We start from the raw sequence: 57,671 nt of genomic DNA, 5'->3' as shown, positions 1-57,671 counted from the left end.
AGTCTGATTCTTAGTTTTACAGATTATAATGTCATCGGTGATTTCAAATTTACCGGCATCGATAACTACCGTACGATTTTTATGGATGATCTTTTTTTCAAAAAATCGGTGGTTGTGACATTCACCTTTGCTTTTGGCAGTACGCTAAGTAGTTTGATCGCTGCACTAGTGATCGCATTGTTGATGAATGTCAAAGTTCGAGGGCAGGCATTTTTTCGAACATTGTTCTACTTGCCGGTGGTAGTTCCAGCGGTGGCTTCAAACATTTTATGGATGTGGTTATTCAACCCGGATTTTGGCTTGCTGAATTCTGTTTTGCAATTTTTCCATTTGCCGCCGTCTAACTGGATTTTTGATGAACAAACAGCGATCCCATCTTTGATTTTAATGGCCGTATGGGGATGTGGTGGTACCGCTCTGGTTTTCTTAGCTGGGCTGCAGGATGTTCCCCAAGACCTAATGGAGGCTGTGGAAGTAGATGGCGGCAATTGGCGCCATAAATTTTTGTATGTGACATTGCCAGCCATCTCGCCCATCATTTTCTTTAACTTGGTGATGGGGTTGATTGGGTCTTTCCAGACATTCTCGCAAGCATACATTATGACTGGAGGCGGCCCCAATAATGCGACCTTGTTTTACGCATTGTTGATCTACCGGAAAGCATTCCAAGAAAATCAGTTTGGTTATGCATCCGCATTAGCATGGATCCTATTTGTGATTATTGGTTTGTTTACGATGCTGGTTTTTGGTACGGCAAAAAATTGGGTGTATTATGGAGGGCAAGAAAAATGACCATGAGAAAAGCAAAATACATGATGTATGTTCCATTAGTGGTGATTGGACTGATCTCATTGGTTCCATTTTTATGGCTAGTACGCAGCTCGTTTATGGATTCCTATGAAATTTTTGAGTTCCCCCCTAAGTGGCTGCCTGATCAATTATTATTTTCTAACTACGCAGATGTCTTTCAAGTTTTGGATCTAAAGACCTATCTCGTTAACACGTTTTTGATTATTATTCCCTGCATTATCGGGAATGTCTTTACTTCTTGCTTATGCGGTTACGCATTTGGCCGCTTGAACTTTAAATACAAGAATATGTGGTTTGCGATGGTCATTGCGACAATGATGCTTCCAGGTGCAGTGACGTTGATTCCGACATTTATGATGTGGAATAAATTAGGATTTGTAAATTCCTTTGTACCTTTGATCGCCCCAGCCTTTTTTGGCGGTGGTGGGTTCAATGTCTTTTTGATGCGACAATTTTTTGCTGGTATCCCAAAAGAATTAGATGAAGCGGCGATCCTGGATGGTGCAACCCACTGGCAGATTTTTTATAAGATCATGCTTCCGTTAGTTAAACCTGCCATGATGGTTGTAGGATTTTTTACGTTTATGAATACTTGGAATGATTTTTTTGGCCCCTTGATTTACTTGAATGATCCTAGCAAACAAACATTAGCTCTCGGATTATTGCAACTAAAAGGGCAATTTTCTTCTCAATGGAATATCATGATGGCGGCTTCTACATTAATGACGATTCCTGCGTTAGTCTTGTTTTTCTTCGGTCAAAAGTATTTCATTCAAGGAATCAGTCTTACTTCTGGAAGCAAAGGCTAGTTTGCCTCGTAATAAAAAAATTTGAAAAGGAAAGGACGACTATGAACAGACCAGAATATCCGCGCCCACAATTTGAACGAAGGAAATGGCTGAATTTAAACGGTAAGTGGCAATTTGATTTTACCGACAACTTAGAGGAACAACAGCCACAAGCATTGACACAGATGATCGAAGTTCCTTATGTCTTTCAGTCCAAGCAAAGTGGAATTGAAATCAAAAGCTTTCATGACGGTGTTTGGTATCAGCGAGAGCTGATGGTGCCAGATACTTGGCAAGACAAACGTTTATTGTTACATTTCGGCGCTGTCGATTACCATTGCTGGGTCTACATCAACCATCAGTTAGTAGGGGAACACATTGGCGGACACACCTCATTTTCTTTTGATGTGACTCACTATTTGACCTTTGACAAAGATCTGCTCACACTAAAGGTCTTTGATCCATCAACAGATGAAGAAATACCAAGAGGCAAGCAATATTGGCAGGAACATTCTGCTGCTATCTGGTATACCCGAACAACGGGTATCTGGCAGACGGTGTGGTTGGAGGCAGTTGACAAAAACGGCTATTTAGAAAAGGTCTTTTATACCAGTGAGTTTGATCGGGGATCCGTAGAGATCGCCTATCATTATGCTGGTGATTTGACGGATAAAGAATTGTGTACCAGAATTTATTACGGCGAAGAGCTGATCGTTTCTGATCGCCAGCAGTTGACCGAGCACCAGTTCACACGCTCTTACAGTCTATTCAATCAAAAGATCGACCGCAGTGACTTTCACGGTCGCGGATGGACTTGGACTCCAGAGACCCCGAATCTCTTTGATGTCGTCTTTGATGTTTGGTCACAAGGAAAGTGTATCGATACCGTTAAAAGCTATTTTGGCATGCGAAAAATTCATATTCAAGATGGCATGGTCCACTTAAATAACCGCCCGTATTATCAGAAACTAGTGTTGGATCAGGGCTACTGGCCCACAAGTCTCATGACAGCTCCTACAGATGAAGATTACAAGAAAGATATCGAATTAGCCAAAGCAATGGGCTTCAACGGCTGTCGCAAACATCAAAAAGTAGAGGACCCCCGTTTTTTGTTTTGGGCAGATCAGTTAGGATTCATTGTTTGGGGAGAATGTGCCTCACCGAGTGTTTATACACGAACTAGCGGGGGGAAAGTGATGGCTGAATGGCAAGAGATCATCGACCGTGACTACAATCATCCTTGTATCACAACTTGGGTACCGATCAATGAAAGCTGGGGGGTACCGAACATTAGTGTCGATCGTCAGCAACAGCATTTTTCGCAGGCGATTTATCACTTGATCCATTCTTTAGATCCTACTCGATTGGTTATCTCAAATGATGGCTGGGAGATGACAGAAAGTGATATTTGTGGGATTCACAGCTATGTTCATGGAACGAAAGAAGAACTGGAGAAATACGACCATTTTGCGGCGAGTTTGCGAACAAAAGATACGATTTTAACTTCTGAACCCAATCGCAGAAAAATTTATTGTCCAGGATTTCAACATCAAGATGTTCCTATCTTGTTAACAGAATTTGGCGGGATCGGCTATGATACAGGGGCTCAAGGCTGGGGATATACCAATGCAGCTAATGAAGCAGAGTTTATTCAGGACTATCAGCGGGTGATTGATGCTGTCTATCAGTCAGAAATTCTTCACGGCTTTTGTTATACGCAGTTGACGGATGTGGAACAGGAAAAAAACGGTTTGTTAACAGCTGATCGACAACCAAAGTGTCCGCTTGATACAATCAAACAAATCAATGTTCGTTGGCATCCGACGATTATTAATAAAATACAATTATCTGATTAAAAGAGCAAATTTTTGCTCTTTTTTTGTTATTAAATTTACTGCTCAAAGGAGATAAGTTGGTAGAGTTATGCATAATCTGTATAAAAATAAAATTCAGAAAATTCAGAAAAAGTGTTGAAAAGAAAAAAACGGAATGATATAGTCAGTTTTAAGTTAGAGGGGGGAATGAAGATGAAAATTGAACGTGTGGAAATTGCTGCAAATAAAATGATGCTGCGCAAGCCATTTAAAATTGCATTAGGCGTTATTACTGAGGTCAGCAATTTGACCATTAAAGTGATCACTGACACAGGGGACTTTGGGATCGGTGAGGCAACACCTGAACCCTTAGTGACAGGGGAGACACTTGAAGGCTGTGAAGCTGCTCTAAAGTTATTGGCTGATGCATTAACTGGAGAAGATCCACGGCAATTAAGCCGGATCCATAGCATCATGAACCAGTGCATGAAAGGCAATGGGTCTGCCAAAGCAGCTCTCGATATGGCTTGCTATGATCTATTGGGAAAAAGTACAGGACTTCCTTTGTATCAGCTTTTAGGCGGTCAGGATAACCAAGTAGAGACAGATATGACGATTTCCATCGATACTCCAGAAGTGATGGCAGAGAATGCTCAATTGTTTGTGGAACAAGGATTTACTGCACTGAAGATCAAAGTCGGATTGGATGAGAAAGACGATATTGAACGAGTAAAACAAATTCGGGCAGCTGTCGGTCCAGCCATCGAATTGAGAATTGATGCCAACCAAGGTTGGCGGGCAAAGCAGGCAATAAAAATGATTGAACAGTTGCAGAAATATGATATCGCTTTTTTTGAGCAACCAACACCTGCTAGTGACATTGATGGATTAGCCTTTATCAGAACTCAAGTCAACCAACAGATCATGGCAGATGAAGCGGCATTTGTACCTCAAGATGCGTTATCATTGATCAAAAAAGATGCAGTAGATGCTGTCAATATCAAATTGATGAAATGTGGCGGCATCTATCCAGCGTTACAGATCAATAGTATTTGCGAAGCTGCGAATATCCCTTGTATGGTAGGTTGTATGGCAGGGGAGACCAATATTAGTATCGCAGCGGCAGCTCACTTTGTTGCTGCACAAAAAAATGTTCGTTTCGCTGACCTCGACGCGACGTTTGATTTAGCAGTTCTTGCGTATGAAGGGGTTGTTGGTACAGAAAAAACACCGGTGATTCAACTTAATGAAGCGGCTGGATTAGGCGTTAAACAAAAAGAGGAGGTGGCGCAGTGAGTATGGATCCTAATGATCTATCCAATCTAGTGGTTCCTTTGCCAGAAGACATTCAACGAGCCAAAGATTTTGGTGATTTTTCTTTAACACGTAGACTCATTCATCAGAAGTTGAACAATGCCCGTATCAGTGAAGTCTTAAAAGATCGTTTGCACACGGAATTAAAGGTTTTGACTGTTTTTGAAGCAAAGCAATATCCCTATGAAGAAACCAAAGCTCTGGAGATGATGCAACAGTCCTTTGTCGATTTTCAGCGAGAAGAACTGGATCGCTTAGTGGAAGCAGGAGAGGTTGAATGGATCTACTTGAACGGCAAAAAAGTTTTCCATGAACGCTTTATTGCTAATCTCGTTAAGACGCGCTCAGACTATTATACGCGCTATTTATTTGAGGAAGAAAACGGAATTGACAGTGCCCGACAAGTAGAACTGGATGAGAATGTAGAAAAAATGAAACAACTCGGACAAAGGACTGCTCGAATCGTTTTGAAACAATCACTTAGACCACTAACAACGCTTAATAAAGAAGACGGTCCTTTCTTGACGCACATTCCTTTGCCTCGAGACACTGGAAAGGTAGCAAATGCCAAGATTCTTCAGACAAAAGGAGAGGTCAAGCAGATTGATCCCTTCGCTGCACCACAGCGAACGATCGCATTTGAAACCAACGACCCTTCCTCAATTGAAGCGACTGTGGAACACAGCTATGAATTGACGGCTGTTTATACGGATTTATTCCAGTTGTTGGATGAGCAAACCATGATTCGTGAGTTGACTGAGTCGGAAAAAACCGCATTTGCATCAGCGCTCAATGAATTCGCTCCCCATATTCAATTTACGCCTTTTCTACAGCAATTATTGCAGGAAATTTTGCCGGAAGCAAAAAATCCCTTGGAACGTGCGTATGCGATTTATCATTTTGTGACCACCAAAGTAACCTATTCGTTTATGCGAGAATATTATGCGATTCCGAATATCAGTGAGTACTGTGCAGTCAATCAGAAAGGAGACTGCGGGGTTCAAGCACTTTTATTTATCACTTTGTGTCGTATGGCGAATATCCCAGCTGAATGGGAGTCGGGTTTATATGTTTCAGAATTTTTTGTGGGCCCTCATGACTGGGCGCGCTTCTATCTACCAGAGTATGGTTGGCTTTATGTAGATGTTTCGTTTGGGGGCAGCGCATTTCGAGGCGGAAATGAAGAGCGCTGGCGTTATTATTTTGGAAACCTAGATATTTTTCGCTTACCTGCTAATAACTGTATTCAAGGGGGATTTACCGTAGCGAAGCAATTCTTACGAGCAGACCCCATCGACAATCAGCGGGGAGAATTTGAGTCTGCCAAGAAAGGCTACCGATATGATGAGCTGGATTGGCAAGCTGAATTGATTGAGATGACGATTTTAGAAAAAGCGCTTCGATGAGCGGTTGGGACGCATGTAAAAGGAGGACGTAAATGAGGAATAAAGGAAAAAAAAGAATGATGTTTTTGTTGGTTGTTGCTAGCGTCATCGGTTTTTCAGGTTGTAGTTATCAGAAAGAATCTAAAGCGACTGCCCAAGCGAGCAGTGTGGTCAATTTGATGGAACAAAGCGAAATCGGATCGATGGATACACTCTCTACACAAGATACGGCAAGTATCAATGCTCAAGTCAATGTCTTTGATGGATTGTATCAAATCGATGACACCAATAAGGTCGCACCGGCTATCGCCAAAGATTTCCCCAACATATCCGACGATGGTCTGACTTACACGATCACGTTGAGAGAAGATGCTACTTGGAGTAATGGGGAGCCAGTGACGGCTAAAGATTTTATTTATGCTTGGCAACGGCTAGCCACGCCAGCCAATCAAGCAAACTACATGTTTTTATTGGACGGTACATTTAAAAATGGCACTGAAATCATCAATGGGGAAAAAGACCCTTCTGAACTAGGTGCGAAAGCTACGGACGAGTACACGATCGAGATCCAATTGGAACAGCCAGTTCCTTATTTGACTTCGATATTGGCCTTTACTCCATTTTTTCCACAAAATGAAGCTTTTGTCACCGAAAAAGGGGATGCTTATGGCACATCAAGTGAAAATATTTTAACTAATGGCCCCTTTTTGATGAAAAATTGGGATCAAGCTTCCTCTACATGGGATCTGGAAAAAAATGAAGACTACTACAATCGTGATGCCATCAAACTGGAGAATATCCATTATGAAGTGATCAAAGAAGCTGTTACAGGATATAATCTTTTCAATGAAGGACAGTTGGATATGGCGGATATTTATGGGGAATACGTGAAGCAAAATGACGCTAACGAAGAACTACAGACGGTGCTGACCTCTTATATCCACTATTTCAAGATGAATCAGAAAAGAGATGGTAAAGATACGATCTTTGCCAATGAAAATGTCCGAAAAGCCGTTTATTATGCGATTGATAAAGAAGCTTTAGTCAAAGATGTCTTATCGGATGGATCAGAAGCAATCAATGGGTTTATTCCGAATAACTTTGTCTTCAATCCGGAAACTGGCAAAGATTTTCGAGAAGATGCGCCTCTCGAAGGACCGGATAAAGCCACTGCACTCGCTTACTGGCAAAAAGCCACTGCTGATATTGGGGATAAGATCTCCATCGAGATGTTAACCAAAGACACTGATGCAGATAAAAAAGTGGCTGAATTCATCCAGGATCAGTTACAGACAGTCTTACCGGGCTTGACCGTTGAAATCAAGTCTGTCCCATTGAATAATTCGATTGAATTGACACGAAAAAGCGATTACGAGTTAGCTATCGGAACATGGGGACCAGATTATCAAGACCCGATGACGTACCTTTACAATCTCGTTTCACCGAATAACACGAATTATGAAAATAAAGACTATGACCAGTTGATTGCTGATAGCAATACGACCTATGCCAATGATTTAGCGACACGTTGGGATACGATGATCAAAGCAGAAAAACTATTAGTAGAAGAAACCGCCGGGATTGTCCCAATCTACCAAAGAGCTCGTAGTATTATGGTCAATCCTTCCCTGAAAGGTGTGTACTATCCAACTTTCGGACCGTCAACGATCATCAAGTATGCATATATGGAAGAATAAGCCGTTCAGAGCAATGAATGACTGGTTTTTAAACTTTAAAAGGCCTGGAAGCGATCCTTCCAGGTCTTTTTTAGGCAGCTGCCTCATGGGTCTCTTTGTACTTTTCAAAAAGAATCATAATTTGCGTGCGTTTTTTTATCTCAAGTTTGATAAAAATGTTATGAACATGGGTTTTGACCGTTCCCAATGAAAGAAAGAGCTGATCGGCGATTTCCTGATTGGTTTGATGGGACAACAGCAACGCAAAGATTTCCGTTTCTCGTTGGGTAAACTGATGAATACGGCAAAAGTTTTGAATCAAGAGAGAGGCGTCTTGCTCTTGCGGTTTTTCTTCCTGTGGTTGGCGTTCTTTGATAAAGAAGTGCAGTAATAATATACAAACAACAATCGAAAAGATATCCTCTGAAATACTGCGATTATAAATCTTTGTCGCTAACGAGCTGTACTGGTCGACATTGAAAATCACGAAGCTATCTTCAATTATGATCAAAATACTAAAGAAGAGATTGATGATCATCAACTGTTTTAAATAGTGTTTGTTCAGTAGAGGGAGCTTCTTTTTGGTCCCTTGCCAACAATAAATTCCTAGATAAAAAAGGAAGAGTTGATTACCAAGATAATAGAGCCAAACTTTAAATGCTGAGTTTTCCATCAGTGGGGTCGTAATCATCCAAATGGCCAAAACGATCAATAGCGTATAATGGAGGGGAGAGAGTTTTTCTTTGCGTAGTTCGGCAAGAATAGAAATGGAGAAAAAGGCATTTCCCATAAATATAATAGTTTTAACTGCTGGTGCACTCATAAATGCCTGATCATAACTTTGGGCAAAGGAATTGAGAAATTCCGTCATATAAATAATTATATTGTCAAAAATAAAGAATGCCAGATACAAACTAATCCAAAGAAATAATTTGTTTTTTTCTTTTAAGTAAGAATAAATAGCAAAAGTCATCGTGATTGAATATAGAATGATCAATAAAATATTGTATATAAAAATAGCTATCATATTGAATCCCCTTTCAATTTTTCTTACACCAATTTTCTTATCCTAATTATAACACCATTTGTTTTTTCTTTACTTTAATTCCGCTAAACTTTCCGCTAAACTTTTGTAAACCCTTGGAAAATAACTGGTTTATATCCAAAAATAAACTTGTCCTCAGCAAGTATAGAATAAGTGTGATAACGTTTACAACTAATAGCTTATCGTAAACTCCGCCTTTTTTACCTAAAGTGAAGATGCAAAAGCAAACAAATCACTTAGGAGGTTTCATTATGGAAAAAAGAGATTTTATTACAACGGAAAATTACACGAAGGAGGAGATCCAACAAATCGTTGACCTGTCATTGAAAATCAAAGCGGCCATCAAAAATGGTTATTACCCCCCTTTACTAAAGAACAAAGTATTAGGGATGATTTTCCAACAATCATCTACCAGAACGCGGGTTTCTTTTGAAACAGCAATGACACAATTAGGAGGACATGCAGAATATCTCGCACCAGGACAAATTCAATTGGGTGGTCATGAAACGATAGAAGACACAAGCCGTGTTCTTTCTCGTTTAGTTGACATTTTGATGGCTCGCGTGGAACGGCATCATAGTGTGTATGACTTAGCAACGAATGCCACGATCCCAGTTATTAATGGTATGTCTGACTTCAACCATCCAACGCAGGAACTTGGCGATCTTTGCACCATGATCGAACATCTTCCAGCAGGCAAAAAAATCGAAGACTGCAAGATTTCCTTTATTGGTGATGCCACACAAGTCTGTTTCTCTTTAGGATTGATCGCAACAAAAATGGGGATGGAATTCGTTCAATTTGGTCCAGAAGGGTTCCAGTTAAACGAAGACCATCGCGCACGATTAGACGCGATTTGTAAAGATTCTGGCGGTTCCTATACGATATCAGATCAAATCGATGTGATCGAAGGTTCGGATTTTGTTTATACAGATGTTTGGTATGGACTGTATGAAGCAGAATTATCAGAAGAGGAACGCATGCGTATTTTTTACCCTAAATACCAAGTGAACGCTGACTTGATGAAACGCGCTGGTGAACAAGCGAAATTTATGCACTGCTTACCTGCCACTCGTGGAGAAGAAGTCACGGATGAGGTCATGGATGGACCAAACTCGATCTGTTTTGATGAAGCAGAAAACCGGTTAACGTCGATTCGCGGTCTCTTAGTGTACTTGATGCGGGATTATGCGGATAAAAATCCAATCGACGAGACCAAAAAAGCAGCGGCTGAAAAAGACTTGGAAGTTTTGTTAGATGAAACTAGACGCAAGAGATGAGGAAAGGAAATAGTCTGCGTATCAAGGGGATGCGTGAAGACTGTTTTGGTTCTTGAGGAGGGGCCAACGAACTGCGAATCGATTCTTTTGAGCGGAAGCTCGTTCTAATAATGTCGCAGCTTATGTGCTGAACTGGGATTCACGAGAGAGAAATCCGCTAGTTGCAAGAATCCTTCAATCGTTGGTCAACCCTTATTCCCTTGTACCGGAAAGGAAGAAAACAATGGGAGAAAAGAAAAAATTTAGTTTGATGAGTGCCATCTTATCGGTTATTTGTGTTGTATTTGTGGCAGAAGCGGCTGCACCGGTAGCAGCAATCGGAAATTCACAGTTTTTTTGGTGGATCTTTCTATTGGTTGCGTTCCTTTTGCCCTATGGGTTAATCTCATCAGAATTAGGAACAACGTATATTGGTGATGGCGGTATTTATGATTGGGTGACACAAGCTTTCGGTCATCGCTGGGGTTCTCGGGTTTCTTGGTACTACTGGATCAATTATCCATTATGGTTAGCCTCTCTAGCCGTAGTCTGTCCTGACTTGTTGACGACTATCACAGGTCGTGAATTTTCCACGGTGGCTGCTATCGTGATCGAACTGATTTTTATATGGGTCATCGTTTGGATCAGTTTTTATCCGGTCAGTGACAGTGTATGGATTTTGAATGGGGCAGCAGTGATCAAGATGCTGTTAGCAATCTTGATTGGTGGCTTAGGTCTCTATACGGCCCTTACCAAAGGTGTTGCGAATGAGTTCACTCTTTCTTCGATGCTGCCAAGCTTCAATTTGAATAGTTTGTCTTTTATCTCGGTAATCATTTTTAACTTATTAGGATTCGAAGTGATTTGTACATTTGCAAGTGACATGGAAAACCCTAAGAAGCAAATTCCTCAATCGATCATTGCCGGTGGACTGGTGATTGCCGCCATTTACATTTTTTCTGCTTTCGGGATCGGTGTAGCGATTCCTACGGATCAAATCAGTACCGGCAGTGGATTGATGTATAGTTTTAAATTATTGACAGGATCAACAGGCGGCTGGTTCATTATTTCGATGGCCTTTTTGTTCTTGCTGACATTGTTTGGCAACATGATTTCTTGGTCGTTAGGGGTCAATAATACTGCTTGCTATGCGGCCGAAAATGGCGATATGCCGGAAGTATTTGCCAAACGCAGCAAAAAAAATGGCATGCCTACTGGTGCGGCAATTATGAATGGTATCGTTGCTTCTATCGTCGTCGTCATCGCCCCAATTTTACCAAATCAAGATTTATTCTGGGCATTTTTCTCACTGAACCTAGTAATGTTCCTACTATCGTATGTCCCTGTGTTTCCTGCGTTTTATAAATTACGTAAAATTGATCCAGACACACCTCGACCTTTCAAGGTGAGCGGCAGCGATTTGTTCTTGAAGGTATTAGTCGCACTACCAATGATCATGATCGTGATCTCATTGATTTTCACAGCGCTTCCTTTGCAATTTAACGCTGAATCACTGAGTCAGCAATTACCAATCACGATTGGAGCAATTGTATTTGCCCTCGTTGGTGAAGCCATTATCTGGATCAAAAAAATCAAAAAAGAAGGAGTGCTGTATCATGGCGAAACGAATCGAAAAGACCACACCGAAACAAGACGGGTTTAGAATGCCCGGAGAGTTTGAACCACAAGAGAAAGTATGGATGATTTGGCCAGAGCGCCCGGATAACTGGCGTGATGGGGGCAAACCAGCTCAAGAAGCATTTGCTGAAGTCGCAAAAGCGATCAGCAAATTCACGCCAATGAATGTGGTCGTGTCGCAACAACAATATCAAAATTGCCGTCGTCAATTGCCTGCAGACATCACTGTCTATGAAATGTCTAATAACGATGCATGGATTCGTGACTGTGGTCCTAGCTTTGTCATCAACGACAAAGGCGAATTACGAGGCAATGACTGGGGATTTAATGCTTGGGGCGGATTAGTCGATGGCTTGTATTTTCCTTGGGATCAAGATGATTTAGTTGCTCAAAAGATCTGTGAGATCGAGCATGTGGATTCTTATCGGACGGAAGGGTTTATTTTAGAAGGGGGATCCTTCCATGTCGATGGGGAAGGCACTGTGTTAACGACGGAGATGTGTTTGTTGAGTGATGGCCGGAACCCCCATATGACAAAAGCAGAAATCGAACAAAAATTATGCGACTACTTGAACTGTGAGAAGGTCCTTTGGTTAGCTGACGGGATCGATCCGGAAGAAACCAATGGACATGTGGATGACGTGGCATGTTTTGTACGTCCTGGAGAAGTGGCTTGTATCTATCCTGAAGATAAAAACAGCCCATTTTATGAAGCGGCTCAAGCTGCATACAAGCGTTTGAATGAAATGACCGATGCCAAAGGCCGCAAATTAAAAGTTCATAAGCTTTGCTGCCCAGTAGAAAATGTCACGATCAATGGGGATTTCAAGATTGATTACGTAGAAGGAACCATGCCGCGAGAAGATGGCGACATTTGTATTGCTTCTTATATGAACTTTCTAATTACAAACAACGGTGTGATCGTTCCTCAATACGGAGACGAAAATGATGCGCGGGCACTTGAAGAAATAGCAGAGATTTTCCCAGATAAAGAAGTTGTGGGCGTAAATACAGTTGAGATCGTATACGGTGGCGGGAATATTCACTGTATCACGCAACAACAACCGCAAAGATAGGAGGAGACGTATGTCAAAAATTGTCATCGCTTTAGGCGGAAATGCTTTAGGCGACTCTGCGCACGAACAATTGACCAAAGCCCAAGTGGCAGCAAAATCGATTGCTGATCTAATCAGTGACGGCCATCACGTGGTGATTGCTCACGGGAATGGTCCTCAAGTTGGCAAAATTCGCTTAGCATTTGAGGAAACCAGCAAAACGCAAGAAGACGTCATGCCATTTCCTGAATGCACAGCTATGAGTCAAGGGTACATCGGTTACCATTTGCAACAAGCGATTGATGAAGAGCTTGTTTCTCGCGGGTTGGAAAATATTCCGGTCGTTTCCATGTTGACGCAAGTGGTGGTCGATCCAGCTGATCCAGCTTTTACGAATCCAACGAAACCAATCGGTGGCTACTATAGTGAAGCTAAGGCTCAGCAATTAATGACTGAAAGCGGCGACACTTATATAGAAGATGCAGGCCGAGGTTGGCGTCGGGTCGTTCCTTCTCCTAAACCAGTGGACATTTATGAAAAAATCAGTCTAAAAACATTAGTAGATGCAGGTCAAGTGGTGATTGCATGTGGCGGAGGCGGCATACCAGTGGTTTATGAAGGCACTCGCTATAAAGGAGTTGACGCGGTGATTGACAAAGACTTTGCTGCAGCCAAGATGGCGGCACTGATCGATGCGGATATCTTCATTATCTTAACCGCTGTTGACCAAGTCTTTGTCAACTATGGTCAACCAGATCAACGAGGATTGACAACAGCCACTGTCGCTGAAATGCAAACGTACATTGACCAAAATCAATTTGCACCTGGTAGTATGTTGCCAAAAGTGGAAGCAGCGATCGCATTTGCTGCTTCCAAGGATGGGCGTCAAGCAGTGATCGCTTCATTGGAAAAAGCGGCGGAAACTTTAGCTGGCAATAGTGGTACGACAATTCAGCTTTAAGTGAAGGAAAGACATTTGGTGAACATACCAAATGTCTTTTTTTGCCTTAAAAACGAACATTAGATTCTTTTTGTCAGGATTAATGTACGGTTTTTATTGAAAAAAATCCGAATGAATGTAAAATAAAACCATTGATGCTTATTTTAATGAAAACTGCTAATGTCAAAGCAGCAGTCTGATGCAGTTTGTTAAAGGAGAAAACTTATGTCAATAACAAAATATTTTAAAGGTTCTGTATTTCATACACCCACAGATGGCGTGCTGGAATACTTAGAGGATGTCCTCATTTGCGTGGATGCTGAAGGGATGATCGAAAGGGTTGTCACAACAGAACAATCAGACTATCCAGAAATGCTGGCAGCTGCCAAACAAGGAATGCTAGTTGAATTGCAGAAGGGACAGTATTTTTTACCGGGATTCGTCGACTTGCACGTTCATGCACCCCAATGGCCGCAAGCAGGAGTTGCATTGGATGAGCCGTTGAATGTATGGCTAGATGAGTGTACCTTCCCGTTGGAAGCAAAATACGCGGACTCAAGTTTTGCTTCAGAAGTGTACCAAGATTTAGTTGCGCAACTACTGGCTCGAGGAACAACGACGGTTCTTTATTTTGCGACCGTTCATTTGGAAGCAAGTTTACAATTAGCCAAGATTTGTGCTGAGAAGGGTCAACGAGGGCTAGTGGGGAAAGTAGTCATGGATGATCCCGACGCGAACCCAGATTTTTATCGAGATGCCTCAACTGCTACGGCACTAGCAGAGACCGAAACCTTCATTAAAGAAGTCCAAAAGTTGGCAAAAACGACACGTCAAGGAGTCTATCCAGTAGTGACACCACGATTCGTCCCAAGCTGCACGGATGAAGGTCTGGCTGGGTTAGGACAACTCGCACAAAAATACGATGTCCATGTACAATCCCATTGCAGTGAAGGCCAATGGGAACACGATCACGTCTTGGAACGATTTGGTAAAACCGACACAGAAGTCTTGCGGGATTTTGGCTTACTGGGAGAAAAAGCTGTGATGGCTCATTGTAATTTTATCGATGAAAAAGATGGTGAGATCTTTGTGGAAACAGGGACTGCTGTTGCTCACTGCCCGATTTCCAATGCGTACTTTGCCAATGGTGTGATCCCTATCAATCGGCTTAAAGAACAAGGCGTAACGATTGGACTAGGCACAGATATCTCCGGCGGCTTTTCTCCAAGTTTGTATGACAATATCAAGCAAGCTGTTATGTCTTCCCGCATGTTAGAAGATGGTGTGGATGTTACATTGCCCCAAACGAATCGAGGTGTTGCGAATGCGCGTATCTCAGTCATCGACGCTTTTTCATTGGCGACAAAAGGAGGGGGCGAAGCGCTACGACTACCGATTGGTCTTATCAAGGAAGGCTACGCTTGCGACCTTCAAGTGATCGATACTTGTTATTCTGGTAATCCATTGCCAGCTTTTGGTGTACTGAACCAACCGAAAGAACAATTACAAAAGATTTTGTATCTAGCAACGGCTGAAAACATTCGTCAGGTCTGGGTGCAAGGAAAAAAAGTACATGAAAAATGAGGAGATTGATACTGTGGAAACCAGAAGTAATCGTTTAACGATCGGAATGAATGAAGATATACCTTTAGGACAAGCCATTGTTCTTGGCTTACAACACGTGTTGGCAATGGATGTGTATGTCCCACCCTTTATTATTGCAACTGCTGTTGCCATGAGCTCGTCGGATGCAGCCGGGCTGATCCAATCCACCTTTTTAGGTGCTGGGATTGCTTCGCTGATCCAAGTTCTCTTTTTCTTGAAATTGCCCGTCTGTCAAGGGCCGTCCTTTGTACCAGTAGGCGCAATCATTGGTATCTATTTTGGAGCGCAAGGTATGGATACTGTCTTAGGAGCTAGTATTGTCGGGGCATTGGCTGTTATTCTTTTAGGGATGACAGGGATCTATAAGTATATTGTCCGCAACTTTATTCCCACGATCGTCAGTGGCACGATTATCATGATCGTTGGACTGACATTGTTACCTACAGCTTTTACCAGCAACATTTATCCAGCTACTGAGACATTATCGGCTAATCAGAACATGTTTTTGGCTGCAGTGACAGCAGCAATTTTGATTTTATTCTCAATGTTAGGTGATTACTTCCCTCGTTTAGGTAAATATTTCCGGATTAGCTCGGTGATTATTGCCTTAATGATCGGGACGCTGATTGCTTGGTTCATGGGCGGCGTAGACTTCCAGTCTGTTGCGGATGCTTCATTTTTCAGTTTGCCAAAACTTATTTTCGTCAATTATGGTCTTCATTTTGATGTTTCAGCTATTTTGACGATGCTGGTGATTTATATGGTATTACTAGCAGAAACAACAGGAACTTGGTATGCCGTCAGCTCTGTCACTGAGGAAGCTGTGACAGATGAACAAATCAATAAAGGTGTCATTGGTGAAGGAATCGGTTGCCTGGTGGCTGCTTTAGTAGGAACGACACCAGTGACGGGGTATTCAACAAATGCCGGTATCATTTCCATTACTGGGGTTGCCAGTAAAAAAGTCTTTGTGATGGCTTCCTGCTGGTTCATCCTCTTGTCATTTGTCGGCAAGTTATCAGCATTGATCCATGCCGTACCTTCAGCGGTAATCGGTGGTGTCTTCGCAGTTGTCTGTGTGATCATTTTGCTTAGCGGCTTTCGAGTGATCAAGAATGAAGAGTTTTCTGAACGTGAACTCTATATTATTGGTGTTCCGCTAATCTTAGCGATCGGTCTTTTGTTCATGCCGGCTGAGATCAAACAAGAAACTCCGCAATTTCTACAATACTTATTGGATTCACCGATTGCGTTAAGTGCGATTGCTGCTATTGTGATGAATAAGTTGATTCCAGTGAAAAAAACGGTTAGATAAAGTGTCAGCGAAAGATGCTGCAGCAAGTGAACGCCTGCTTCCAGTCGATGCAACAAGCATTCATGGAAACGCGCTGTTCAGCTGCAGCTTTTTTGTTACGACTGTGTGTAAATTCATCCAATTTGTAACAATTCATAAATAAAAAAGAGGGGATTCACTTTTATTGAAATAAAATAACTAATTTATATTTTTATGTTGATAATCGTTGTTGATTCAAAAGGAATTACGCGACGCTTACGAAACGTAAGAAACTCGACGCATTCGTAATCATCTGTAACGAGATTTTCACCTATGAAATATTCTCTGGTGTTAGACTAGTCTATGCGTTGGAGATTTCTCCTGCGACAGACTATAAACGCTACAAGATGAGGAGAATTATTTTATGAAGTCATTGAAAACTGTTTTGCTTAGTACAGCTGTCCTTGCAGGTCTGGGTGTGTTTCTAGGTGGACAAGATGCGTTTGCTGATGAAGAATACACGGTGCAATCTGGGGATACACTATCTACGATTGCCTATAACTATTTTGGCACCTCAGAAGCCGTTGATAAAATTGTTGAAGCAAACGGCATTACGAACAAAAACTTGATCTATGTTGGTGAAACACTGGTCTTACCAACAGACGATGCCAGCTATACAAATGAACGTTCTTCAGCAGCTGCAGAATCATCAGTCACTTATGAAGAACCAGCTTCACAACCTGCCAGCAGCCAACAAACAAGCCCGAGCTCATCTGCATCAAGCAGTTCTGCAGCAACAGGCTCAGAAGCTTCAGCTAAAGAATGGATCGCGAACAAAGAATCTGGCGGTTCTTATACAGCAACAAATGGCCAATACTATGGACGTTATCAGTTGACTAACTCTTACTTGAATGGGGACTATTCAGCGGCCAATCAAGAAAAAGTAGCCGATAATTATGTTGCTTCACGTTATGGTTCATGGTCTGCAGCAAAAGCATTCTGGGAAGCTAACGGTTGGTATTAATCAAGCCAAACATTCATACGTATCACAGACTCGCTTAGCGGGTCTGTTTTTTTATCTAAATCAACAGTTTGCTGATGAAAGAAACCCTCTAAGATATGGTACACTAAAGAAAAAATCAGTTTCAAACCGGAGGGATGGCAATGAATAATCAGATCCAACAACGAATCGATCGCCTGAAAAGTTACGGTCAGTCATTGGCAGGTGCTAATGTGGCCTATCGTGAGGATTGGGGGACGATTTATTTTGGTCTAATCGGCAAACAGTTTGGTATGATGAGTCCTGAAGCGAACGATGATGCGATCATTACGTTGAAAAATAAACCGGAAGTCAATGAAGAATTACGTGAACAATACCCTAAGGCGATTATTCCCGGATACTATGCCAATAAAACCCACTGGAATTCTATTCGTCTAGCAGCGGATGAGGTAACAGACGAACAAATTGAACAGTTGATTTTGACCTCTTATGAACTGGTTTATCAGAAATTGACGAAAAAACAAAAAGAAGAACTAACAACGCTTTAAAAAACGCAACAAAAACACCAACGAGCCTCGTGCCTTGAAATCGGAAAGCGATTTAAGGAAACTTAGTGAGATTTGTTGGCGTTTTTTTATTTTAGAGAGATATTTCGCTTGTGTAAGCCAGCCAGATAAATCGCGATACTCTCCAGAAAAACTTGACGTTCGTCGATTTGTTTGCGTTGTTGGATGCCTTCTGCCATCCCTTTTAAATGATTCTCAACAACATAGCTGCGCATAGCAGAGACATGTGCCCGCAATTTTTCATCGCCAGTTACAATTTTTGCTCGTAATTGTTCTTCTTTTTGACGATCGAGTAAGTGTCCCAATAAGAGATGATGCAATGCCTGAACGGTTTGACGGCTTTGGGCAGGAGTGAAGCCGGCTTCGATCAATATAGTGATCATTTGCTCTAAATGCAGCAGTCGGCTAGGATAGGAAGGAATCGTATGAATCTCTAGTTCTGCACCACAGGGATATTGGAGATAGAGATCGTAGTAATTGGCCATAAAGGTTTGCAACTGTTCTTGCCAGCTACCCGCAGGGACATCCGGCAGATCATTTTCCATCGTTTCAGCCATCGCTTGCAACAGCTCTTGTTTATTCGTGAAATACCAATACAATGCCGGTGCTTGAACAGAAAGTACTTTTGCCAATTTGCGCATGGTTAACTGAGAAAGGTCAGATGTTTCCTTTAGGTAGGCAAAAGCCGCATGAATAATTGATTCTTTTGATAACTTTTGTTCCATAAAAAAATCATCCTTTGTTCGCTTGCAACATTTTTCTAAAAATGTTAAATTATTGTCCGGCTTTATTTTACAGTGTTAAATAATGCCTGTCAAACTGTAAAGGAGTGTGTTTTAAGATGGATCTTGTTTTACGCCATGTAAAGAAATACAAAGGCGCTGTCTTCATTGCGCTGGTTTCTGTAGCTGTCATGGTACTGGCTACGTTATGGCAGCCGAAGCTGCTGCAACAAGTATTGGAAGCAATCATTAAAGAAGACGATAATGAAATGAAATCGATTGGGGTCCAATTGATCGGTCTAGCCGTGTTTGGGCTGGTGGCTGGGGTCATCAATACTATTTTCTCTGCCAAAGTAGCGCAAGGAGTCAGTGCGGATATTCGTGAAGAAGCCTTTCGTAAAATCCAAACTTTCTCGTTTGGTAATATCGAGAAATTCTCAGCAGGAAATCTGGTGGTTCGACTGACCAATGACATCACCCAAATCCAAAATTTAGTGATGATCTCCTTGCAGTCGTTGTTTCGGATTCCTTTCTTATTTATTGGTGCCTTTATCTTAGCCATGACCACGATGCCTCAACTTTGGTGGGTAATCGTCGCATTGATCGTTGCAGTAGTGATCATTACTGGTCTTTCTTTTACACAGATGGGCAAACATTTCATGATCATTCAAAATTTGATCGACAAAATCAATAGTGCAGCAAAAGAAAATCTTTTAGGGATTCGTGTGGTGAAATCATTTGTTCAAGAAAAAAATCAATTGAACAGTTTCACGAAAGTCAGCGACGAACTAACAAAACACAACATCATCGTTGGTACGCTTTTCTCTGTGATGATTCCGTCCTTTATGCTGGCAGCCAACTTAGCAGTCGTAGGCGCGATCTTCTTTGTCAGCGACCTTGCAAAAGACGATCCGACATTGATCGGGGGAATCGCTTCTTTCATGAATTATTTGATGCAGATCATGATGGCGATCATTATCGGCGGTATGATGATGATGATGACTTCTCGGGCAGCGGTCTCTCTTAAACGATTGAAAGAAATTCTGGTTACCGAACCAGACTTGTCCTACAAAGATGTTCCACAGCAAGAATTAGCAGGCAGTGTGGCATTCGAGCACGTTTCTTTCCGTTATCCTGGGGATGAGAAAAATGCTTTGACAGACATCAGTTTTTCAATCGCTCCTGGAGAAATGATTGGGATCGTCGGGGCAACTGGTGCAGGGAAATCGACATTAGCTCAATTGATCCCGCGCTTGTTTGATCCAACGGAAGGAACCGTGCGAGTTGGAGGCGTCGATTTACGAGAAGTAAATGAGCAAAGCTTACGTCAAACCGTTTCCTTTGTTCTACAAAAAGCGATTCTTTTCTCCGGAACCATTGCCCAAAATCTGCGCCACGGCAAAAAGAACGCCACTGTCCCTGAAATGACCCATGCAACAGAAATCGCGCAGGCAAGTGAATTCATTCAAAAATTGACGAACCGTTTTGAAGCACCCGTAGCGGAACGAAGCAGTAATTTTTCTGGTGGTCAAAAGCAACGGCTGTCTATTTCACGAGGTGTCATCGGGGAACCAAAAATCTTGATTCTAGATGATAGTACGAGTGCATTGGATGCTCGTTCGGAAAAATTGGTTCGTGAAGCCTTTGAAAAAGAACTGCAAGCTACCACCACGATCATCATTGCACAGAAAATTGCTTCTGTTGTGAATGCGGATCGTATCCTGGTGTTGGATAAAGGTCGTCTGGTTGGAGTAGGTACCCATAAAGAGTTAGCTGCCAACAATCCAATTTATCAGGAAATTTTTGAGACTCAGAAAGGAGCTGAATAACTATGACGGATTTGATCAAAGCAAGCAAGTTTTTTTATCACTATTTAAAACGATACAAACTCTCTTTCTTTTTCATTTTCATTACCGTGATTGCAGCCACTTATCTGCAAGTCCAAGCGCCGGTCTATGTGGGGCAAGCCTTTCAGGAATTAGCGAATTATGTTGGTGGATTGATGCAAGGCGTAGATGACAAGTCAAAATTCGTATCTGTCATCTGGAAGTTACTGCTGTTTTACGTATTGGCAAGTGGAGCAAACTTTATTTATAGTATCTTGTTCACGCAAGTGGTGGGGAAATCCACCAATCGAATGCGAATCGGGTTATTCAATAAATTGGAAAAATTGACGATCAAATTTTTTGATTCCCATCAAGATGGTGAAATTTTGAGTCGTTTTACCAGCGATTTGGATAACATTCAAAACAGCTTGAATCAAGCATTGCTGCAAGTATTGACCAATGTGGTATTGATGATCGGGATTTTGATCATGATGTTCCGACAAAATGTCACATTAGCTTGGGCGACGATTGCGTCTACACCAATTGCCATCCTGATTGCAGTCATTGTGATCCAAAAAGCTCGCAAATATGTCGATCTGCAGCAAGATGAAGTAGGAAAACTAAACGGGTACATTGATGAAAAAATCAGCGGCCAACGGATCATCATCACCAACGGTCTTCAAGAAGAAACGATTGATGGATTTTTGCAGCACAACCAAAGTGTTCGGGAAGCCACTTACAAAGGACAAGTTTACTCAGGATTGCTTTTCCCAATGATGCAAGGAATGTCGCTGGTCAACACGGCGATCGTGATTTTCTTTGGCGGTTGGTTAGCATTGAATGGGGATTTGGAACGTTCAGTTGCTCTAGGCCTTGTGGTGACTTTCGTTCAATATTCTCAACAATACTATCAACCGTTGATGCAGATTTCTTCTGGTTACAGCATGATTCAATTGGCAATCACTGGCGCCCGTCGTTTGAATGAGATGTTTGATGAACCGGATGAAGAGAAACCGGCAAATGGTGAAAAAATCACTGGTATCAAGCAAGAAGTGGCATTGAATCATGTTGATTTCGGTTATGATAGTGATCGTTTAATCCTTAAAGATGTCACCATCCATGTCAAAAAGGGTGAAATGGTGGCATTGGTAGGACCAACTGGTTCTGGAAAGACAACCATCATGAATCTTTTGAATCGCTTCTATGATGTGACGAATGGCTCAGTAACATTTGATGGTCAGGACATTCGACAGTTAGATTTAGATGCATTGCGGGAGCATGTGGGGATCGTGTTGCAAGATTCGGTACTGTTTTCTGGGACGATTCGGGAAAATATTGCTTTTGGTAAGCCGGATGCCAGTGAGGAAGCGATTATTGCAGCAGCAAAACAGGCCAACATCCATGAATTTATCATGACGTTAGAACAAGGGTATGATACACCAATCACGGAAGAAAACAATCTATTCAGTACCGGGCAAAAGCAGTTGATGAGTATCGCTCGCACGATTTTGACCAATCCATCCTTATTGATTTTGGATGAAGCTACCAGTAATGTTGATACGGTGACGGAAGCGAAGATTCAGCAAGCAATGGATGAAGCCATCAAAGGGCGGACCAGTTTTGTCATCGCCCATCGTCTAAAGACGATTTTGAATGCCGATCGAATCGTTGTCTTGCGGGAGGGGCAAGTCATCGAAGAAGGTAGCCATCAAGAATTATTGGCAGAAAACGGGTTTTATGCCGAACTTTACCACAATCAATTTGTTTTTGAATAGTTAACTGACGAGTTTAAACCAAAACCCAATGACTGCTACTTGGATCAAAGTAGCGGTCATTGGGTTTTATTTGGTGTAACGTGTTTTAAACGAGTTCACCTGGCCAAGCAGAAGTGCCGCCTAATACATTGATCGCCTTGAACCCTTGCTGGTCCATATAGTGACAGGCTTGCTCTGACCGAGCACCTGAGTGACAAATCACGTAGTAGTCAAGGTCTTTCTCCAAATTGGCAGTAGTGAAGTGAGATAACGGATTATTTTGCGCATTTGGTACATGGCCGCTGATAAATTCATCGACTTCTCTGACATCAATCAGGTGGAACTTCTGTTGTTTGCTTGCTTGATAAAATTCAGGCATTGTGATCGAGTGATACATGAATGATTTCCTCCGGTCTGACGGTTTGATAAAGCGCAAAAGCCCCGTCTAAATTTTTTGCCTCGTAGCCAGATTGTTTGAGAATCCGTTCGGCTAAATAGCTTCGCAGTCCGCTATGACAGCTGACGATATAAGAAGCAGTCGAATCAAGTTCAGTCAGTCGGTCTCGTAATTCATTCAGCGGAATATGCAGGGCGTTTTTGAAACGGCCAGTCATTTCCGATGTATTGCGGACATCTAGTAATTGTTTGCCGGCAGCTAATTCTGCAGAAAGTTCATGCCACTGGATTGACTCACTGATCCCTTCGATTAGATTCAATGCCGCATAGCCGATCAGGTTCACTGGATCTTTGGCGGAACCAAAAGGCGGTGCATAACTCAGTTCCAGTTCTGTTAAATCTGCCACCGTCAATCCACTTTTGATGGCTGTGGCTAATACATCCATTCGTTTATCGACGCCACTCTGTCCAACGGCCTGAGCACCATAGAGAGTACCTGTCTCTTTATTAAAAATCAATTTCAATAGCAGATCTTTAGCACCAGGGTAATAGCCAGCATGATCTTTTCCGCTGACATGAATCACAGCTGGCTGCAAGCCCGCAGATACTGCTGCTTTCTCGCTTAATCCGGTCATGGCTGCTGTAAGCCCAAAGACTCGCAGGATAGCAGTTCCAATATTGCCACGGTTTTTCCTTGGCAGACCAGCGATCACGTCTGCGACTTGCCGGCCTTGACGGTTAGCTGGTGAGGCTAAAGAAATCAACGCATCTTCTCCAGTTAATTGTTGTTTCGTGACGATAGCATCTCCGACAGCGTAAATGTCTTTTTGCGACGTTTGGTAGTTTTCGTCTACAAGGATTCCTCCTCGAATACCAGTAGTGATCCCAGCTTCCGCTGCTAATCTTGATTCTGGTTGGACCCCGATAGACAATAATGTCAGGTCTGAGTCCAGTACAGTGTCATCTTCTAACCGAATTTTTTTCCCTTCTTCTTCAAAAGAAACTGCGGATTGGCCCGTAATGACCTTGATTCCCTTCGCTATCAATTCATTTTTGACATAGGCAGCCATTTCTTCATCCATCAAAGGTAAAACCTGCGATGCTTTCTCAACGACGGTGACCTCTAAGCCACGGTTTTTCAGACTTTCTGCCATTTCCAATCCAATAAAGCCGGCACCGACTACGACGGCTTGGCGGGTATGTTGATCGATTTTCTGCAAAATAGCATCCATATCCGGCACGTTTCGTAACTGACGGCAGTTTGTGGCACGGTCTAATCCTGGGATTTTTGGTATGATTGCTTTTGCTCCCGGAGCAAGAATCAACTTGTCATATGATTCTTCATAAGTCTCAGAATCTCGATGGATAGTCACAGTCTTTTGTTCTGGGTGAATAGCCAGTACTTCTTGATTTGGACGAACATCCAAACCAAAACGTGCCTTTAAGGACTCTGGTGTTTGCAGTAGTAATTGATCGCGAGTAGTAATTTCACCTGCGATAAAGTAAGGAAGGCCGCAGTTCGCAAAGGACACATAAGGACCTTTCTCTAGAACAATGATTTCAGCATCTTCCATTAAGCGACGTAATCGAGTTGCAGCAGACATGCCTCCGGCGACCCCACCGACAATCAGTACTTTCATTTTATTTTCCTCCTTGAATTGGTCCTTGCCATTGATTCATGCCACCGCGAATCGTTGTGGCATCATAGCCCATTTTAATCAATAATTTGGCAGCTTGTTTGCTGCGGACGCCTGATTGACAGATCACATATAACGGTTCTTTTTTTCCTGAATAGTGGGCGATTTTATTTAATGGGACATTGGCGGCATTTCGAATATGCCCACCCCGGTATTCAGAGGGCGTCCGGACATCAATAACTTTCGTTTTTGCAGTCAGTGCTGCGGGAAAATCACGAATAGAGATGGAAGGGACAGAACGAAACAATGAAAACATAGACATTCTCCTTTATATACGGTATGGGGTATATTAAACCCCGTTTTTCTATATTTGTCAATGATTTGATTTGATTAACATTGCGGATACGAAAAGAATGTTTGACCGTTATACCGTTGTAGGGTATATTCTAATGGGAAAGGAGTGAGACGATGGATAAGACAAGAAGTGAACAAAAAAATGTACTGAATCGTTTAAAACGTGCCGAAGGGCAGATTCGTGGGGTTCAAAAAATGATCGAAGAAGAGAAGGAATGTATCGATATCATCACTCAGTTAAGTGCGGTACGTTCAAGTATCGATCGTGTGATGGGCATGATTGTTGCAGAGAACTTGAAAGATTGTTTTGAGAATCCAGAAAAAGATCCTCAAGAACAAGCACAGAAGCTGGAACAAGCGATTCAGATGATCATTAAGAAATAGTAGCTCTATTCTTTAGGAAGAGACTGTTTTCATAGGGGACTGGCTGATGTAACCAGTAAGCTGAATCAGTAAATCTGGAACGCTATCATGACGATCAAAGAAATGATTTGATCTGTGAAGAGTAGTATTGAAAGGAAAATGCTGTTGTATGCAAGAATTACCCTCAAAAAATTAGGACATCAGCTGTAAGCAGTTCGATCTAAAGTCTCAGCTACGGTCGAAGAGTCGTAGCTAAGGTTAGTTGAATGCTTGGACTGATGTCCTAATCTATGAATTGCTTAGTAGTATTCGCCGTGGCGATAGTCCCAGGAATTGAAGTGATCGGACAAAAACAGTTGGATTTTATCTACAGCTAAACCCTTCCGAATCAATACAGGCGCCGGGGTGATCGATCGCTGAGAGCCTTGATGAGGAATCAATTTGCCAGCAGAATCTACGAAAGAAACCATGACTCCTTGTTCGTAGCGGGTCTCTATCGTTTTATCTGGTTGGATCGAAGCGACATAGTCATTGCTTTCAATGATGAGGTCTGCTTCGTTAGCGATTTGTTCACCAATTCCTTCCACCAGACCACGATTGCCTTTACCAGAAGGATTTGCTGAGCTGGCAAACAATAGCTGTTGCTTTTCCTCCCAAAGAGCTTTAGCGATTTGTTCTCCAGGAACGCCGAATTTGATGACGAAACAACTCGTTTCCCTGGTATCCATCATCAATTCTTGCGATCCGTCAGGAATATATGCTTTTCCAGACTCTTTCCATGGTAAGATCGCGCCAAAAAGAACATCGTTGTCCCAACATTTTTGGTAAACTGCCGCAATTTCATCGTTCCATTCCGCTAATTCTTGTAATTGTTCCAATGAGCTGCATAATACAACTCCTGGCTTATTACGTTTGCGATTTTTGGCAGAAAACTTGCGTTCTAGTCCTTTCTTGTCAGAGACGGCAATAATATAGCCTACTTTAGTGGGGCAAACGATGACTTTGCCTTCTTGCTGGAGCAGTTGGATTGCTGCTTCGTTGGGTTCGCCAGACCAAGTGGTTTGTTTGTTTGTCTTCAAATGGTTCATCCTTCCTCATTTTGTTTATTTCGCCTAAAAATTCAGAAAATTCTGATTTAAAATCGTTAACCTTGATAATAAGGGAATCTCTAAAGAGAGTCAAGGGCAAAAAGATGGAAATGCAGCAGCATTCTGGATGATCATTTTCAGAGAAGGCTGAAAAAAATGCTTCTCTTTTCCAACGATTCTGTGAGAAAATGAACGTCAGAACGCAAGTCAAAAGGTTCCTGAACAACCAAGTTTTGAGCAAATTTTTCTTACCTGTACTTGATCTTATAAGAAAAAAAGTTTCAGTCTTCTGAACAGAAATTTTGTCTCAACTCAGAGATGAGGGTATAGTAAAAGCACAAGTTCTCGGAAAAAATGACAGCTTCTATTCGGATGATCAAAGAAAAGAGGAAGACAATGAAGCAATTGATAACTTATAGTAAAATACTCTCTGCACTGGTGATTCTAGCGGTGAGCATCAACATGTTTTTAGGTCCTCATCATATTGCAGCTGGAGGGGTCAGTGGCATTGGAATCTTGATGGAATCTGCTTTGGGCTGGGACCGTGCGCTTGTGATCATGGTTCTGAACAGTGTGATGTTGGTTCTGGCCTATGTTTTTTTGGGGAAAGCGCCTTTCTTCAAGGTGCTGTTCGGCAGCATAGTTTTTCCGTTAGCAATTGCCGTAGTGCCTGAATATATGTTGGCCAGTGATCGTCTGCTGTCTGTTATTTTTGGGAGTGCGATTTTTGCTGCTGGGGTTGCTATTTTATATAAAAATAATTCTTCTAGTGGCGGAACTACGATTCCGCCGCTGATCTTCCAGAAATATTTCCATATCAATCCTTCCATCGGGCTTTTAGCCACAGATGCGGTTGTGGTAACAATGAGTTTACTGGTTTTTGGGTTTGAAGAATTTTTGTTTGCGATTCTTTCGATTGTGATTACTTCGATCGTGATGAATTATATCGAAACCGGGATGGACCGCAAGAAGTCTGTGATGATCATGAGTGAGGAATATCTTGACGAGATTCAAGCGGCCATTGCAACGGCAATTTCTAGAGGGGCAACCTTGTTAGAAGCACAAGGTGTTCATCGAAGAAGTGAGAAACAAGTTTTATTGATCGTTGTCAACGATCAAGAATTTGCTGATATCAAACAATTGATTGAAAGCATTGATCCGCAGGCATTTGTAATTGCCAGCAATGTAGCTGAAGTTTTAGGACGAGGGTTTAGTTACCACCCGATTGAATGAGGCCTGTCCGCATCCGTTTGAAGCGCTGCACGATGTTGTAGGCTGGTTCTACTCTTTCATTTTTAACTGGCTTTTTAGTTACAAAGGCGTTAAACTGCTAATGGATCATTTTATCAAGAGTTTTTTAAGAGACGCTGAAACGAAATCTGCTGTTAACTTGTTTTGTCACTGCTGATTAAAATCACGTTTTAGAAGCAGCTTTGGTAAAATGAACTGGAAATTGTGCCTGAGAGATTTTTCGACGGCTTAGTAAGGATAGAAATAATGAAAGAAAGATACCCTAAAAGAACCATTGGTATGTTTGTGAGTGCTGTGCTGTTATTCATTGTTAGTGCCAGCCTATCACATAACGTAGCCGCTGGTCAGACGAACCAGTCTACAGAACAGACCAAACAGACCATTCCTAAAAAAGCAACGATCCCTACGAAAAAAAATGCAATTACTAAAAAGGAGAGATCAGGAACGTCTAAATCCTCAGAGGATTCTTCTTCGACAGAAGTAGCCGTCGCAGATTGGCGTCATCCATCTGAGAAGAAAGCCTATCCTGTTTTACAAGAAGGTGATTGGGTCGATGTCTCATTGGCAAACCAGCGGGTGAAGATCATGCGGAAGAATCGAGTGCTTTATACGATGGTTTGCTCTACCGGATCAGGAGGAGACCGAAGAACGCCTACAGGAACTTATTCCATTCAAGCTGAAAGAGGAGAAACTTTTTTTAATGAATCTTCTGGTGAGGGAGCGAACTATTGGGTATCTTGGAAAGATCATGGTGTCTACTTGTTTCATTCGGTGCCGATTGACGCTTCGGGAGATTACATTGAAGAAGAAGCAGAAGAACTAGGACAAAAAGCCAATTCTCATGGGTGTATCCGTTTGACTGTTGCAGATGCAAAATGGTTTTATGAACATGCCCTTTATGGCATGCAAGTTATCGTGCATTGAGCGAACAAGCAAATTCGCTAACGATTGAAAGGAGCTGCTTGATAGGTATGAATCCATTTTATGAAGAGGTGTATCGTTTCGTAAAGAAGATTCCGTATGGCAAAGTGGCTTCTTACAGCCAAATAGCTTGGGCTTTAGGTCGCTTGAATGGTGCACGAGCTGTAGGACGCGCCATGAAATATTGCCCAGAGTCATTACCAGCCCATCGGGTAGTACGAGCAGACGGCGAGATCGTGGGCTTTACCGCCGTAGAACGAAAGCAGCGGCTGCTAGCAGAAGGGATCGTCTTTAAAACAAACGGAAAAATCGATATGAAACAATGCAGCTGGCATGGAGAAAAGGAGTCATCCTGAAAAATGCCGCTGCATTTTTTGTGAAAATAGCTTCAAATTGATTGTTTTGTATATCTGGATCGGCCCTTTATAATAAAGGAGCAATGACATGTCGCTCGGGTTTGTCAAAGGAGGAAACAGCATGGGAAAGATGGTTTTTATCAATTTGCCTGTTCAAGATATCAAGCGAGCTACTAGTTTTTATGAAGCGTTGGGCTTTAGCAAGAATGAAGAATTTTCGAATGAAACATCAAGTGGAATGATGTGGAATGAGACGATTTGGGTGATGCTGTCAGAATATGCGTTTTATGAACAGTTTTTAAATGGTAGAAAGATTGCGGATACGCAAAAGACGAATGCTGCCTTGATCGCATTTAGCTTTGATACACCTGAAGGAGCTCGAGACTTTGCTAAAGCGGCTGAAGCCAATGGGGGACAGTCGTTTCAAGTAGAGATGGGGATTCCAGAGGAAGAAATGCTTGGTTTTGAAGTGCTTGATCCGGACGGAAATCAATTAGAATCTGTCTGGATGAAAGGGTACTAAAAAGCAAGATTCGTGGGTGTTCAAAAAAATGGACTTGCCTGATAACTTTTGAAATTGTTGTTAGCGGTTTTCTTTTTAGGAAGTCGAATTAAAAGAATAGGATCACAAGGAAACTGGCGCAAGCTAGTTTCTTTTTCTTTCGAATCGATTCAACTAAAATGTAGGTATACTCGCTTAGACCTAGTCCTACAAGAGGACAAATATAGCTTTTATTGATTAAGTGTTTTTGTGACCGCTACCAGGGTTGATGCTTCTTTTTAGTAATAAGCGATGTATAGATGGAGAAGAGAGTTACAGCCAAAAGGAGGATGTGGGATGAAAAAAAGAATCACCAGAGAAGAAGTCAGTCAACAGCTGGTTTCAGATTTGTTTTTTGAAAAAGGACATTTAAAGTTAACGTTGTGGCAATCATTTTTGACACTGCTTGCGTGGATTGCTGTGATCGTACCATTCGTTTGGGTCGCTTTCCCGGTTTTCTTTCCGCAAACAGCCGCTCAAATACGATTTAGGACCTATGTGGAGGAAGCCACTATTTTTAGAGTGTTAGCATTGTTTTTAGGAATTTCCTTCGTTCTTTTAGTTATTCTTTTTGTTCTGTTGACCGTGAGGAATAATCGGCATTTTCGCCATACATTGCGGAAAGAAGTCTTGCATGATGAAAGAAAACTTGAACAGCGCAAAGAAGTGTTGGAAGAATTTTTTGATGACCGTTTTGGTCCTGAAGAGATGCGGCATTCTGTTTGTTATTATGAAGTGAAACCGGAACAAAATCTAACGGAAACAGAAATAGTAAAGTTGTATAAAGATAAGGGGGTCTCTCTATGATTGAACAAATCGATACGGGATACCCGATAGTGGATTTCTTCCTTTTTCTATTAGTGGCCATTTTATTTACTTATCCAATCTTAGGCGGCTTTGCTTGGTTCATTGGCGTCCTTTGTCATACGTATTTGTTTAAGCATCAACAGATTGAATGGATCCCCATTCCCGAAGCAGTAGAGCCAATGATCACGATCATGGTCCCTGCCCATAATGAAGAAGTGGTCATTGAAGATACCATTCATTACTTAATGAATAAACTGAATTATACCCGTTACGAAGTGTTAGTCACAGATGATGGCTCAACGGATCAAACACCAGAAATCCTTAAGCGGTTGCAGCAAACCTACCCTAATCTACGAGTGGTACACATCCAAAAAAACCAAGGAAAAGCCCATGCCTTTAATATCGGGATCGGTTTTGCTAATGGAGAACTGATTTTGAGTAACGATGCAGATACTGTACCGGAACCCGATGCACTCTGGAAATATGTCAATTACTTTATTCGCCAAGATGCGGTAAATATTTCAGCGATCACTGCAAACATGGACGTTCAGAATCGGACGACGATTGTCAGTAAGTCACAAACTGTTGAATTTTCAAGTATCGTAGGTATTATCAAGCGGACGCAACAAGGCGTGCTAGGTGTTATCTATGCATACAGCGGTGCCAACACGATGTATCGAAAAAATGCTTTGATCGATGTGGGACTCTTCCGCCAAAATCGTGCCACCGAGGATATCAGTATTGCCTGGGATCACCAATTCCAAGGCTGGTTGTCCTTGTTTGCTCCGCGGATCATGTTTTTCATGGAAGTTCCTGAGACCATGAAGATGCTTTATCGCCAACGGAAACGTTGGGCAAAAGGCGGTACAGAAGTTTGGCTGACAAATTTCAAAAAAGTATTCACTCATCCATTTCAAAATATTGGTCGGTCCGTCATGTTTGTGGATCAAACATTGAGTATTATTTGGTCGATCTTCTTTTGGATCTCTTCAGCACTGTTCATCTTTTCTTTTCTTCGTTTTGCATTCGAAGGAAACATTGAACGAATGTATCATATGGTGACAATGGCCTTCCTATTCGTTTGTTTTGAAATGGTTGCTGGGATCATGCAGTTGTTGACTAGTTTATTGGTGGACGATGCTGGCAGAAAAATCAAGTATTTCATTTTTGCACCATTTTATATGCTGATTTATTGGATGGTCAATGCTTTAACGATCGTAACGACCTTCATACCAGCGGTCAAAACAATTTTGGGACACGGCAGCGGTGTTTGGGTCAGTCCCGAAAGACAAGGCAAAAAGAATTAGAAAAAGGCTGTGCCAAGAACTCTCTTAGTTCTTGGCACAGCCTTCCTGTTTTTATTGAAAGATAGCCGTCAGTTTCTTAGCTGCGTAGACCGCGGCCTTTTTCAATTAATTTCCAACAGACACCGTACAAAACAATTATGAATAAAACTAGAATCAGAACAGAGACTAAAATCGGCACATCAGTTGTGCCCAAAAAGCCATAACGGAATCCAGAGATCATATAGACGATTGGATTCACTTTAGAAATAGCTTGCCAAATTGGTGGCAGCATCGAAATGGAATAGAAGACGCCTCCTAAATAAGTCAGTGGCTGTAGGACAAACGTTGGCACGATCGATACATCGTCAAATGATTGGGCAAAGATACCATTTAGCAAACCAGCTAGTGAGAAAAGAATTGCGGTCATCACTAATGTCAGAATAACCATTACCCAAGAAAAAACATGCAAAGGAACAAAAAAGAGAGAAATCACTGTGACCAGCATACCAACTAAAATACTTCTGCCCAAACCACCGAAAACAAATCCCCAAATAATCACATGAGTAGGTACGGGTGCAACTAAAAGTTCCTCAATATTCTTTTGAAACTTCTGAGAAAAGAAAGAAGACGAAACGTTCGCGTAAGAACTGGTGATCGTTGACATCATGATCAGCCCGGGAACGATAAATTCCATGTAGGAGAAGCCGCCCATTTCGCCAATACGGCCGCCAATCATTTTCCCAAAAATAATAAAGTACAACGAAGTCGTTATCACTGGTGGTACGAGTGTTTGGACCCAAATCCGTAAATAGCGGTTGGTTTCTTTGACCGCTAGACTTTTTAATGCTGTAAAATAAAGACTAAACATTTTTTTCCCCCGCTTCATGCTTTTCTTCGGTTAATTTCAAAAAGAGTTCCTCTAAACGATTCGATTTGTTGCGCATGGAAAGAACTTTGATTCCTTGCTTAGTAAATTGCTCAAACAAATCATTAACGCCTTGATTGCGCTCAATCTCGACTGCTAACGTTTGATCATCTTCAAAAGCACTTTTATAGCCGGAGATCACAGGTGGTTTCACATAGGTATCTAAGTCAAAGAGGAATGTCTCAAACTGTAATTTGGACAAAAGGGTCTTCATGCTGGTATCTTCGATCAATTCACCGGATTGAATGATTCCGATGTTGCGGCAAAGCATTTCTGCTTCCTCTAAATAGTGAGTGGTTAGAATAATCGTCGTACCATTTTTATTTAATTTTTGCAAGAAGGCCCACATTTCTCGGCGCAGTTCGATATCTACGCCAGCTGTTGGTTCATCGAGGATTAAGAGTCGCGGCTCGTGCATCAAAGCCCGTGCAATCATCAAACGGCGCTTCATTCCTCCCGAAAGCATTCTGGCCCGAACATCGCGTTTCTCCCATAAATTGGATTGCTTTAGGTATTTTTCGCTACGAGCGATCGCTTCTTTGCGAGGAACGCCGTAGTAGCCCGCTTGATTGACGACGATTTGCTGTACTGTTTCGAAAGGATTGAAATTGAATTCTTGTGGAACTAAGCCGATTTGTTGCTTGACTTGAACCAATTCTTTGTCCAAATCATAACCGAAAACTTTGACACTGCCAGAAGATTTGTTTACTAGTGAAGTAATGATCCCGATGGTTGTTGATTTGCCAGCACCGTTCGGCCCTAAAAGCGCATAGAAGTCACCTTCTTCAACTATCAAGTTGATACCGCGTAATGCTTCGACGCCGGTCGCATAGACTTTTTTTAGATCTTTTATTTCAAGTGCATAGGTCATTGATTTGTTTTCTCCTTATCAAATGATGATTTGTTGTGGGGATTGGCAGCAGCTGCTGCCTATATGAATAAAACACGCTCGATTAGACATGCTTCTCTGAATAGAGGTTATGACACTTTCATAATACCCAAGAAACAAGTAGTCATTATACCACGGGAGAGACTCTCGTTTAAAGGGGGTATCGTTGGATCGGTCATGTGAGCTTTTCTGTTAGAAAGAAGTTGATTTCTTGTGCTTCCGTTAAGAATTATAACACCTGAAGCGCGGCTTTAGGTGATTTTTGTTTGTTAGTGTATGATGAAAATAAGAGGTTGAGAAAGCAACTAAATCTATGACAACTAATCATTAAAGGTGGTTTTTATGAAATTAAAGAGAAACACTCCCAAAAATAAAAAATCTCAAAAAGAGATTTTGCTGCAACAAGTGGATGAACCTGTGAAAGAATCGGCAGAACAAGAAGAGTTTCAGTCATTCTTTGCAGAAGTTTTAACCAAACTACCAAACAAAACGGCAGGGATCATTCGTCGATCTTTTGAGAAGTCAAAACATACGGCAGAAAAGATCCAAGCAAAAAGCCGTACCCAATTTGATGCCGTCTTCTCTGAATTTTTAATGGGTGTGGATGATGCGACGAAGAAGAAGGCGCATCGAATCATCCATGCCGCTTCTCTGACGGCGGCCATCATTGGTTGTTCACCTATTCCGTTTTCAGATGCGATACTCCTTGTACCTGTTCAAATGACGATGATGGCTAGACTACACAAGTTGTTTGGTCAATCGTGGGTCGAGGGAATCGCAAAAAGCATTTCTAAAGAATTAGTTGTTGTTAGTTTAGGTAGAAGCGCTGTGGGGAATATTATCAAGTTCGTACCGGGAGTCGGTACGATCGCCGGCGCGTCCATTAACGCGGGGGTAGCCAGTGCTATTACTGAATCTTTAGGTTGGGTTACTGTTAAGATGCTGAATGACGGTGAAGATATTTTTGAACAAGCCATGTCCTTTAAAGGCCAATATCACACCTTATTTAAAGCATTAAAAAAAACACGAAGCAAATCATCTTAAAACATATACCGCTCGCAAGAACGTTCGTATAGGATGAGTCCAGAAACATCAACAATAATTTTTTCAAGAGACCTTTGGCTATTCTCGAAGGTCTCTTTTGCTTGTGTAAGATAAAATAGGGGGATTTGTTTTTCCTGAAAAAGTATAAAAGCATCACATGGATAATTATCGTCAGTAAATGGCTAACCGAAAGCAGCGATAAAAAGGTCTTTATTAACAATAATTTTCCTGCATTTATAGGAGTTCCTGCCAAAACATTTCTAGTGACAATGTAAAAAAAAGTGAGTTCATTTTCCCGAATTGGGTTTCTCAAGATACAGATTAACTTTATAATTTTTAGTTAGTGGAGTTAAATTCTCATTAAAAATTGATGGCTGAAAGGAAGCACTTAAGTAGTAGGGAGGATCAATTACAGAATTAAGGTCAGAGAAGGCAGTCAGATGCCTTTTTTTATAACAGTAAAAAGTTGAGCGTTCTTCCTTTGTTGAGGCGCACTACATAGAACAGATGAAGAATGAGCGACTTATTCGACAAATGTTTAAAATTAGCTTAAAAATTAATATATATATTTAATCGTTTTATCAGTTTATATGAGTATGAAAGAAAGCAACTTATGAACGAACTTCTATTTAATGCAGGAGGAAGACATGATTATTCAGGATCTTTTTGAAAAGCGAACCCAATTAATGGTCAATTGCTTGCGTTATATTTATCAGTCAAATAGTTTTGTAACAATCGTTAATTTATCAGAAAGACTGAATGTGAATCGAAAAACAACGGATAGTATTCTTAATGAATTGCAAAAAATCAATCCGCAAGCAATCAAAATCAAAAAAGCATTAGGGTGCTCTTTTAGTGGCAATAAAAACATTTATTTTGATATACAACATGAAATTTATAATCAGTCAGTCATATATCAAGTGATCGAGAACTGTCTATTGTCAAAAAGAATTAAGATTGAAGAGTTTTGTGAATTGAATTACATAAGCCTTTCAAACCTAAGAAAAAAATTTCATTGCATCAACCGTAGTCTGCAACGCTTTGAATTAAAGATAGGCACCAAAAATAGACGGATCGTGATTGAAGGGTCCGAAAGCCAAATTCGTTACTTTGGTCATTCCTTTTTTTGGACGATTTGTAAAGGCGGTCAGTGGCCCTACCCCGAATTGAATTATGCTCATATCAGAGAATTATTCGTTCAGCGAATCTTACCTAATTTTGATTTTCAACTGAAGCAATCGATCGTGGATAAATGGTGCTACTTGATTGCGATCAACATCCTCAGAGATAAAAAAGGCAACCGCTTGAAAATGGAGGAAATGCCTCAATGGTCGATCAATATGACTCAAGATCTATTTGAAAAAGAGTTTCAAAATATCAAAGATTCTTTCTTTCAGTATAGCTTTTTTAGAGATGAAAGCATTTATTTTCTATTTTTGATGATGCAAACTTCCACGCAGTTTTACGCTAAAAAGGCGACCTATAAGCAAATCATCGATTTTTGGGAAAGAGAAAAAGCAGAGGTGTATTTAGAAGCAGTCAGTCTCTCAGAAAAATTGACATTGCCGTTAAATGGCGGAAATGAGAAAAATGTCTTCGGCATTTTATTGGCGGCGCATTCTTTTTATGACGCTTTTGAAGGATTCCTGGAAGTAGGTTCCGATTCAGATATCATCCGCTATTACAGACACTACTATCCAGTGCTTGTGAATAAAATACGTACCATTTGTTTTGGCAGCACAACAGGGCAACTTACAGAAAAACAGGAGTTTCTGCTCTTACGATATGTTCTTGCCTACACGTCTCTGATCACACCTACTTTATTTGAGAAAAAGATTGTTGTTTCGGTAGAAACAGATTTTCCTTTCTCATTTGAACAGTTCTTCATTATGCAGCTGAAAAAGATCTTCTCCGCTCTTTATAATATTGATTTTATTGCTGCGGAATCACTAGTTGAAGAGCCAGACATCATTATCTCAAACACCTACCAGAATCGTTCGGCAATCTACATGAGTGGAGCGATCGACAGTTTAGAGATTGAACGTCTGACAAAGAAAATCGAATCCATCAGAAGAGAACACATCTTGCAGGAGAATGTGATTGTTTTTTCGCAACAAGTAGTCAGTGCCGTTTTCGAAAATCATGAAAGCGCTAAGGATATTTCTGTGTAATAAAGATGTAGAAAATTATCGTTCCAAAAAAGCAACTAGCAGTTGGCAAGTAAAGAATAGAAGCAATCAAATAAATTTTGACCAGAAGCAATCAAAGAAAAATTCCTAAGGTTTTGCCTGCGGTGTGTATATATTTCTATGTATGCACCGCTGATCAATGGGGACATATACACAGTAAATGAAATTTCGATTAGAACAACTAATGAAAAATTACACAAAATATAAGCGTGATTTTATTATTTTCTATTTTTATTATGTTTATATAAATATGTTGGGTTTGTTTTTTAGATGATAACGCTGATTTTAAAGCAATTGAAATTGTTAATAGTCAAAATATTTTTTATTCTTGTTTGTTAATAAAGTAACAATCAATAGTGCTAGAGCGCTGCTTTTTCAGTGGAAGAATCAAAGAACAATCAAACAAAAGAAAGAAAGTTGGGGGAAAAAAGTGAAAACAAGTGGATTAAAGAAATTGGTCATTGGCGCTGCAAGTTTATTATTGCTCAGTGCTTGTGGTAGTAACGGGGCGACAAAAGATAGTGAAACAGCAAAAAGTTCAGCATCATCAAGCGAAATAGAAGTGGCTTCAGGTGCATCTGAACAAGAATATACCGATCCTTCTGAACTAAAAGATCAATATGACATTGTCATTGTTGGTGCTGGTGGTGCCGGAATGGCAGCTGCTTTATCTGCCAAAGAAGCTGGGATGAATCCAGTCATCTTGGAAAAAATGCCGATCGCAGGCGGAAACACATTGAAATCTTCTGGTGGGATGAATGCTTCTGAAACAAAATTCCAAAAAGAACAAGGAATCGAAGACAGCAACCAACAGTTCTTTGATGACACACTAAAAGGTGGTAAAGGTACGAATGACCAAGAACTTTTACACTACTTAGTCGATAACTCAGCTTCAGCCATTGACTGGTTAGACGGCATGGGAATCACATTAGACAACATCAGCTACAGTGGTGGTGCAAGTGTCAAACGTATCCACCGTCCACATGACGGCTCTGCTGTCGGAACCTACTTGGTAGATGGACTATTGAGAAATATCCATGAAAAGGAAATTCCTTTGTTTGTGAATGCTGATGTGAAGAAAATCAACGAAAAAGACGGAAAAGTCACTGGCGTTTCTGTAAAAATCGGTGATGAGGAAAAAACGATCAATGGGAATGCAGTTGTCGTTACCACTGGTGGCTTTGGCTCAAACAAAGAAATGATAGAAAAATATCGTCCGGATTTAAAAGGCTATGTCAGCACAACATCTGAAGGCAGTACAGGTGACGGCATCAAGATGATTGAATCTCTTGGCGGTGCAACAGTCGATATGGATCAAATTCAAGTTCACCCAACAGTTGTTCAAGATACAGGGATGTTAGTCAGTGAAACAGTCCGTGGAGAAGGTGCGATTTTAGTCAACCAACAAGGTGAACGTTTCTACAACGAATTAGAAACCCGCGACAATGTTTCTGCGGCGATTACCGCTCTTCCAGAAAGCTATGCTTACTTGATCTTTGACGATGCATTAGCAGGTCGAGCAAAACAAGTTGATTTCTACAAAGAACAAGGTGTAGTCGTTGAAGCAGATACGATCGAAGCCTTAGCGAAGAAAATCGACATGGACGCTGATACATTGGCAAAAACACTAGATACATGGAATCAATCTGTTAAAGATAAAAAAGACGAAGCATTTGGTCGAGAAACAGCAATGGATTATGACTTAACAACTGGTCCTTACTATGCAATCAAAATCGCACCAGGAATCCACCACACAATGGGTGGTGTAAAAATCAATACCAATACACAAGTCTTGAAAAAAGACGGTTCTGTTATTGATGGTTTATACGCTGCTGGAGAAGTAACTGGTGGTATTCACGGACAAAACCGTATCGGCGGAAATGCAGTTGCTGATATCATGGTCTTTGGTCGTCAAGCAGGGGTCCAAGCTTCAGACTACGCTAAAAAATAAATAAACATCACTATTCATAATAGATAGTACGCAAAAAACGTCCAGCTGTAATAAGAGCTGGACGTTTTTTTGATACTCCTGTTGCTAAAATTTAGCTGGATTGATGAGAAACAGTGAAAAAGCCTTTTGGATTCGGTTCGTAATAAGTGCTGCGCCAGACAATCAGTGTTTCCTCTATAGATGAAAACAAAGCGAGCAGGAATGTCACGACCCAAATATATCCTGATACGTCACCAAAAGTAAATGCCACGAAACACAGGAGAAACAAGGCAAGACCTGTTATCTTGTTGCTCAATGTGTGCAGCATCCCCCACTGAGCAAACTTAACTTTAGTCAAAATCAAATTAAGAAATCGAATGCTAGCGACTAAGACAATGCCATAAATGATCCAATCTGGATAGATCTTAGTTTTAATGTAAAGAAATAGGACAATGGACCAAAAAACAAAATCACCTAAACTATCTAGTTTTGAGCCCAAGGTCGTTTGCAATCGATAGGTTCGTGCAATAAATCCGTCTAAAACATCCGTCAATCCGCAAATGATGTAGCAGACTGAAAACAAAGGCTGCTGATTAATCAATAGAAGACCAGCTAACGCGATCCGTGCAATGGACAAGAGATTGGGCAGGTAGTTGATGGTGATCCCTTCTTTCTTTTTTTAGCCCAAGAATAATCAAAAAACGACAAGCTTGCTAGAGGGGGAAAAGCAATCCCGAGAGCTCAACTAAATCAGCGAAAGAGATTAAGAGAAGATCGTGGGTGAATAAAGTACTACTAGGATTGTCGTAAGACAATCTAGCCCACTCATACCTTACGACAGGTTTTCACTGATTGGTTTACATTACCTGTTTTTTTCTGCCCCCGATAGCTTGAGAAACACTTGCTTATGATTGCGTATCAGCTTGTTAACCTACCACTGGAAACAAGCCAATGATGATTCCCATAATGACTAACTCGATTGCACCATTCAATAAATGCAGACCAATCAGTTTTTTGCTTTGTCCAGCATAGGCTGCATTTACGAAAGTTGCCACAGCAAATACGCCCAGCCATAGCAAAAAGGCCACTTGCAAGCTCGTCATCATCCAACCGTCATGGTCAAACTTATTGAACCAATAGGTGACTTGTCCTAGTGTAAATGCCAATAATAGTCCGCCAACAGCTGTCCCGCCAAAAGTAAAAACGACATTGCCGGCAGACATATGATGACTTTCTTTATTTAGCATGCCAGATTCTTTTGCCCAAAAGCGCCCCCAAGCATGGATTGGATTATAAAGTAAGCTCCCGCTGATCATAAAAGCAAGTGTTGCCAAAAGAATAGCAATAAGATTGAAATGTGTAAGCATATAGGTACTCCTTTTTTTAATTATTGTAATCTTTTTTGCCTTTGTTGCCTAGCTGGATAAGCAGTATTAAGCAAATATCAATAAGTTGTAGAAGTTTTCTTACGGCAACCTTTCAATTTTGTTATTTTGGATTGGGACCTAAGGCCGATTTCCCCTGTTTTTATTTTGCTAAGATAGAAAGAGAGACGAAAGGAGAATATGATGAAAAAAATCGTACGAGCAATCTTATCCATTGGTTTGTTTTTCTTACTTCTGTGCGGGGGAATCATGTTGTACACTAACCGAGCATCGGGAGAAGTGGCAGGAATTTTAGATCAATTGAATCCACTTGTTCCAAAAAGCGAAATGTATGTAAAAACGCAAGCGCCTGAATCGGTCAACGGCTATGGCACTGCTCATTACAAACAAGTAGCTGCCACGGCAGATGGCCAGACTCGAATGATAGAATTTGAAGGCTTACAAGTGTTGAAGACAGAGCGCTTTTTGAAATTGACGAATAAAGGGGCACATGTTGAGACGTATGAAGAAATTGCCAAAGAAGACGTGCCGTCAGCAGCACTGAAAGAGATCGATGGATAGCACGAGAATGACGAATAACAGAAATAAGTTTAGCAGCAAGGCAAAAAATTTTTTGCGAAGGTCTGCTGGAAAATGAGGATGAGTTAAGATACCAGCCCAACATTTATCTGTGAAAAGGATACTTGTTGGGCCGTTTTATTCGTAAAACAGCGTGCCAAAGACCGAGTTATGCACATATTAACAGTTTTATCCACAATATATAGAGGGAACTTGTTTTCGCCTACGACATCTTGAGGTTGTATTGTCTTTGTGGATTGAGAAAGGGTTTATCCTCTTAACGAAAACATTCCTTTTATTTATAATAGTCCGCTTTGCACATGCTTATGCAGCCATTGTGAGAGTTGCTCGAACAAAAATCGGGAAACGAGATAAGTCAGCAGCACTGCAAGAAAGTAGCCAAGTAAATCAACTTGCAAGTGAGCGATCTTTTCAAAGGAAAAGAGTGCCCAATGACTTTCAAGAGGTTCATTGATACTCCTATACCAGATGAATCTTAGCGGGAAGCCAAAAGCATATTCGTACAAGGGACCAAATTGTTGGCTAGATACTGGACCGAAAAAAACACTAAAAAGCGGCAGACTAAAACTGAATAATAGGATTTTATTTTGCCTTTTCATTCTGACACCTCCCCACAGATCGTACTTTTCCATTATTACAGTAATTGTTATAGAAAAGAAGCAACCTTTTGTTTACAATGAAAGGGAAATGAAGGATGTAAACCAATGGTTTCCCCCTGTAAACCTATAGTTTCTCCTTATATTTCAAGAAAAGCGATAAAGTGAAGACAAATAAGAGAGGAGTGTTTTTATGAAGAAATTAGTTATTTTAGTAGCCTGTTTTTTAGGTTTTTTGGGGGTGTCTGTCACAGCTGCAGCGGATGAAAAGAATACAGATGAGCTTGTTTATGAAATGACCGCTGGCGTCGGTTCTCAAGAGATATCTTATATTGATGAAGCGGATGATGAAGTCGTACTATCTGTTGAATATATTCAACCCTTTGCACGAATTGCTCAAGGAACTTATAAAGTGTCTAAGACAGTCAAAGGAAGTTGGACTGCTTCTTATAATGTAAAGATCAACTCAAAAGAACAGATCACAGCGGCGACAAATTTGAGCATCAAAGCATTGAAAGGAAGTATTCTTTCGAGTTCATTAACCCATACGACTACTAAGGCTACTTGCAGCTTTAAACAAAAAGCTGGAACGATTACAACAAATGCAAGCGTGACCGCAACCATTTCTAATGGTAAACTAGTTGTAAAGTAATAGGTGTAGGAGATGAAATTAGTGGCCTTAGCGGAACAACTAAAATTATATCGTGAGAAAAGCGGATTGTCGCAAGCTTCCGTAGCAGAAGAATTAAAGATTTCTCGTCAGTCGATCTCTAAGTGGGAGAATGGGCGTGGCTATCCAGATATTGATAATTTAGTTTTACTAAGCAAACTTTATCAAGTATCGATTGATGAATTGCTGCAGGAAAATGAACAATTGAAAGAACAAATTCAAAAGAATAATGTGGAAATTGAAGATAAAAAGAAGAAGTTGAGTTTTATCACCCAACAAATGTCTTCTGATAAAGATGAAGGATTGATTTTGCTGCTTTTAGCCGGCGTATCCTCATTCATCTTTCCTTTAGGCATCCTCCTAAGCGGTTTTGCCATTTGGCGCAACAAGAAGACAAATTCTTTTTATCGACTTGTTTATATTGTCTGTGCAATCGCTTTGCTGTTAAATCTTTATGATGGGTATGTCCATGTTGCAAATGTCATGAACTGGGGGACAACGACTATCGAACAAGTGGACTAGTTGCCTGCAATTATAGCAATAGCTAAGGCCCTAGTGAAAAAATTGAGTTCTGCTTTGTATGAGAAGATTCAAGCGAAAAAAGATATCCCGCCTGAGAGTAGCTAGCCAATACTCGCGATAAAATCGTGAAGACGGGCTAACTATTTCTCAGTGTTGGGATATCTTTTATTTGAGTGAGTATTCGTTCACTTATTTAATCTTAGTAAAAATAAAAAACATCTGATTGATCGTTGAATCATCGCTCTTTTGTTACAAGATTCGACTGGAGTACAACGGGACATCGTCACCGATGGGATATCCGTTTGTCGAAGATCTTATGGCATAGACTCTATTTCTTTTTGCTTTGAAAAAGCAAATAAAGGATGATAGCAATCGTTGAAAGAGCTAGTCCTAAAAGATTGTACATCAAATCAGACGTGGGTTCATAATGATGATGATCAAAAACATTTAGTAAAAAAAACAAAAATGGTATCAAAAGAAAGAGTAGTACAACGACATTCTTTCGCCATGTAATAAATATCGATCCGATAATAAGAAACAATAAAACAGGAATCCAAAAAATCAATCCACCAATTACCTCTATATCCCTTCACCTCCATCTAATTCAGTAGAATACTTCTTTCATCTGAAAAAATTCCAAGAAAACAAAGAAATCTCTATGAAGAGGCAGTGAGGAAAAAATAACGTTTTTAAAGTAAGCCTTTTTTGCTCATGCTGATTGCTAAGTGATTACTCGTCGAAAATAGTTGTTGATGGACGGTATCTTCCTGATGGTATCTTCCTGATGGCATCTTCCTAAAGAGGAAAAGTATCTTAAAATCGAATGATTGTTTTAGCCATCGATTCGGTAGCGAGCCTGAATCGTCTCTGCCTTGGTGATGATATAAAACCCATTGTCTTGGGACCACTCTACATAAATAAGATTTTTGAAAGAAGAATAGCCTTGTTTCTGTAATTCTTCTCGTAGCCAAGTTTCGCTCAAATGATGGGATTGCAGTACAGGATATTGAATATTTCCTTGGTCAACCAGCATGATTGCCAATGTTTGCTCATCCTCTGAATGTGTTAAAACACTGATTTGCCCCGCGTTTTCCAGTACAACATACTTGGCATTTGCAAGGGAGAAACATTGTTGTTGCCGTAACATGGTTCGCAACTGCTCCATTTCGATATGATTGCGGGTAATCTCTTGTATATTGAGCTGACCATTGTGAATCAAGACTGCCGGTTCGCCTTTCAACCAGCGATTGATTGTCTCATTTTTTTGAACAAATTCTTCAATAAAGTAAATCAACAGTGCCCACAAAGCGATAGCGAAAAGGACATGGAAGACCGAAACGTTGTCATCGTAGATCGACTCTTCTAAAATTCCGCCTAAAACGAGAGTATAAATCAAGTCGAAAGGTGTGATTTCCGACAGTGTCTTTTTCCCTAACAGTCTTGCCACCAACAATAAGCCAAATAACCCAAAGAATAATTTTAGAATAATCGTAAAAACCATCTGCTCACCTCCTGTATGTTAGCACTACTATATCATTTTCTCATTTTAATCTCATTGTTCTGCACTTCTTTCATATTTTGTTTCCATTCATCATGGCTCAAATTTATTCATTTTTATCAACAGAAATTCAATTATTTGGTTTTTTTTCATCTGATATCTATAATAAAAGCAAGGTGCAATCGCTTTCTATTGCACCTTTGCTGGGATTTTAGGAAAAGCAAATAGGAGGAGAGAAAAATGAAAAAAAGGTTGATTTTTCTATATAGTATATTGAGCTTTGCGTTGCTTGTTGGTTGTTCCAGTAATAATGAGAGTAGTGAATCAGGAGATTTTGCTAGTTCAGATGAGCAGACATTGACTGTCTGGGCTTGGGATACGAATTTCAATATTCCAATTATGGAAAAAGCAGGGGAGTACTACCGTAAGGATGGGCATGATGAGATTAAAGTGAATGTCATCGAAATGTCGAATGAGGACACAAAGCAAAAAATGGTTTCTGGATTCACGTCGGGGGTATCAGAAGGATTGCCTGATATCGTTTTGATGGATGATTATGATGTACAAAGTTATCTTACGAATTATGAAGGGAAATTTGCGGAGTTATCTGATACCATCGACTTTGCTGATTTTGCCGAATACAAAGTAGAGAATGCTACCTATAAGGAGGGAATCTATGCAGTCCCATTTGATTCTGGTTCTGCCGGATTATATTATCGCACCGATTATTTAAGTGAGGCAGGCTACAGTGAAGAAGATATGAAAGATTTGACTTGGTCCCAATTTGTCACTATCGGTGAAGATGTGAAAGAAAAGACCGGTAAATGGTTTGTCGCATTCATTCCCAACCGCGGGACCCATTATCTGCAGATGGCGATGCAGTCTGCCGGACTGTGGTATTTCGATGAAGAGGGCAAAATTTTCTTGAAAGACAATCCAGCGATCCGCGAAATGATGCCGATCCTAAAAGAGATTGACCAGAAAGAGTTAGCAAAACCGGTAGATTATTTTGCTCCTGAGGGAATCGGAGCAGTTACGAGTGGTGAAGTCGCGGCGGTTAATTCTGCCATTTGGTTTTCAGCAACGATTCGTTCCGCGGAGGATCAAAAAGGCAAGTGGGCTTATACACATCTGCCGCAATTAGAGACAGTTGATGGGGCGACCCCCTATTCAAACCTAGGCGGATCAAGCTGGTTAGTTTTGAACGATTCGCCAAATAAAGAACTGGCAATGGATTTCTTGAAGACAGAATTTGCAGGTAATGATGAATTTTATCAAGAGATATTGGTCGAGAATGGGGCAGTGGGAACGTATTTGCCATCTCAAAAAGGGGATGCGTATCAATACAAAGACCCATTTTTCAATGATGCGCCAATCTATAAAGATTTTTCGAGTTGGATGGCTGAAATCCCTGGTGTCGACTATGGCAACAATACGCAAGCAGCGGTTGATGCTCTTCGAGGAGTTATGCAGAGTTATTTTGATGATGCATTGAGTTTGGACGAAATGCTAGAAGAAGCCGAAAATAATTATACAATGCAAGTCGGCGAGTAGCCGATTTGCATTAGCAGGGAGTGGATAAGATGGATCCTTCGAGAAAAAGGCGAGAAGTATGGAAATTTATTAGTTTTGCAATGATCTTAAGCAGTATTTTCATGATCTATCCAATTCTTTATTCAATTTATTTATCTCTTCATACGATGCAAGGATTGCAATCCGTTTTTGTTGGTTTAGACAATTACGTTCGGATGTTTCAAGATACCATTTTCCACAAAGCATTATTCAACAATTTTGTTTTCTTGATTTTTCAAGTGCCAATCATGGTGTTTTTAGGACTTTTACTAGCTTTTGTGTTGAATACACCAAAACTAGTTGGACGAACTTTTTTTAAGCTTGCCTTATTTCTGCCAAGTGTCACCTCTCTGGTTTCTTATGCGGTTTTATTTAAGATGATGTTCCAGATCGGTGGGATCATTAATCGGGGCTTGCTGGCAATTGGAATTATCCAACAACCGTTAGACTGGTTAAATAGCCCTTTTTGGGCGAAAGTGACGGTGATCATTGCCTTATGCTGGCGCTGGACAGGGTATAACATGATTTTTTATTTAGCAGGATTACAAAATATTTCAGATGATACGTGGGAGGCTGCGGATATAGATGGCGCAAACAGCTTTCAGAAGTTCTTTAGGATCATTATTCCTCAATTGAAGCCAGTGATTGTTTTTACCACAATCACATCGACGATCGGAACGATTCAGCTCTTTGATGAAGTGGTGAATTTAACAGGCGGTGGCCCTTCAAATGCGACATTGACTGCAGCACAACTGATCTACAATCATTCATTTGTCTATACCTCAAATTTTGGTTATTCAGCAACATTGTCGTGGGCGTTGGTAGTGCTCATTGCGGTCTTATCCTATGCGCAGTTCAAATTAGCAAAAGACGACCGACAATAAGCAGAAAGGAGCAGCGATGAAGCGAAATGTGAATACACTGATAAAATATCTTTTTTTGATCGTAGCGGCATTCGTCTCTATCTTTCCTTTCTATTGGATGATCGCGGGAGCGACGAATACATCGAATCAGATTGCTGCTGGAAAACTCACACTAGGAAATCAGCTGATCACGAACCTTCAGCAACTATTTTCTAACTATAATGTTTCCTTGATCATGTGGAATTCGATCAAGATTTCTGTAATTACTGTTCTATTTAGTTTACTGATCACATCATTGGCGGCATTTGGTTTTGAGAAATTTCGAACCCGCAGCAGTGAAATGATTTACTCGCTTTTTTTACTGTGCATGATGATTCCACTGGCTGCATTAGTCATCCCATTGTTTAAGATGATGTCAGGCCTGCATCTTGTAAATCAGCATATCGCCGTTATTTTGCCGCTAGTCAATAATCTCTTCCTGATTTTTTTCTTTCGTCAAAATTTCAAGTCCTTTCCCGATGGCATTTTAGATGCCAGCAGGATCGAAGGAGCAAGTGAGTATACGATTTTCTTTCGGATCGTTTTTCCAATGATGCGCTCAACTTATGCAGCAGCGGCTATCTATGCTTTTATGAACTCATGGAATAGCTATTTGCTCCCGCTGATCTTTTTGCAGACAGAAGATCGTCAAACGATGACGTTGCTGATATCGAACTTATCATCGGCTTCTTATGTTGCGAACTATGGCGTGCAGATGACAGCAATTGTCATTGCAACGATCCCTACATTAGTCCTTTTTCTCTTTATGCAACGAGGGTTTGTCAAAGGAATGACGGGATCTTTAAAGCTTTAACGACACAAAAAATACCTGATTATTTAGCCGAACCGAGAGTCTACTCGGATCGGTTGAATAGTCAGGCATGTTTTTCAAGCTACAAAGCAGCCTAAAGTAAATGTCGCAGGCAGATAAGGGTCATCGTTTGTCTTTAGCGGCGGATTTTTTGTCTTTTTTTGGTACAGAAGCAAGGGCTTTTTTGAAAATTTCCTCTTTTTCTTGCTTATAACTATGCTGACGCTCGGCATAAACTTTTTCTTTCGATTTCGTTTTCATTTTAAGTCACCTCTTCCTTTTTTTTACTATAGCATAATTTCACAAATAATTAAAACGGTTTCTCTTTTGTTTTTAAAGCTTTAACGCTTTTTAAAATTGTATTTGTGAAGAAAAAGGGACTAGATTGCAAATAAATGTCGAGTAGATGGAAGGATTATTGAAGAAAATTGGCCTACCTTGTTTATTTGATAGGAGCTACTCTAGTTTCCAAAAAAACAGTCGGGTTCATTCGTTTTGATAGCGTTCTATATTTTTTTCATTTAAAATAGAATTGTATTTGTATCGTTTGTATAGGTAAAACGTGGATTTAGAAAGAAAATTTTTCGGTGCCAAGGAATAAACCTACATTAAATAAATGTTACAGACAGAAAAAAGATGTTAAAAATCAATCGATTTTGATAGAATGAAAAGGAGGGGGTGTTTCATTGGAATCTCGAAAAGCAATCCGTAAGCGTTTAGTGAAACAAAAACGATCACTTTTTATTCAAAAAAGTATAGGGGTTACAACGGTGTTAGCTTCTACATCAGGTGTATTCACAACTTTGGTCAACGCACCAGAGGCCAACGCTACAGGAGTAAATGAAACAGAAGTAGCAAAGTCAACTAAATCAACTGCAACGACAACTCTTGCTCGATCGTCAGAAACAACGATCAATCGACAATTTAAAACGACCGCTTCACTGAATGTGCGTTCAGACGCTTCAACCAGTGCGAGAATTATCAACGGTGTGGGGAACAATACCACGATCAAAGCTGTTGCTCAAAAATCAGGAACTTCCGTCAATGGGAACACGACGTGGTACAAGTTGTCATCTGGGGGTTGGATTTCTGGCGCTTATGTAACAACCGCCAGCAACAGCAACTCTTCCAACAACAGTACTAGCGGAGAAACAGCTGTCAATAAGACCGTCAAAACAACAGCAGCACTGAATGTACGGTCTAGTGCATCAACCAGTGCGAGTGTCGTTCGGGGATTGAGCAGCAATGCCACGGTCACTGTGGTTGCTCAAAAATCAGGAACTTCCGTGAATGGTACAACAACATGGTACAAATTGTCTAATGGTGGCTGGATTACCGCAGCTTATGTTCAGGCTGTGTCTAGCGGTTCAACGACAAGCAATCCTGGAAACACATCAACCACAGAACAAGCAATCAGCAAAAATGTCAAGACCACCGCTTCATTGAATGTACGTTCCAGTGCATCAACAAGTGGTAGTGTTGTGGGAAGTCTGAGCAATAGCACGACCGTTAAAGTTGTCGCTCAAAAATCAGGTTCATCCGTCAACGGCAATAAGACATGGTACAAATTATCTACAGGTGGTTGGATCACGGCAGCTTATGTCAAAGATGCGAGCAATACGAGCAGTCCATCAACCGGTGGATCAAGCAGCAATAATTCTAATTCATCAAATAATTCTGCCGAACAAGCAATCAGTAAAAATCTACAGACTACGACTGGGATGAATGTTCGTTCGAACGCTTCAACTACTGCCAGTATTGTCAGCAGTTTGAGCAGCAACGCTGTAGTGAAAGCAGTGGCGCAGAAAAAAGGGACTTCTGTCAATGGTAATACGACGTGGTATAAGTTATCTAGCGGTGGCTGGATCACGGCAGCTTACGTAAAAGAAGTCAGTGGAAATACCACAACAAATCCTGGCAATTCTGGCAACAATACTATCGGTACGAATATTAACGGTGCTGCTATTGTAGCTGAAGCCCGTAAATATATCGGGACACCCTACCAATGGGGAGGGAAAGGGCCAGATGTCTTTGACTGTTCCGGTTTCACTCGTTATGTCTTTTTACAAGTAACAGGGAAAAATATTGGCGATTGGACCGTTCCGCAAGAAAGTGCCGGTACGATCATCCCTGTATCTCAAGCCCAAGCAGGAGATCTTCTATTCTGGGGTGAAAAAGGCAATACGTATCATGTTGCAATTGCAACTGGTAACGGCAGCTTCATTCATGCACCAAGCACTGGGTACACGGTTACCGAAGCAAGTTCAGGTTTTTCAACAGCCAGCTTTGCGCTTCGTGTAAAATAAGAAGAACAATGACGACAAAACTACCTGCAACATGTTTGTTGGAGGTAGTTTTTTTAAGATCGTTTGCATCTTTTTGCATTGTTTCGCAATTTTTTGCATTGTATTTTTTAGTGGAAAGGAATGACAGAGAGATGTTTGTGGAACAGCGCCTAGCTAAAATCCAAGAAGTGCTAGCAGTTGAGCAAAGTGCTTCGATTGAACGATTGTCCAAGTTGTTATCCGTATCAAAAGATACGATTCGTCGTGATCTGATTCAATTAGAAAAACGGCACGTACTTAAACGAACCCACGGAGGGGCGGTTTCGACGAACCCTGCAGCCGTGATTTATGATTATCAAACTCGCGCCGGGCAATTTTATGACATAAAAGCAAAAATTGCTAAAGCAGCTATTCAATGGATCAAACAGCCAGCTGCGATTATTTTTGATGCATCGACAACTGTAGAAGCGGTGATCAATGAACTGTCAGATTATCCTCTTCAAGCGATTACTAATTCATTGACTCATGCCCAACGATTGGCAGCGCTAAAACAGAGTACGATTACGGTTTTGCCTGGAAGATTAGACAAAGAACAATTATTTTTATATGGTGCGGATACTGTTGCCAAACTTGCCCAATTTCAGGCAGATTACACACTGTTAGGAGTATTTGCCCTTTCTACAGAAGGCGTATTTATCCATACGGAAGAAGAAGGCATGGTCAAGCGTCAGATGGTGAAACAAGGAGAGTATGTCATTGCAGTAGCTGACCATACAAAGTTAGCAACGACTGGTTTTTTTAAAGTCTGTGATCTGCCGGAGATCGATCTTTTAATCACCGATCAACAACCAGGCATCGAGTTACAAGCAGCACTTGCCGCAGCGAATGTGACCATTTATGTAACAGAGTAAATCAGAAGGAGTTTTAATCATGAAAAAAGCGATTGAATTAGCCATTTTACCAGAACCACCTATTTTTGAAGAGGTCGCTCCAGTTTTTTTAAGTGATGCGACCATGAGTCAGCGCAAACAAAGTGTCTTAGAGCGAATGGCTGCTGAAGAGTTTGACACGTTGGTGATCTATGCAGACAAAGAACATGGCAGCAACTTTGAATATCTGACAGGATTCCTGCCAAGATTCGAGGAAGGACTATTGGTTCTAGATAAAACTGGCGCCGCAACACTCATTTTGGGAAATGAAAATTTAAAGCTGCAGGCTCATTCCCGCATAGCGGCAGAGCTAGTCCATTACCCGCAGTTTTCGCTGCCGAATCAGCCTATGACAGGAGAAAAATCACTATCCTCTGTTTTTTCTTCTTTAAGGTTTAAAGAGAAGAAAAAAATTGGCATCATTGGGTGGAAGATGTTCACGACGCATCACGAAGATCCAGCCACACTCTTTGATGTTCCTTATTTTATCGTAGATGCAGTCAAACGGGCAGTCACAAGGACATGTCATGTGGTAAATGCTGCTTATTTGCTGATTGGTGAAAAAGGAAGCCGTAGTCACAACAATGCCAATGAGATCGCTCATTATGAATATGGGGCTAACCTTTCTTCTCGTTGTATTTTGAGTGCGATGAATGCGATTGAAGTTGGCAAAAAAGAAGCCGAAATTGGGGCATATTTGTTGGCAGAGGGACAAATGCCTTCTGTGGTGCCAATCGCTGCTAGCGGTAAACGATTTGAATTTGCCAATCTTTATCCAACGCACAAACGAATTGCTTTGGGTGATCCTTTCTCAATGACGATTGGTTATAAAGGGGGACTCTCCAGCCGCACGGGATTTGTCGTCTCAGAAGCAAGTCAATTGCCGGCTGAACAACAAGATTACCTTGAACGTGTCGTGAAACCGTATTACCAGGCGATCACCACTTGGTTGGAAGCAATTCGAATCAACCAAACGGGTGGCGAGATGTATCGATTGATTGAAGAAGTTCTGCCAAAAAAGAGTTATCACTGGCATTTGAATCCTGGACATCTGGTTTCGGATGATGAGTGGATGTCTTCACCAATCTACGCGGACTCTCTTACACCTTTAGAAAGCGGCATGATGTTCCAAGTAGATATCATTCCATCTGTTCCTGAGTATACTGGTGTCAGTGCGGAAGAATGTATTGCATTAGCTGATCAAGAACTGCGACAAGAATTAAAAGCCGATTATCCAGAATTGTGGGAACGTATCACGAAACGCAAAGAATATCTCGAAAACTGCTTGAACATCCAACTATCTCCCGATGTTCTACTTTTATCAAACACAGTCGCTTATTTGCGTCCATTTTATTTAGCGAAGAATCAAGCATTACGAATCAAAAAATCACGCTAATTGGATTCATCCTTAGGCGAATTTGAGGATGAAGATAGTCGAATGAAAGTCATAGCTAAAGTTAGGAGGCACAAATGAATACGAGAGAAATCAAATTAATCGTAAGCGACATTGATGGAACGATTTTAGATGATACCCATCAGATTGACCCAAACTTACAACAGGTGCTGCAACGATTAAAAGAAAGTAAAATTCCTTTTGTCTTAGCGTCTGCACGATCACCAAAAGGGATGCAGCACTTAGCTGAAGCGTTAGGAATCAGCGAGTATCCTTTGGCTTGTTACAATGGCGCGTTAGTTCTGGCAAACGGAAATCTTTCTGCTCCGCCTATCTCAAGTCATGAAGTTGCAATCAAAGAAGTTGTGCGAATCATCAGCGAGACAAGAACACACTTCTCACAAGTTTCTATCAATCTTTATTCAGATACAGTTTGGTATGTGGATCGTCTTGATGAATGGGTAAAAAAAGAAGCCGCAATCACGCAGGAGGTACCGCAGGAGGCAGATTTATTGGCCTTAGTACAGTCCTTGCAAATACCCGTTCATAAATTACTTTTGATCGGTACGTCTGCTGAGATCCAAAAAGTAAAAGGTTACTGGGAAAAGCAATCTTTGAAGACGAGCGCTCTTTACCTTTCAAAAGATAATTACTTAGAAGTCACGCATCGAGAAGTTTCAAAAGAAAAAGCATTGATGGAACTGGCTTCTTATTACAACGTGCCTCTAGCGCAAACGTTGGCAATAGGAGATAACTTCAATGATTTACCTATGATACTAAAAGCTGGAGTAGGGGTCGCAATGGCCAATGCACCACGAAGAGTCAGGGAACAGGCGGATGCCGTTACACTTTCAAATAAAGACAGTGGAGTTGCAGCTGCTCTTCAGAAATTTGTCTTATCGATCACTTCCTGAAGGCCAGCAGATGGTAATATCGGGAATCGCTTAAAGAAAACAAATCGTGTTACAAAATACACAAACGTATCTTTTGACACGATTTTAGCCTCTATTTTACACTCAAAGTTATAACGTTTGTTATAATCTATCGTTTATAAGGAGGACAAATGAATAAGAAGCTCGTAAAAACATTATCTAGTTTTGCGGAGACGTTGGGGTTGTCGGTAGATCCAAAAATGGGTGTGATTTACGGTACGTATCGTTCGTATAAAGTTATATTGACACAATTGAATAATAATAGTTATTCTTTCGCAGCAACTTTTTCGATCAGCAAAAACCAAGAACTACCTAGCTCAGAGCAAGTGAGACAAGTAGTGACTGATTCCAAAGACATATTGGACTGCTCTGTACAAGGTTACCAAGTCACTTATACATTCCGAGGGGCAATGACTGTTGCCAAAACCAAAGAAAAATTGGTTGCTGGTCTAGATACAGTCACTGATTTTCTTAAAGAAAATCACTATCAAACTGTCTGTCAGTTTTGCGGAACATCGGAAGCGCCAATAGATACCTACAGCATAGGTGGGCTGCCAGTGATCGCTTGCAGTGCTTGTTTCAAAAAGCAAAATGAAGCGATGCTTGCTAGCCTGCATGAGCAGAATCAGAAGAAAGAAAACTGGCTGGCTGGGATAGTTGGTGCATTTATAGGTTCACTGATTGGGGTCGGTGTCATTATTTTACTTGGCCAATTAGGTTATGTAGCGGCATTATCAGGTATTGCAATGGCTGTCTGTGCTTTAAAAGGGTATGAACTTCTTGGCGGAAAGCTGAGCAACAAAGGCATCATCGGTAGTGTTTTGATTATGGTCATCATGGTTTATCTAGGCAATCGGATTGATTGGTCTATCAGTGTAGCCAATTATTATACCGATGTTGATTATTTCTATGCATTTCGGATATTGCCTGACTTGCTAAGAGAAGGTTATTTGGAAGCTAGTCAATACTATGGGAACCTAGCTCTTGTCTATCTGTTTACTGCAATTGGTGCGATCCCTACGATTCTTAGTGTGATAAGAGATCGTAAGAATAGTAGAGAAAGCTACAAAATGGAAGCTTGATAATTGTTTGACTGTGATACGTAAGGAGCTGATAGGATGCTCTTGCGTATCACAGTTTTTTCTTGTTTGAAAGAGAACATAAAGGTTGTAGATTAATTATTTATGAAAAAAAGAAATTTTTTTTAATCTTTTTTGAAAAAAACGAGGGAAAAACTCTTGCAATTACCATAATTATTGATTAAAATCAAATTCAACTTCAGAAAATTCTGAAAATTATGAACTTAAGGGGAAGAGGAAAATGAAAAAGTGGGCCTTTGGATTGGTAGCAGTGTGTGGTGTCTTATTAGCCGGATGTACGACAGGAGGCACGAGTAACACAGGAGAAAGTACTTCCTCGAATGGAACAGCAGCAGCGGAACAGATCTTCAATGTTGTCGTCCAGCAAGAAATGCCTAGTGCAGATCTTTCTCTTGCAACTGATACGATCAGCTTCAGTGCATTGAATAATGTCTATGAAGGATTGTATCGTTTGGATGCTGACAGTAAGCCGCAACCTGCTGGAGCTGCTGAACTCGCAGAAGTGAGTGAAGATGGATTGATCTACCGATTGAAATTGCGAGAAGATGCTAAGTGGTCGAATGGTGATCCTGTAACAGCTGCGGATTATGTTTACGGCTGGCAACGGACAGTAAAAGCCGAAACAGGCTCAGAATACGCTTATTTGTTTGCCCCAGTCAAGAATGCTGAATCGATCACTGCAGGAAAAACAGATCCTAGCGAGTTAGGGATCAAAGCAGTCAGTGAGTACGAATTAGAGATTACTTTAGAAAAAGCAACCCCCTATTTTGATTATTTACTCGCTTTCCCATCTTTCTTCCCGCAAAATCAAGGAATTGTGGAAGAAAAAGGCGATCAATATGCAACGACCAGTGATAATTCTGTGTACAATGGCCCATTTGTTTTGACAGGATTTGATGGACCGGGTACAGATACGGAATGGTCCTACGAAAAGAATGATCAGTACTGGGACCAAGAAAATGTTAAATTACAAACCATCAATGTCAGTGTTGTCAAAGAATCTGCGACTTCGTTGAATCTATTCCAAGATGGTCAAGCAGACGATGTGATCTTAACAGGAGAATTGGCGCAGCAAATGGCAAATGAGGAAGCTTTTGTTTCAGAGCCTTTGGCCCGGACCTCTTATATCGAATTGAATCAGCGAGAAGAAAATTCTCCATTCCGTAATGAAGATTTGCGAAAAGCAATTTCTTATGCAATCGATCGTGGTGCACTTGTATCCTCCATTCTGGGGGACGGATCTCTAGCTTCGACAGGATTGATTCCAGAAGGTATGACTTTCAGCCCGACGGATAACAAAGATTTTGTTGAAGATGCTGGCAGTGTGATCGAATACAATGAAGACAAAGCGAAAGAACACTGGGAAAAAGCCAAAGCAGCTTTAGGAATCGATTCATTAGATTTTGAAATCTTGGCTTCTGATACCGACTCGACTAAAAAAGCGATCGAGTATGTCCAAAGTGCAATCGAAAGTACATTGGATGGTGTGAAAGTCAGCTTGAGTCCGGTACCTTTTTCTGTTCGGCTAGATCGTTCCAACAACGGCGACTTTGATGTTGTAATGGGCGGATGGGGGGCCGACTATGCAGATGCCAGCAGCTTTACAGATCTGTTTGTTACTGGAAATTCCTATAACCGTGGTCGTTGGAGTAATCCAGATTATGATGCAGCAGTGAATGCCGCTGCTTCAACCCATGCGGGAGATCCTGAAGCTCGTTGGCAAGATCTACTAGAAGCAGAAAAAATCATTATGGCAGAACAAGGTGTCATTCCTGTTTACCAAAACGTGGAAGCCCATTTGCGGGCGCCAAAAGTCAAAGGAGTCGTTTCTCATGGTGCAGGTGCGCAATATGATTACAAATGGGCTTCTATTGAAGAGTGAGTAGCATTGAATTAAGCAGTTAATCGGCAAGAAGTAAAAAATCCTCTTATCGTCAAACATTCTTGGCAAGTGTGCGTCAGAGTGAAAAACGATGGGAGGAATTTTTTAGATTATCAGAAAATCTTTGTAGCTACTTACACAAAGTTAGTGGAAACAACGATAAAACAGAGAATAAAAAAACACAGAAAAAACCTTGGAGATGAATAAAATCAAATCCAAGGTTCCTTTTTCGAAAGTGTTTTTCACAAAGAAAACAGTAAAAAATTATTCGCTGACTTTCACGTCACCTGTAACAGATGCGCCTTCTTTATCAAGTGTTGCTGAATCTTGAATTTCTTTAGAAGCGAACGTGATGTTTCCTTCAACTTTAGTGCCGTTCAATACGAAGCCTTTTGCATTTACTTCGATGTCGCCTTTCACTACACCGTTAACGATGTTGAAGTTTTCTGAGTTAACAACTAATTTAGGAACAGTTACAGTGTATTCAGCAGTTACTGTACGGTTTTCATCTTGAGAGTACAATGCAAATTTACGGTAGATATCATTTGCAGCGTCCCCTTTGTCATGGAATTCGCCGTCAACTGTCAAATCTTTGTCGAAAGTCATGTTGTCTGTAACAGCAACGATCCAGTTACCGTCTGCGCTCAATGCTTTTTCAATGACTGAAGTTTGGTCACTTACTGAAGCTGTTGAAACAACATCATCTGTTGATGCAGTTGTTGCAGTTGAAGCAGCAGTGGATGAACTTGCAGTTGTATTGTTATCAGAACTACATGCAGCTAGAAGAGTTCCTCCCATTAGCAATGAAGCAGCGATTAAAGTGATTTTTGTTTTTTTCATGTTACCTTCTCCTTTGTATGCCCATAGTTTTCTTAAAAACAAAATGATTATACCATAGAGGAGTTTAGTTTGTGAAACAAAAAACATAAATGAGGAGAAATTTAATAAATATCAAGCAATTCTTACTGAAAATATCATAATCCAGTTTCAAGAAAGAAAAATTTATGAGAAAGGCAGCTTTAATGGAAATTATCTTTACAGGGATGAGAAGGACATCTATGAATCAATTTACGTTTCAGCGAGTCATTAGGGATTTTCTCTACTAACTTTTAAATAATTTTACTTTTAAATAATTTTAAATAGAACTAGAATAAAAAAAAGGCTAAAAATTTCCTTAATGTTTCCAGAGACAAGTTTGATAAAATAAAAGAATTGTTCGGTGCATGTTTCTGCAAGAGGCAAGTATCGATTGGCGTTGAATCTTGTACTTGAAACCATAGCCTAGATAGCACTGTCTTAGAATTCGCTATTTTACATGTTCTTATGTACGCAAAAGCGTCGCGTGCTCTACAAATATTCTACAAAGCGCAAAGGATATGTGAAAGGAATAAGGTGGTAAAAGAGCTAGAGACAGGATTAGAAAAGCTGTTGCCAAGGAAAACTTAAGGTTTTACGAGTATCGAAAAAGAAAAGCAGCATTATCATTGCTATTTTTCTTCTGGCATGGTATTCTATAAAAGTAAAGTTCTGATATGTTAATACTTGTTTATCTTTTGATACGCACTTCAATTACACATCATTTTCTATTACAAAAATAAACACACACGATGTGTAATATGGAGGTATACGTTTATGAATAACGGTACAGTAAAATGGTTTAATGCAGATAAAGGTTTTGGATTTATTACAGGTGAAGATGGCAATGATGTATTTGCACACTTTTCAGCTATCCAAGGCGACGGCTTCAAAACTTTAGATGAAGGTCAAGCAGTGACTTTCGACGTTGAAGAAGGCCAACGTGGCTTACAAGCAACAAACATCGTTAAAGCATAATAACAACTTTTAAAAGAAGACCGGCAATGGTCTTCTTTTTTTGCTTTAAAGTAAAAAATTCATTTCCGGAAATTATTTTCTTGACCTGGTGATCTCCAAGGAAAAATGAAGGAATGAGTCAATGAATCTCAAAAAAAGACTGCGGCTGTATACTAGACGCAGTCTTTTTTGTTGGCGATGGCCTCCGCTTTTTGATCTCTAGATGAAACGTGACAAAAATTCTAATCAATTTCTGGCAAACTGACTATTGTAGAGTTGGGCGTATAATGAAGGTTTTGCTAACAGTTCCTCATGTTTGCCTTGCTCAATGATTTGTCCTGCTTCCATCACAAGGA

54 protein-coding genes (2 of these 54 only partly in view) are annotated in these 57,671 nt (G+C 40.8%); 39 read left to right on the top strand and 15 right to left on the bottom strand.

Translation table 11 applies throughout. The annotated features are described in order from the left end of the window. The 6 genes from FE005_RS01060 to FE005_RS01035 all read left to right on the top strand — a co-directional run. Positions 1 to 792, top strand: the 3' portion of a protein-coding gene (locus tag FE005_RS01060) for a carbohydrate ABC transporter permease (protein WP_138371145.1). It extends 138 nt beyond the left edge of the window; the window shows 792 of its 930 coding nt (coding positions 139-930); its start codon lies off the left edge, out of view; it ends in the stop codon at positions 790 to 792. Further along, positions 789 to 1,619 (top strand): carbohydrate ABC transporter permease, encoded by an 831-nt coding sequence (locus FE005_RS01055; protein WP_003125619.1) that lies wholly within the window; start codon positions 789 to 791, stop codon positions 1,617 to 1,619. Before FE005_RS01060 ends, FE005_RS01055 begins: the two co-directional genes overlap by 4 nt. Before the next feature lie 41 nt (positions 1,620 to 1,660). Next, complete coding sequence (locus FE005_RS01050) at positions 1,661 to 3,454, top strand: glycoside hydrolase family 2 (RefSeq protein ID WP_003125620.1); 1,794 nt, start codon at positions 1,661 to 1,663, stop codon at positions 3,452 to 3,454. 171 nt (positions 3,455 to 3,625) lie between these two features. Then, a complete protein-coding gene (locus tag FE005_RS01045) occupies positions 3,626 to 4,708 on the top strand; it encodes a dipeptide epimerase (RefSeq protein ID WP_003125621.1) in 1,083 nt (360 codons plus the stop codon). 2 nt (positions 4,709 to 4,710) lie between these two features. Beyond that, entirely contained in the window at positions 4,711 to 6,132 is a 1,422-nt protein-coding gene (locus tag FE005_RS01040) for a transglutaminase-like domain-containing protein (protein WP_081131993.1), read from the top strand. A gap of 32 nt (positions 6,133 to 6,164) precedes the next feature. Further along, a complete protein-coding gene (locus FE005_RS01035) occupies positions 6,165 to 7,808 on the top strand; it encodes a peptide ABC transporter substrate-binding protein (RefSeq protein WP_138371144.1) in 1,644 nt (547 codons plus the stop codon). Positions 7,809 to 7,878: 70 nt separating this feature from the next. Here the strand turns inward: FE005_RS01035 and FE005_RS01030 are convergent, their stop codons facing one another. Further along, a complete protein-coding gene (locus FE005_RS01030) occupies positions 7,879 to 8,814 on the bottom strand; it encodes a response regulator transcription factor (protein ID WP_138371143.1) in 936 nt (311 codons plus the stop codon). Between the two features lie 269 nt (positions 8,815 to 9,083). Between FE005_RS01030 and ptcA the strand changes: the two genes are divergently transcribed. The 8 genes from ptcA to FE005_RS00990 all read left to right on the top strand — a co-directional run bounded on the left by ptcA (position 9,084) and on the right by FE005_RS00990 (position 18,150). Then, complete coding sequence (gene ptcA / locus FE005_RS01025; RefSeq protein WP_003125626.1) at positions 9,084 to 10,112, top strand: putrescine carbamoyltransferase; 1,029 nt, start codon at positions 9,084 to 9,086, stop codon at positions 10,110 to 10,112. Between the two features lie 223 nt (positions 10,113 to 10,335). Further along, the gene (locus tag FE005_RS01020; RefSeq protein ID WP_138371142.1) at positions 10,336 to 11,754 is read left to right on the top strand and encodes an APC family permease; all 1,419 of its coding nucleotides are present in this window, start codon (positions 10,336 to 10,338) and stop codon (positions 11,752 to 11,754) included. Continuing rightward, positions 11,708 to 12,805, top strand: a complete 1,098-nt coding sequence (aguA, locus tag FE005_RS01015; protein WP_138371141.1) for an agmatine deiminase — start codon at positions 11,708 to 11,710, stop codon at positions 12,803 to 12,805. The genes FE005_RS01020 and aguA overlap by 47 nt, the downstream gene beginning before the upstream one ends. Before the next feature lie 10 nt (positions 12,806 to 12,815). Then, positions 12,816 to 13,745: a carbamate kinase gene (arcC, locus tag FE005_RS01010; RefSeq protein ID WP_103300242.1), complete on the top strand. Its 930-nt coding sequence runs from the start codon at positions 12,816 to 12,818 to the stop codon at positions 13,743 to 13,745. Between the two features lie 204 nt (positions 13,746 to 13,949). Then, positions 13,950 to 15,308, top strand: a complete 1,359-nt coding sequence (gene guaD, locus FE005_RS01005) for a guanine deaminase (RefSeq protein ID WP_081132130.1) — start codon at positions 13,950 to 13,952, stop codon at positions 15,306 to 15,308. 46 nt (positions 15,309 to 15,354) lie between these two features. Then, a complete protein-coding gene (locus FE005_RS01000; RefSeq protein ID WP_172461439.1) occupies positions 15,355 to 16,644 on the top strand; it encodes a uracil-xanthine permease family protein in 1,290 nt (429 codons plus the stop codon). Positions 16,645 to 17,026: 382 nt separating this feature from the next. After that, positions 17,027 to 17,626 (top strand): LysM peptidoglycan-binding domain-containing protein, encoded by a 600-nt coding sequence (locus FE005_RS00995; RefSeq protein ID WP_021150315.1) that lies wholly within the window; start codon positions 17,027 to 17,029, stop codon positions 17,624 to 17,626. A 140-nt stretch (positions 17,627 to 17,766) separates the two neighbouring features. Next, a complete protein-coding gene (locus tag FE005_RS00990) occupies positions 17,767 to 18,150 on the top strand; it encodes an MmcQ/YjbR family DNA-binding protein (RefSeq protein ID WP_103300244.1) in 384 nt (127 codons plus the stop codon). 86 nt (positions 18,151 to 18,236) lie between these two features. Here FE005_RS00990 and FE005_RS00985 read toward each other — a convergent pair whose 3' ends face one another. After that, positions 18,237 to 18,893, bottom strand: coding sequence for a TetR/AcrR family transcriptional regulator C-terminal domain-containing protein (locus tag FE005_RS00985; RefSeq protein ID WP_113849348.1), 657 nt, complete (start codon positions 18,891 to 18,893; stop codon positions 18,237 to 18,239). 116 nt (positions 18,894 to 19,009) lie between these two features. Here FE005_RS00985 and FE005_RS00980 point away from each other — a divergent pair, with 116 nt between their 5' ends. Together FE005_RS00980 and FE005_RS00975 are read left to right on the top strand one after the other, a co-directional pair. Further along, the gene (locus FE005_RS00980; protein ID WP_113849349.1) at positions 19,010 to 20,719 is read left to right on the top strand and encodes an ABC transporter ATP-binding protein; all 1,710 of its coding nucleotides are present in this window, start codon (positions 19,010 to 19,012) and stop codon (positions 20,717 to 20,719) included. Between the two features lie 2 nt (positions 20,720 to 20,721). Continuing rightward, positions 20,722 to 22,491: an ABC transporter ATP-binding protein gene (locus FE005_RS00975; RefSeq protein WP_003125639.1), complete on the top strand. Its 1,770-nt coding sequence runs from the start codon at positions 20,722 to 20,724 to the stop codon at positions 22,489 to 22,491. Positions 22,492 to 22,576: 85 nt separating this feature from the next. On the opposite strand, the gene FE005_RS00970 is transcribed toward FE005_RS00975, so the two are convergent. From FE005_RS00970 to FE005_RS00960, 3 genes are read right to left on the bottom strand one after another with little or no spacing between them, the layout of a single operon-like run. Continuing rightward, the gene (locus tag FE005_RS00970) at positions 22,577 to 22,867 is read right to left on the bottom strand and encodes a rhodanese-like domain-containing protein (RefSeq protein ID WP_113849350.1); all 291 of its coding nucleotides are present in this window, start codon (positions 22,865 to 22,867) and stop codon (positions 22,577 to 22,579) included. Continuing rightward, entirely contained in the window at positions 22,842 to 24,506 is a 1,665-nt protein-coding gene (locus FE005_RS00965; protein ID WP_138371140.1) for an FAD-dependent oxidoreductase, read from the bottom strand. Before FE005_RS00965 ends, FE005_RS00970 begins: the two co-directional genes overlap by 26 nt. Before the next feature lies 1 nt (position 24,507). Further along, a complete protein-coding gene (locus FE005_RS00960) occupies positions 24,508 to 24,819 on the bottom strand; it encodes a rhodanese-like domain-containing protein (protein ID WP_138371139.1) in 312 nt (103 codons plus the stop codon). Between the two features lie 152 nt (positions 24,820 to 24,971). Here FE005_RS00960 and FE005_RS00955 point away from each other — a divergent pair, with 152 nt between their 5' ends. After that, entirely contained in the window at positions 24,972 to 25,241 is a 270-nt protein-coding gene (locus tag FE005_RS00955; protein ID WP_021150309.1) for a metal-sensitive transcriptional regulator, read from the top strand. 278 nt (positions 25,242 to 25,519) lie between these two features. Here the strand turns inward: FE005_RS00955 and FE005_RS00950 are convergent, their stop codons facing one another. Then, complete coding sequence (locus tag FE005_RS00950; RefSeq protein WP_003125646.1) at positions 25,520 to 26,308, bottom strand: L-threonylcarbamoyladenylate synthase; 789 nt, start codon at positions 26,306 to 26,308, stop codon at positions 25,520 to 25,522. 396 nt (positions 26,309 to 26,704) lie between these two features. Here FE005_RS00950 and FE005_RS00945 point away from each other — a divergent pair, with 396 nt between their 5' ends. The 6 genes from FE005_RS00945 to FE005_RS00920 all read left to right on the top strand — a co-directional run bounded on the left by FE005_RS00945 (position 26,705) and on the right by FE005_RS00920 (position 31,491). Then, the gene (locus FE005_RS00945; RefSeq protein WP_003125648.1) at positions 26,705 to 27,541 is read left to right on the top strand and encodes a YitT family protein; all 837 of its coding nucleotides are present in this window, start codon (positions 26,705 to 26,707) and stop codon (positions 27,539 to 27,541) included. Between the two features lie 264 nt (positions 27,542 to 27,805). After that, complete coding sequence (locus FE005_RS00940; RefSeq protein WP_050762645.1) at positions 27,806 to 28,483, top strand: L,D-transpeptidase; 678 nt, start codon at positions 27,806 to 27,808, stop codon at positions 28,481 to 28,483. Between the two features lie 47 nt (positions 28,484 to 28,530). After that, the gene (locus FE005_RS00935; protein ID WP_003125650.1) at positions 28,531 to 28,836 is read left to right on the top strand and encodes an MGMT family protein; all 306 of its coding nucleotides are present in this window, start codon (positions 28,531 to 28,533) and stop codon (positions 28,834 to 28,836) included. A 121-nt stretch (positions 28,837 to 28,957) separates the two neighbouring features. Next, entirely contained in the window at positions 28,958 to 29,359 is a 402-nt protein-coding gene (locus FE005_RS00930; RefSeq protein WP_003125651.1) for a VOC family protein, read from the top strand. A 315-nt stretch (positions 29,360 to 29,674) separates the two neighbouring features. After that, complete coding sequence (locus FE005_RS00925; RefSeq protein WP_138371138.1) at positions 29,675 to 30,184, top strand: hypothetical protein; 510 nt, start codon at positions 29,675 to 29,677, stop codon at positions 30,182 to 30,184. Then, positions 30,181 to 31,491 (top strand): glycosyltransferase, encoded by a 1,311-nt coding sequence (locus FE005_RS00920; protein ID WP_138371137.1) that lies wholly within the window; start codon positions 30,181 to 30,183, stop codon positions 31,489 to 31,491. Before FE005_RS00925 ends, FE005_RS00920 begins: the two co-directional genes overlap by 4 nt. Before the next feature lie 76 nt (positions 31,492 to 31,567). On the opposite strand, the gene FE005_RS00915 is transcribed toward FE005_RS00920, so the two are convergent. After that, complete coding sequence (locus FE005_RS00915) at positions 31,568 to 32,338, bottom strand: ABC transporter permease (protein ID WP_138371136.1); 771 nt, start codon at positions 32,336 to 32,338, stop codon at positions 31,568 to 31,570. Further along, the gene (locus FE005_RS00910; RefSeq protein ID WP_138371135.1) at positions 32,331 to 33,266 is read right to left on the bottom strand and encodes an ABC transporter ATP-binding protein; all 936 of its coding nucleotides are present in this window, start codon (positions 33,264 to 33,266) and stop codon (positions 32,331 to 32,333) included. The genes FE005_RS00915 and FE005_RS00910 overlap by 8 nt, the downstream gene beginning before the upstream one ends. 360 nt (positions 33,267 to 33,626) lie before the next feature. Between FE005_RS00910 and FE005_RS00905 the strand changes: the two genes are divergently transcribed. From FE005_RS00905 to FE005_RS00895, 3 genes are all read left to right on the top strand, one after another. Then, complete coding sequence (locus FE005_RS00905) at positions 33,627 to 34,328, top strand: YcjF family protein (protein WP_034704047.1); 702 nt, start codon at positions 33,627 to 33,629, stop codon at positions 34,326 to 34,328. A gap of 647 nt (positions 34,329 to 34,975) precedes the next feature. Further along, a complete protein-coding gene (locus tag FE005_RS00900; protein ID WP_228073963.1) occupies positions 34,976 to 36,499 on the top strand; it encodes a helix-turn-helix domain-containing protein in 1,524 nt (507 codons plus the stop codon). Between the two features lie 448 nt (positions 36,500 to 36,947). Next, positions 36,948 to 38,468, top strand: a complete 1,521-nt coding sequence (locus FE005_RS00895) for a flavocytochrome c (protein WP_138371134.1) — start codon at positions 36,948 to 36,950, stop codon at positions 38,466 to 38,468. Positions 38,469 to 38,559: 91 nt separating this feature from the next. Here FE005_RS00895 and FE005_RS00890 read toward each other — a convergent pair whose 3' ends face one another. Together FE005_RS00890 and FE005_RS00885 are read right to left on the bottom strand one after the other, a co-directional pair. Then, a complete protein-coding gene (locus FE005_RS00890) occupies positions 38,560 to 39,048 on the bottom strand; it encodes a CDP-alcohol phosphatidyltransferase family protein (protein ID WP_254696993.1) in 489 nt (162 codons plus the stop codon). 325 nt (positions 39,049 to 39,373) lie between these two features. Then, positions 39,374 to 39,814 carry a DUF1761 domain-containing protein gene (locus FE005_RS00885; protein ID WP_138371132.1) on the bottom strand — a complete coding sequence of 147 codons (441 nt, stop codon included), beginning with the start codon at positions 39,812 to 39,814 and terminating at the stop codon, positions 39,374 to 39,376. 201 nt (positions 39,815 to 40,015) lie between these two features. Between FE005_RS00885 and FE005_RS00880 the strand changes: the two genes are divergently transcribed. Further along, positions 40,016 to 40,393: a YxeA family protein gene (locus tag FE005_RS00880; RefSeq protein WP_003125663.1), complete on the top strand. Its 378-nt coding sequence runs from the start codon at positions 40,016 to 40,018 to the stop codon at positions 40,391 to 40,393. A 296-nt stretch (positions 40,394 to 40,689) separates the two neighbouring features. Here FE005_RS00880 and FE005_RS00875 read toward each other — a convergent pair whose 3' ends face one another. Then, complete coding sequence (locus FE005_RS00875) at positions 40,690 to 41,010, bottom strand: hypothetical protein (RefSeq protein ID WP_003125664.1); 321 nt, start codon at positions 41,008 to 41,010, stop codon at positions 40,690 to 40,692. A gap of 190 nt (positions 41,011 to 41,200) precedes the next feature. On the opposite strand from FE005_RS00875, the gene FE005_RS00870 reads away from it, so the two are divergent. Together FE005_RS00870 and FE005_RS00865 are read left to right on the top strand one after the other, a co-directional pair. Further along, positions 41,201 to 41,659, top strand: coding sequence for a DUF5626 family protein (locus FE005_RS00870; protein WP_021150292.1), 459 nt, complete (start codon positions 41,201 to 41,203; stop codon positions 41,657 to 41,659). Between the two features lie 21 nt (positions 41,660 to 41,680). Continuing rightward, on the top strand, positions 41,681 to 42,199 hold the full coding sequence (locus FE005_RS00865; RefSeq protein WP_003125666.1) for a helix-turn-helix domain-containing protein: 519 nt from the start codon (positions 41,681 to 41,683) through the stop codon (positions 42,197 to 42,199). 832 nt (positions 42,200 to 43,031) lie between these two features. Here the strand turns inward: FE005_RS00865 and FE005_RS00855 are convergent. Beyond that, positions 43,032 to 43,700, bottom strand: coding sequence for a DUF421 domain-containing protein (locus tag FE005_RS00855; RefSeq protein WP_103300255.1), 669 nt, complete (start codon positions 43,698 to 43,700; stop codon positions 43,032 to 43,034). Between the two features lie 237 nt (positions 43,701 to 43,937). Here FE005_RS00855 and FE005_RS00850 point away from each other — a divergent pair, with 237 nt between their 5' ends. From FE005_RS00850 to FE005_RS00840, 3 genes are read left to right on the top strand one after another with little or no spacing between them, the layout of a single operon-like run. Continuing rightward, positions 43,938 to 45,251, top strand: a complete 1,314-nt coding sequence (locus FE005_RS00850; protein ID WP_005470601.1) for an ABC transporter substrate-binding protein — start codon at positions 43,938 to 43,940, stop codon at positions 45,249 to 45,251. Between the two features lie 29 nt (positions 45,252 to 45,280). Continuing rightward, the gene (locus FE005_RS00845; protein WP_138371131.1) at positions 45,281 to 46,153 is read left to right on the top strand and encodes a carbohydrate ABC transporter permease; all 873 of its coding nucleotides are present in this window, start codon (positions 45,281 to 45,283) and stop codon (positions 46,151 to 46,153) included. A gap of 16 nt (positions 46,154 to 46,169) precedes the next feature. Beyond that, entirely contained in the window at positions 46,170 to 46,985 is an 816-nt protein-coding gene (locus FE005_RS00840) for a carbohydrate ABC transporter permease (RefSeq protein WP_003125672.1), read from the top strand. Between the two features lie 120 nt (positions 46,986 to 47,105). Here the strand turns inward: FE005_RS00840 and FE005_RS16805 are convergent, their stop codons facing one another. After that, positions 47,106 to 47,243 carry a hypothetical protein gene (locus FE005_RS16805; RefSeq protein WP_021150289.1) on the bottom strand — a complete coding sequence of 46 codons (138 nt, stop codon included), beginning with the start codon at positions 47,241 to 47,243 and terminating at the stop codon, positions 47,106 to 47,108. 425 nt (positions 47,244 to 47,668) lie between these two features. Here FE005_RS16805 and FE005_RS00835 point away from each other — a divergent pair, with 425 nt between their 5' ends. The 6 genes from FE005_RS00835 to FE005_RS00810 all read left to right on the top strand — a co-directional run bounded on the left by FE005_RS00835 (position 47,669) and on the right by FE005_RS00810 (position 55,503). Continuing rightward, positions 47,669 to 49,288: an SH3 domain-containing protein gene (locus FE005_RS00835; RefSeq protein WP_103300257.1), complete on the top strand. Its 1,620-nt coding sequence runs from the start codon at positions 47,669 to 47,671 to the stop codon at positions 49,286 to 49,288. Positions 49,289 to 49,419: 131 nt separating this feature from the next. Continuing rightward, the gene (locus FE005_RS00830) at positions 49,420 to 50,178 is read left to right on the top strand and encodes a DeoR/GlpR family DNA-binding transcription regulator (protein WP_138371130.1); all 759 of its coding nucleotides are present in this window, start codon (positions 49,420 to 49,422) and stop codon (positions 50,176 to 50,178) included. A 19-nt stretch (positions 50,179 to 50,197) separates the two neighbouring features. After that, a complete protein-coding gene (locus FE005_RS00825; protein ID WP_081132118.1) occupies positions 50,198 to 51,592 on the top strand; it encodes a Xaa-Pro peptidase family protein in 1,395 nt (464 codons plus the stop codon). Between the two features lie 74 nt (positions 51,593 to 51,666). After that, the gene (locus FE005_RS00820; RefSeq protein WP_081132117.1) at positions 51,667 to 52,503 is read left to right on the top strand and encodes a Cof-type HAD-IIB family hydrolase; all 837 of its coding nucleotides are present in this window, start codon (positions 51,667 to 51,669) and stop codon (positions 52,501 to 52,503) included. A 149-nt stretch (positions 52,504 to 52,652) separates the two neighbouring features. Then, on the top strand, positions 52,653 to 53,603 hold the full coding sequence (locus FE005_RS00815) for a hypothetical protein (RefSeq protein WP_003125678.1): 951 nt from the start codon (positions 52,653 to 52,655) through the stop codon (positions 53,601 to 53,603). A gap of 238 nt (positions 53,604 to 53,841) precedes the next feature. Further along, positions 53,842 to 55,503, top strand: coding sequence for a peptide ABC transporter substrate-binding protein (locus FE005_RS00810; RefSeq protein ID WP_138371129.1), 1,662 nt, complete (start codon positions 53,842 to 53,844; stop codon positions 55,501 to 55,503). A gap of 264 nt (positions 55,504 to 55,767) precedes the next feature. On the opposite strand, the gene FE005_RS00805 is transcribed toward FE005_RS00810, so the two are convergent. Continuing rightward, on the bottom strand, positions 55,768 to 56,343 hold the full coding sequence (locus FE005_RS00805) for a polymer-forming cytoskeletal protein (protein ID WP_005470607.1): 576 nt from the start codon (positions 56,341 to 56,343) through the stop codon (positions 55,768 to 55,770). 792 nt (positions 56,344 to 57,135) lie between these two features. Here FE005_RS00805 and FE005_RS00800 point away from each other — a divergent pair. Further along, positions 57,136 to 57,336 carry a cold-shock protein gene (locus tag FE005_RS00800; protein ID WP_003125681.1) on the top strand — a complete coding sequence of 67 codons (201 nt, stop codon included), beginning with the start codon at positions 57,136 to 57,138 and terminating at the stop codon, positions 57,334 to 57,336. Positions 57,337 to 57,561: 225 nt separating this feature from the next. Here the strand turns inward: FE005_RS00800 and FE005_RS00795 are convergent, their stop codons facing one another. Beyond that, positions 57,562 to 57,671 carry the end of an ABC transporter ATP-binding protein gene (locus FE005_RS00795; RefSeq protein ID WP_103300262.1) on the bottom strand. Its footprint extends 1,675 nt past the window's final position, so 110 of the gene's 1,785 nt are visible here — the last part of the coding sequence; its start codon lies beyond the right edge, outside the window; it ends in the stop codon at positions 57,562 to 57,564.

It is taken from the genome of Enterococcus sp. M190262, assembly GCF_005843965.1.
GTDB lineage: Bacteria > Bacillota > Bacilli > Lactobacillales > Enterococcaceae > Enterococcus_D > Enterococcus_D gallinarum.
Note: the sequence above shows the minus strand (reverse complement) of the source record. Positions and strands in the feature narration are given on the sequence as shown.

What these genes read in the sequence shown, in the direction of transcription:
- FE005_RS01055 (WP_003125619.1), top strand. Translation starts at nt 789, where the DNA reads ATGACCATGAGAAAAGCAAAATACATGATGTATGTTCCATTAGTGGTG.
- FE005_RS01050 (WP_003125620.1), top strand. Translation starts at nt 1,661, where the DNA reads ATGAACAGACCAGAATATCCGCGCCCACAATTTGAACGAAGGAAATGG.
- FE005_RS01045 (WP_003125621.1), top strand. Translation starts at nt 3,626, where the DNA reads ATGAAAATTGAACGTGTGGAAATTGCTGCAAATAAAATGATGCTGCGC.
- FE005_RS01040 (WP_081131993.1), top strand. Translation starts at nt 4,711, where the DNA reads ATGGATCCTAATGATCTATCCAATCTAGTGGTTCCTTTGCCAGAAGAC.
- FE005_RS01035 (WP_138371144.1), top strand. Translation starts at nt 6,165, where the DNA reads ATGAGGAATAAAGGAAAAAAAAGAATGATGTTTTTGTTGGTTGTTGCT.
- FE005_RS01030 (WP_138371143.1), bottom strand. Translation starts at nt 8,814, where the DNA reads ATGATAGCTATTTTTATATACAATATTTTATTGATCATTCTATATTCA.
- ptcA (WP_003125626.1), top strand. Translation starts at nt 9,084, where the DNA reads ATGGAAAAAAGAGATTTTATTACAACGGAAAATTACACGAAGGAGGAG.
- FE005_RS01020 (WP_138371142.1), top strand. Translation starts at nt 10,336, where the DNA reads ATGGGAGAAAAGAAAAAATTTAGTTTGATGAGTGCCATCTTATCGGTT.
- aguA (WP_138371141.1), top strand. Translation starts at nt 11,708, where the DNA reads ATGGCGAAACGAATCGAAAAGACCACACCGAAACAAGACGGGTTTAGA.
- arcC (WP_103300242.1), top strand. Translation starts at nt 12,816, where the DNA reads ATGTCAAAAATTGTCATCGCTTTAGGCGGAAATGCTTTAGGCGACTCT.
- guaD (WP_081132130.1), top strand. Translation starts at nt 13,950, where the DNA reads ATGTCAATAACAAAATATTTTAAAGGTTCTGTATTTCATACACCCACA.
- FE005_RS01000 (WP_172461439.1), top strand. Translation starts at nt 15,355, where the DNA reads ATGAATGAAGATATACCTTTAGGACAAGCCATTGTTCTTGGCTTACAA.
- FE005_RS00995 (WP_021150315.1), top strand. Translation starts at nt 17,027, where the DNA reads ATGAAGTCATTGAAAACTGTTTTGCTTAGTACAGCTGTCCTTGCAGGT.
- FE005_RS00990 (WP_103300244.1), top strand. Translation starts at nt 17,767, where the DNA reads ATGAATAATCAGATCCAACAACGAATCGATCGCCTGAAAAGTTACGGT.
- FE005_RS00985 (WP_113849348.1), bottom strand. Translation starts at nt 18,893, where the DNA reads ATGGAACAAAAGTTATCAAAAGAATCAATTATTCATGCGGCTTTTGCC.
- FE005_RS00980 (WP_113849349.1), top strand. Translation starts at nt 19,010, where the DNA reads ATGGATCTTGTTTTACGCCATGTAAAGAAATACAAAGGCGCTGTCTTC.
- FE005_RS00975 (WP_003125639.1), top strand. Translation starts at nt 20,722, where the DNA reads ATGACGGATTTGATCAAAGCAAGCAAGTTTTTTTATCACTATTTAAAA.
- FE005_RS00970 (WP_113849350.1), bottom strand. Translation starts at nt 22,867, where the DNA reads ATGTATCACTCGATCACAATGCCTGAATTTTATCAAGCAAGCAAACAA.
- FE005_RS00965 (WP_138371140.1), bottom strand. Translation starts at nt 24,506, where the DNA reads ATGAAAGTACTGATTGTCGGTGGGGTCGCCGGAGGCATGTCTGCTGCA.
- FE005_RS00960 (WP_138371139.1), bottom strand. Translation starts at nt 24,819, where the DNA reads ATGTTTTCATTGTTTCGTTCTGTCCCTTCCATCTCTATTCGTGATTTT.
- FE005_RS00955 (WP_021150309.1), top strand. Translation starts at nt 24,972, where the DNA reads ATGGATAAGACAAGAAGTGAACAAAAAAATGTACTGAATCGTTTAAAA.
- FE005_RS00950 (WP_003125646.1), bottom strand. Translation starts at nt 26,308, where the DNA reads ATGAACCATTTGAAGACAAACAAACAAACCACTTGGTCTGGCGAACCC.
- FE005_RS00945 (WP_003125648.1), top strand. Translation starts at nt 26,705, where the DNA reads ATGAAGCAATTGATAACTTATAGTAAAATACTCTCTGCACTGGTGATT.
- FE005_RS00940 (WP_050762645.1), top strand. Translation starts at nt 27,806, where the DNA reads ATGAAAGAAAGATACCCTAAAAGAACCATTGGTATGTTTGTGAGTGCT.
- FE005_RS00935 (WP_003125650.1), top strand. Translation starts at nt 28,531, where the DNA reads ATGAATCCATTTTATGAAGAGGTGTATCGTTTCGTAAAGAAGATTCCG.
- FE005_RS00930 (WP_003125651.1), top strand. Translation starts at nt 28,958, where the DNA reads ATGGGAAAGATGGTTTTTATCAATTTGCCTGTTCAAGATATCAAGCGA.
- FE005_RS00925 (WP_138371138.1), top strand. Translation starts at nt 29,675, where the DNA reads ATGAAAAAAAGAATCACCAGAGAAGAAGTCAGTCAACAGCTGGTTTCA.
- FE005_RS00920 (WP_138371137.1), top strand. Translation starts at nt 30,181, where the DNA reads ATGATTGAACAAATCGATACGGGATACCCGATAGTGGATTTCTTCCTT.
- FE005_RS00915 (WP_138371136.1), bottom strand. Translation starts at nt 32,338, where the DNA reads ATGTTTAGTCTTTATTTTACAGCATTAAAAAGTCTAGCGGTCAAAGAA.
- FE005_RS00910 (WP_138371135.1), bottom strand. Translation starts at nt 33,266, where the DNA reads ATGACCTATGCACTTGAAATAAAAGATCTAAAAAAAGTCTATGCGACC.
- FE005_RS00905 (WP_034704047.1), top strand. Translation starts at nt 33,627, where the DNA reads ATGAAATTAAAGAGAAACACTCCCAAAAATAAAAAATCTCAAAAAGAG.
- FE005_RS00900 (WP_228073963.1), top strand. Translation starts at nt 34,976, where the DNA reads ATGATTATTCAGGATCTTTTTGAAAAGCGAACCCAATTAATGGTCAAT.
- FE005_RS00885 (WP_138371132.1), bottom strand. Translation starts at nt 39,814, where the DNA reads ATGCTTACACATTTCAATCTTATTGCTATTCTTTTGGCAACACTTGCT.
- FE005_RS00880 (WP_003125663.1), top strand. Translation starts at nt 40,016, where the DNA reads ATGAAAAAAATCGTACGAGCAATCTTATCCATTGGTTTGTTTTTCTTA.
- FE005_RS00875 (WP_003125664.1), bottom strand. Translation starts at nt 41,010, where the DNA reads ATGAAAAGGCAAAATAAAATCCTATTATTCAGTTTTAGTCTGCCGCTT.
- FE005_RS00870 (WP_021150292.1), top strand. Translation starts at nt 41,201, where the DNA reads ATGAAGAAATTAGTTATTTTAGTAGCCTGTTTTTTAGGTTTTTTGGGG.
- FE005_RS00855 (WP_103300255.1), bottom strand. Translation starts at nt 43,700, where the DNA reads ATGGTTTTTACGATTATTCTAAAATTATTCTTTGGGTTATTTGGCTTA.
- FE005_RS00850 (WP_005470601.1), top strand. Translation starts at nt 43,938, where the DNA reads ATGAAAAAAAGGTTGATTTTTCTATATAGTATATTGAGCTTTGCGTTG.
- FE005_RS00845 (WP_138371131.1), top strand. Translation starts at nt 45,281, where the DNA reads ATGGATCCTTCGAGAAAAAGGCGAGAAGTATGGAAATTTATTAGTTTT.
- FE005_RS00840 (WP_003125672.1), top strand. Translation starts at nt 46,170, where the DNA reads ATGAAGCGAAATGTGAATACACTGATAAAATATCTTTTTTTGATCGTA.
- FE005_RS16805 (WP_021150289.1), bottom strand. Translation starts at nt 47,243, where the DNA reads ATGAAAACGAAATCGAAAGAAAAAGTTTATGCCGAGCGTCAGCATAGT.
- FE005_RS00830 (WP_138371130.1), top strand. Translation starts at nt 49,420, where the DNA reads ATGTTTGTGGAACAGCGCCTAGCTAAAATCCAAGAAGTGCTAGCAGTT.
- FE005_RS00825 (WP_081132118.1), top strand. Translation starts at nt 50,198, where the DNA reads ATGAAAAAAGCGATTGAATTAGCCATTTTACCAGAACCACCTATTTTT.
- FE005_RS00820 (WP_081132117.1), top strand. Translation starts at nt 51,667, where the DNA reads ATGAATACGAGAGAAATCAAATTAATCGTAAGCGACATTGATGGAACG.
- FE005_RS00815 (WP_003125678.1), top strand. Translation starts at nt 52,653, where the DNA reads ATGAATAAGAAGCTCGTAAAAACATTATCTAGTTTTGCGGAGACGTTG.
- FE005_RS00810 (WP_138371129.1), top strand. Translation starts at nt 53,842, where the DNA reads ATGAAAAAGTGGGCCTTTGGATTGGTAGCAGTGTGTGGTGTCTTATTA.
- FE005_RS00805 (WP_005470607.1), bottom strand. Translation starts at nt 56,343, where the DNA reads ATGAAAAAAACAAAAATCACTTTAATCGCTGCTTCATTGCTAATGGGA.
- FE005_RS00800 (WP_003125681.1), top strand. Translation starts at nt 57,136, where the DNA reads ATGAATAACGGTACAGTAAAATGGTTTAATGCAGATAAAGGTTTTGGA.